The sequence below is a fragment of the Paenibacillus sp. ClWae2A genome (assembly GCF_032452295.1).
Classification (GTDB): Bacteria; Bacillota; Bacilli; order Paenibacillales; family Paenibacillaceae; genus Paenibacillus.
In genome coordinates this window covers 1-57,671 of the sequence record NZ_JAULSQ010000021.1, presented here as the reverse complement: position 1 = coordinate 57,671, position 57,671 = coordinate 1, and the positions used below count along the sequence as shown (strand labels likewise).

Here is a 57,671-nt window from a genome sequence, read left to right as displayed (position 1 = left end):
GCAGAACCTACATTGGAACAATTGCTAATTGCGCAAATTCGAGTGATGACACTTCCAGACGAATTGGAAAATATGGCGGTATATTTGGCAGGATGCGTCAATGATTATGGTTATCTGACGGTGGAACTGGCAGAGGTGCAAGCAGTTCTTGAGCTTCCGATGAGCAAGATTGCAGCGGGACTAGAGCTTCTCCAATCGCTGGACCCCGCAGGTGTAGGGGCGCGGAATCTGCAAGAATGTCTGTTGCTCCAGATTAGACGTGATCCATTGGCTGTTCAGTACGCTGAACGTATGGTGGAAGCCGGATTGGAAGCACTGGTTCCTTTTCACCCAGGTAGAACAGGGAGTCGATTAGGCATAACTTCACGGGAAGCTCAGGTTGCCTATGACTATATTACACGTCTCGATCCCAAGCCCTGTCGATCGATCGGATGTACAGAACGGCCACATTACATTATTCCGGATGCCATTGTTGGGTTGCGTAACGGTGAGGTCCATTATAGTTTGCATGCAGCAGGTAACCCTCGTGTATCGATGAATGAAGCGTGCTTCCGCTGGATCAGGGAAGAGGCGCCTGACGCAATCTGGTCTACCCGCGTGGCAGAGGCGAGGGCTATCATTCGGAGTGTACACTTGCGGCGCAGAACTTTAGTGCGTGTGCTGGCGGCTGTGATGGAAGAGCAGAAGCACTTTTTGGTCAAAGGCCCATCCGCGCTAAAACCACTTAATCTGGCTGTTATTGCAGAGAGGATTGGCATGCATGAATCAACGGTAAGTCGTGCGGTGAACGGTAAATACATTGAGACCCCACATGGTGTATATGAACTCAGGGCTTTTTTTGCCTCGGGAATCAGTACAACGTCAGGGGATAAAACATCAGCATCAGCGGTGAAACGTAGATTAAAAGAAATCATTCGTACGGAACAGACTCAGCGTCCATACTCGGATAGTCATTTGGCTACACTGCTCGCCGAGGAGGGAATTATCATCTCCCGCAGAACGGTTGCCAAGTACAGGGAGGAACTTCAGATTCTTCCTTCCCTTGAGCGTAAACGGTGGGCTTAACGAAGTAGCTAGTGTATTGTCCTCTCTCTGTACAAAGAACCCTCGCAAACCGGATCAATGGTCTGCGGGGGTTCTTGTTAACTATTCGTGTTTAGGTTGCTGCATCAGTTTTCCTGATTACCTACAAGCGTTCCATATTACGCAGGAAGTGTTCTCCGGCAATTCCTGGTGTAGTCATCTGTTCCGGATGAAGAATCTCTTCCAGTTCTTCCGGTGTTAGCAGTCCGCGTTCCAGGATAATCTCCTGTAAGGAAAGTCCAGTCTTGAGCGCTTCTTTCACGATGGAGGCTGCCACATTATAACCTAAGTGCGGGTTCAACGCCGTAACCACACTGAAACTTTGTTTCATGATTAATTCGCAGCGTTCACGGTTAGCTTCCATCTCTTCCACTGCATAACGTGTGAACACATCGATGCCGTTATTCATAATTTTCAGCGATTGCAGCAAGTTGAACGCAATAACCGGGCCCATGACATTCAGCTCGAATTGACCGGCTTCACACGCCATACAGATCGTATGGTCGTTCCCCATCACCTGGAAGGATACCTGGTTAATAACTTCCGCCATAACGGGGTTGACTTTGCCCGGCATAATGGATGAACCTGGCTGACGTGGTGGCAGGCGAAGTTCATTGAATCCTGCACGCGGACCTGAAGCCATCATGCGAATATCATTACAGATTTTGGACAGGCTGACTGCACATACCTTCAGCGCCGCTGAAAGTTCCAGATAGGCATCTGTGTTCTGCGTCGCATCCACGAGATGCTCAGCTGTTTGTAGTGGTAGTCCGGTAACATCAGACAGGTGCTCTGTAACTTTGACGATATATTCGGGTTTGGCATTGAGTCCTGTACCTACCGCAGTTGCACCCATGTTAATGGTAAGCAAGCGGCGATTGGCGAATTCAAGACGCTCAATATCCCGTCCGATGACGCGGGCATAAGCTCCGAATTCTTGTCCAAGGCGAATAGGCACGGCATCCTGAAGATGGGTACGGCCAACCTTGACCACATCGTTGAATTCCACTTCTTTTTTACGGAACGCATCCTGTAGTCTTTTCATGGTAGCGAGTAACGTCTCCGACAGTTGGTACGCCGCAATGCGCAGTGCTGTAGGTACCACGTCATTGGTGGACTGGGACATGTTCACATGATTATTGGGATTGCAATGGAAGTAGTCTCCCTTGCTTTTAGTTAACAGTTCCAGCCCGCGGTTGGCCAAAATTTCGTTCATATTCATATTCATGGAGGTGCCTGCACCCCCCTGAATGGAGTCTACAATAAAATGATCCAGATGATGGCCTTTCATCATTTCTTCAGCCGCCATGACGATCACATCGCCAATCTTGCTCGGCAGCATCTTCAACTCCATGTTGGTAATCGCTGCTGCCTTCTTAACCGCAGCCAGAGCCGTGATCAGCTCCCGGTGTACCGGAACGCCGGTAATCGGGAAGTTTTCCACGGCCCGCACCGTCTGAATTCCGTAATAAGCATAAGCCGGGATTTCTTTTTCACCGATAAAATCTTTCTCCGTCCTTGTGGACATAGTAGACATCTCGTTCGCCTCCAGTGGCATCAATAAAAATAGTTCGGCTCCAGCGTTGCTGAAGCGCACTCAGTATATCATTTAAGCAAAATGGATGCCAATCTAAATCATTTGGCCTCTTGTGCCGATAATAAATAAAATTAGGGATATCAAATGGAATATTATTCAATTTTTAAGAAGGGGAGGGGTAGCCAAGCTTGTCTTATACATTATGCGCTTTATGGTAGAGAAGTCATGCATGAACGGCAAATATGGGGGAAATAGAACGTTTTCAGTGATGTATATCACATGAAATTTGGTACTTGATTGGTAAAATAGGAAAAAAGGACTACGGGGTGTGCACATGAAATGGACTTTAGGAGCAAAGACTGTCGCAGGTCTGGTACTGATTTCGATTATTACCTACGGAACTAGCGGCTTTTTTATATTTTTTGTCAAAGACTGGGTTACGTTAGATATTCCGAATTGGGTATACATATCGATTATCCTGATCATGGGAGTATGTTGGAACGGGATTCTGGGATGGTTTGCCTCACGCTGGCTGACTCGTCCAATCGTTCACCTGTCCCGGGCTGCACAGCAGGTGTCAGCAGGTGATCTGACAACCGAAATTCCGCAGCGACGCACGCAGGATGAACTTACGGTATTATATGATGCTTTTCGCGCAATGGTTTCTAACCTTCGAAGTATTGTAAATGATATTGCAGACAGTACAAGAACGACTTCACAGAACGCACAGTCTCTGAGTGAAGCGATTACCCAGGCCGCCGAACAGATCGAGATGATGTCGGATGCGGTGGATCATATTGCAGTAGGCGTAGAAGAACAGAAGGTTACTTCCCATCAATCTCTGATCACTGCGGATGAGATGCTGAATGATTTCCAGCGTATGCATAGCCAGTCCATGGACATGACAGAGATGTCCGGGCAGATGGAACGATCGGTGGATCATACAAAACAGACTTTCTCATCGTTGATGAAAGGGATGGACGAGCTGGCCGAGTCGCACAATCGTTCCCGCGACATTATGCTGTTGTTGGAGAAAGAAGCCTCCGATATTGAGGTAATTACCCAGTCTGTCAAAAATATTGCTGAGGAAACAGGGTTACTTGCCCTTAATGCTTCCATTGAGGCTGCAAGAGCTGGCGAAGAAGGTTCTGGTTTTGCAGTCGTGGCGCAGCAGATCCGCAAGCTGGCAGATGAGAGTAAGGAATCGGTACATCGGATTAATGAGCTGATTAGTCGTGTGCAACAGCGGATCAGGGAGACAGCCCAACTGTCTCATGAGCAGCATGGTCTCGTGGTTAATGAATCGGAGCGGACCATCTCTGTGGATCAGACGTTGCATGAACTGACAGGCACGGTGGAAGTATTTATGAAGGGTGCGCATGATATCGGTTCCAAGATTGCAGAACAGACTGGTCGCGTGGAGCAAACGCACGGTCATGTGAAGAAGATCCAGGGGAAAGCCGGATCATTCTCGGATGAGGCGAGACGAATTATGGATGCCGCACACGAAGAGACAGCCATCATGGAGGAGATTTCATCCTCGGCTGAAGAACTGAGACAATTAACCGATCGGTTATTGGACAAAACCAAAGCATTCCGGATGCAGCCTTAGGCTGTGTTCGGGATTTTTTTTGCTTTTGGAGAACAGTTTTGGCATGAGAATTTGATTATTCTGGTTAAAGCCGAACGTTCTTTCGTGAAAATGGAAATTTGTAAAGATTATTTTATGAAAGATTAACAAATTCGCAACTTGCGGGCGATAAATGAAGATATAATAGGATTATCACAACAGATAAAGGAGCCCAGTATATTGAAAACTTGGACAGGTATCCTGCTGATGATTATTTTGGCGGTAGCTACGATTAGTACAACTTCGGCTGCCAGAACCATGAATGAATCGCAAAAACAGCTTAATATAGATGATCAATCCAGCCAGACCGCAGTGGTCGAGGCTTCCAATATAGATAAACTGCATGACACAGCGAAGACAACACAGGAATCCATCCCCGTGAAAGAGGAATACGTTTCGGTGGCTCCAGAGAATGAGAACGTCAGATTATACCCTATGAAAGTCGAGGGTTCAGGATATATATATAACGGAATGATTTTGGAAGTGGACGGCAAGACAAGAGAATTTAGTGATTGGCAGGGAGAAGGCGGGTCTTACAAACCCGAAGTGCACGAGCTGGATCTGAATGGAGACGGTCAGAAAGAAATTATTGTTTTGTACACGGAAGGTCACGGAACAGGTATTTATTTAGGACAAGCACGTATCATTAATCCGGTAACGCTGGAAGAGATGAAGATGCAATCTCTGGACGAGATTGCGAAACAGCATGTGAAGTCGAAAGTTACCGTTAGATCAGACCGCGTGGATGTGGATGTCTCCGTTGATGGCGTTCAAGCAGAACCTTTAAGGATCGAGGAAGATACGAGTGGCGGCGTATATAACGAAGAGTTGGGATTCGGTGGTGTAACCTATTACAGTGTGGAGAATGGCCAACTTGTCGTATCAGCAGCAGGATCTTACGGTGCGGCTTTATATGCTGGTGATCTGACATTTGCTTATGCGTATCAAGATGGCGAGTGGAAGGCCGTAGATTTGAAGTACAGTATGGAAGAATATGAAGAAGAATATTATGAATCTTTTGATTGATAACGTCGTGTAGACATTGGTATGGCGAGGGTTGGCAGTTCTCGTGGTTTGAGTGAGGATCTGCCAGATATGCATGTGCAAAGAATATCTGCCTTTCTCCCTTGACGGGCAGTAAGGAACAGGACGAGGCTGAAAAAAATCGGGACATACAGCCTCGTTTTGTGCTGCCTACAGATAGGAATATTGTACTAAAAATGCAGTAAACAATTGACATTATCACTTTAGTCGTTTAAATGTATAAAGGACAAATTATTTTAACGTTCAGGAGGGATTTTGATGAAGAAGAAGGTTGTACTGGGTTTGATGGTAGGCACACTAACGCTTGGGATCGGTACTGGTGCGCTCGCAGCAACAGGGTTGGAGCAGATTAAAGCCTATCTAAACAGCAAGATTACGCTAAAAATGGATGGTGCCACGGTGACAGCCAAAGATGCCAATGGTAAAACGGTGTTGCCCATCACTTACAACGGAACAACTTATTTGCCTGTGCGTGCTGTGGGATCCTTGCTTGGGACAGAGATCACTTATGACAGTGCAACTTCATCCGTCCTGATTGGCGGAACGAATGGATCTGCGCCCGTAACCAACGGAAAAGTAACGCTGAGTGCACTTGGAACATCCGTACTGGGATCTACCGCTTGGCACACCAAAGATCCTAAGGATACCACATATAAAGGCAAGGATTACAAGGATGTTTATCTGCATAATGATCCTACGAAACAGGGGGATGATATCCAGATTAATACGGGTAAAAAGTATTCTTCTCTGCATTTGGAACTTGCCGCGCTGAAAGGAAATCAGGAGATTCATACCTATGATCAGGATCTCGCGACACTCAAAAAGTTCGATATCACTCCAGAAAGCGGTATGATGAGTCTAGATGTGGATGTTAAAGGTACAGACGCTGTCTATGTCGAGATTGTATCTGAAGATCCGGGTTCGGCTCTGTTTGTACCGCTCACAACATCGTATCTGACGAAGTAAAACACAATCTGCAAGTTTGCCATCTTACAGAAGGGGCAAGGCAAGCATAAACATAAAAAAACGATGATTCACTAGGCAATTCCTGAACCGTATCCGGTATTCAGAGTTGCCTGATGAACATCGTTTTTATTTTCGTTTTGAATTGAAATCTTTTTGAGAATTACACGCCAGTTACGAATATTAGCGGATCATGGTATCCAGTGGTTTCAGGTTCGCTTCAATCTCAGCGCGGCGTCCTTCTAGAAACGGAGGCAGTGCCAGTGATTCTCCCAGATGCTCCATTTCTTCATCTGTATCAAATCCCGGACCATCGGTTGCAAGCTCGAACAGAATACCGTTTGCTTCACGGAAATACAGGGAGCGGAAGTAGAAGCGATCTACAAAACCGGAGTTAGGGAATTGGAAGTTATGAACTCGTTCCACCCATTGTTTCAGCTCTTCCTCATTATCCACACGGAACGCAACATGGTGTACGCTGCCACGTCCAGGACGTTCTTGGGCAAGGTCATTCCGTTCCTCAACATGTACTTCGGAGCCGCTGCCACCTTCGCCTGATTCAAATACGAGTACATCAGGTTGACCTGGAGTAAAGGCAGGGTAACTTCCTTTGGCTCTGAAACCAAGCAGTTCGGTAAGAACCGGAGCGGTAAGGGAAGCGTCTTTTACCGTAAGATGGATAGGGCCAAGACCTACAATGCCATACTCGGCAGGCACAGGGCTCTGATCCCATGGTTTGCCACCAGCGACACCTGTGTTGTTTTCATCCGAGACTAGAATCAGACGTTGTCCTTCAAAGTCTGTGAACGAAAGCGTGGCACGACCACCCCGTTCAACAATCTCTCCATGTGGGACTTCGAATTCGTCAAAGCGTTGCTGCCAGTACGTAAGTGCCGCATCACTTGGAACGCGCAGTGACGTTCCAGATATGCTGTTCACGCCTTCACGAGTCTGTCCAGCCATCGGAATCTCGAAGAAGGTAAGTTCGGTACCCGGATTGCCTTTCTCATCACCGTAGAAGAGATGGTAGACGGACACGTCATCCTGGTTGACCGTTTTTTTAATGAGGCGCAGACCCATGATGTTGGTGTAGAAGCGATAGTTCTGATCGGCATGTGCTGTTAGAGCTGATACGTGGTGAAGTCCTTTGATTTGCATAATAATTCCTCCTAGTTAGGTGTTGAGTACGTTATATTTCATTTCGTTTAAGAAAGTTACTAACTTTTAGTTTGTTTTGGTTCTGAATTTATCTTAACATAAAGATATTTAAATTACAATGCTTATTTAGAATTCCAACTGGACAGCACTTTCATTCAATGGCAAAATGAAAAAGTTAACATTAAAGAGAGATAATGTTGGTGAGATCCTTGCAAAGGAGAGAAGAGATGCATGGCGTATCCACCATGGCTGGACCCTTATGACGCAGAGCCGTTTATTCTGTTCTCCACTTCACATATCGTTTCCATTAGCGTAATTACAGCATTGATTGTACTGCTGTTTTTGCTTCGACACCATCTTCGATCATGGTCAGAGAGGGCACGCCGCACCCTGCGGATTGTTCTGGCCTGTATCATGTTTGCCTGCGAAATCGTGCTGCAACTCTGGTATGTGTACGGAGGGATATGGAGCCTGCAGACGTCACTACCACTCGAATTATGCAGTCTGTCTCTGCTATTATCGGCGTTGTTACTACTGACACGCAGTCGACTGTTACATTCTGCACTGTTATTTGCAGGAATTGCTGGAGCCCTTATGGCGATCCTGACTCCTAATCTGGGTTATGGTTATGCACATTTTCGATTCATTCAATTTTTCGTTGCTCATGCCTGTATCATTCTGGCTTTACTCTACATGACCTGGGTGGAGCAGCTGCGACCTAGCTGGAGATCTGTAGCAGGTTCGATGATATTTGTAAATGTGGCAGCATTAATCGTATACGTTGTAGATGTCATGCTTGACGCGAATTACATGTTTTTGAGACACAAGCCGAGTACACCCTCGGTGCTGGATATGTTAGGTCCGTATCCCATGTACATCCTTGGGGAAGAGATACTTGCGCTAGTCTTGTTCTCGCTAATGTACATTTTGCTCTTTGCCATCCCAGATCGGTTGAAGCATCGTGTGAAAAAAGGTAAAAGCTCCGCGGTGTAGTGATAATCCTTGTAGTTGCAACTGCGCAGGATTATAAACTCTTATGAATAAAACATCCCGCAGTAACCTGACTGGATCAGATCGCTTGCGGGATGTTTGGGCGTTGTCCCTGAAAGGGGGCCTATTTATATTTTATCCACGGAGAAGAGATTCCGCACCATCCACATAGATTCGTGTACCTGTAACATGAGAGGCTTCATCGGAAGCGAGGAACAGAACGAGGTTCGCCACTTGCTTCGACGTTCCAGGTTCGCCCTTGAGCGGATGTTCATGACCCTCAGGGAATTCAACAGGAATCTGTACATCTTTCAGATCATCCGACGGATAGGTGTTATCATCGATGTTGGTATCGATGGCTCCTGGGCAGACGGCGTTAACACGGATCTTATACCGAGCCAGCTCCAGTGCAGCCATCTTCGTAAACGCAGTTTGTCCCGCTTTGCTGGAAGCGTATGCAGAGAAACCAATCCCTGAGAAGACCCGGTTACCGTTGATGGAACTGGTGATAATGATGCTGCCGCCATGTTCTTTCAGATGAGGGATGGCATATTTGACGGTTGCGAATGTTCCGCGCATATTGATCTCCATCGTTTGGTCCCAGTCCTCAATTTCCATCGTTTCAATCGGGGCCATCGTTCCGTTGATGCCAGCATTCGCAAATATGATATCCAGTTTACCTGCTTCAGCCGCGGCTTGATTGATCGCCTTTTGCACATTATCCGGTTTGGAGATATCACATTCGATCACATACGCTTCTCCGCCAGCTTTTTCAATCGTTTGTTTTGTTTCCTCCGCATTTTCGGGTGTGCGATCCAGCATGTATACTTTGGCTCCATGCTCGGCGAAACGAATAGCGGTAGCCTGACCAATACCCGATCCACCTCCGGTTACAATCGCGACTTTGCCTTCCAAACGTTGTTCAGTCATCTCTGATCCCTCCGTATGGTATAGATTATCGTTGTAAGCTCTATTTCTACATACCCGGCTCAAGACTGGTGAATCATATGTGTCTATATCAAAAAGAACAGGACCGCAACGCGGCCCTGTTCTGTGAGCAGATCAGCTTCATGAATCTGTCTGCTTGTAATATTATTTTGGCATGTGGAAGGTAGGAGAAACCCTCAGGTCATGCCCTGACTTACTTATGTTTCTTCCAGTCCATAGCGCTGTTATTGAGCAGATATTCGAAGTCGTTATCCCGGCGCTTCTGCTCCGCTTGGCGAGCTTCTTCTGCTTGCTGACGTTCCTGCTCTTTAAGTGCCGCCTCGGCAGCCTTTGCCTCATCCGCCTGAGCTTTCAGTTTCTCCAGCACATCACTGCTCAGTAGATCCCTCAGTGTTGTGGGTTTATCCTGTGCTACTGCTTTGGGAGCAGGGGGGCGTTTTTTGGATTTTGCCATAGGAAAATCTCCTTTCCAAACATGAATCAGGTTCCATTTATCGTACAGTAGTCATAGTATATCAGGTTCCCGGAATTCATTCCATGAAACTGCGGAACAAAAGCAGGAAAACGAGGGTTGCGTGACGAATGAAATCGGGTATAAAATCATATACTATTACCGATACTGCGACTATTCCCTGGAGAAAGGAGTCGTTGTTCGTGGAAGTAAACCGTGGTTTACTGAAAGGGCTTGCATGGGGCGTTGCCTTTAGCTGCCCGTTATGGATTGCGATTATCGGCTGGTTACGTTTGATGGGATGGATGTATTGAGGATGATGCCGGAAGAGGTCATTTTTTATAAAGTCATATATGTAACCGTTATCATTAAAATCAATAAATAAAGCTCTGCCTTGCGACATTCGCACAGGACAGAGCTTTTGTTTGTTTAGCGTTCATAACCAAGTCATAACCATGGATTATCATCCGTTTGGCAAGGACGTTCATTAAGGCATTTTTACCGGCTCTGGATATTCCAGACCGTGGGTGTCTACCGTAACTTTTTTCATGACCTGATCGGTATCGGGTTTGTCCTTGATTTTGCTTATTTTCTGAGCTGCAATACCATCAACGACTTCTAAACCTTCGGTTACTTTACCAAAGGAAGCATAGGCATTATCAAGATGATCAGCATCTGCTAACATAATGAAAAACTGGGAACCAGCAGAATCCAGATTATCTCCGCGCGCCATGGAGATAACCCCACGCGTATGATTCAGGTGGTTTTTGTGACCGTTAGATGTAAATTCGCCCTTAATCGTGTAACCTGGGCCGCCTGAACCGTTGCCATTTGGATCTCCACCCTGAATCATGAAGCCCGGAATGACCCGGTGAAAGATCAGACCGTCATAGAACCCTTTATTCGCAAGGGAGATAAAGTTGTTCACTGTATTGGGCGCAATTTCCGGATATAGTTCAATGACAATTTTCTGTCCATCCGCCATTTCAATGGTAGCTACCGGATTGGGGCCCGTTGGTTCAACTGGAGCTGGTGTTTCTGTAGCGCCACTTGAAGGGCGTCCGCAACCACTAATGACGATAAGCAGCATCGCGATTACTAGCGAAACTACTGTGTTTTTTTTCCACCGTAAAGACATGAAAACGTTCCTCCTTGCATCTCTGCATTATATATTTTCTCCAAATCATATTTGGATATTTACCCAACTATCATACCGTTTTTGTGGACAGGATGGCAATGTAATACATGTGTTTATGGTGAACAAGGGTTGGCCTTCATGGAATGATGGGTGTAAAATAAGGAAAATGCTTCCGCATCGGGGACGTACGGGTCTGTTCCGTCGGCTCCAATACACGGCAGTCCCGGCGTCAGTAACGGAAAGGGCGTGCGGGTATATGAACTTCTCGTGGAAGCGAAATCTGGTCATATTGTGGATTGGTGTATTTTTTTGCAGCACGGCGTATTCAATCTCGATTCCATTTCTGCCCCTGTTTCTAAGTGCTGACTTGGGCGTTCGTGATCACCTGGAACTATGGTCCGGACTGGCCTTCGGCATTACGTTTCTCGCGAGTGCACTCGTGTCTCCGTTCTGGGGATCACTGGCTGACAAATACGGGCGCAAGCCCATGCTGATCCGGTCGGGATACAGCCTTGCCGTCTTGTATTTAATCAATTATTTCGTGCAGGACCCATACTCGCTGATTGTTGTTCGATTGTTTCAGGGTCTGCTTGCAGGGTTTGTTCCAGCAGCGATTGCCCTGGTAGGTACGAATACACCTGAAGAGAAGACTGGTTATGCACTTGGTATTATGTCCACTGCAGGAGCCACTGGTGGTATTATCGGACCATTAATTGGTGGCGTGGTGAGTCATTATTATGGCAACCGGAATGCATTTTTGTTTTCGGCTATTGTTGTGTTAGTCTCAGCAATCATTGCAACCTTCTGGGTAAAAGAAGAGAACTTCAACCGGAACAAAGCGCGTTCCCACGTCATGGATGACATTCGTGAAGCAAGAGCGAATCGTTTGTTTATGACGGTGCTTGGCATGATGGGCATATGTACATTCTCCGTCATGATTCTGGAGCCACTATTGACGGTCTATGTGATGGAGATGGGCGTTCAGCCGGATCGTGCCTCACTCAGCTCGGGTATTATTTTCTCAGCGGTGGGGGTAGCAACAGTTATTATGGCGCCGCGGTGGGGCAAGATTGGTTCAAGGATTGGATACGGTAAAGTGTTGATCATTGGACTTGTTGGTGGGGCTGTAGGGAATCTTCTGCAGTTCTTTACAACAGGTTATATCGCATTCGGCATTTTACGATTTGTGTATGGTTTATTCTTTGCGGCTGTATTTCCGGCAATTAATGCCATGATTGTGCAGGCTACCGCATCGAATTTCCGGGGCAGGGCTTTTAGTCTGAATCAATCCGCTGCCCAGATCGGGACGATGGCGGGACCGATCATTGGTGGTGTACTTGGGGGCTGGCTGCCGATACGCTGGATATTTATTATTAATGGAGTGGCATTGATCATCACTGCGATTGTAGCGAAGTGGTCAGGATTGGATCACAAACTACCCGTGGCAAGTAAGGTTTCCCCTAAGCGGTGAAGCTAAATCACTAAGTGTAAGTGAACTTACAGGTAACAAAAAAGATGACGCTGTGAAATTACAGACGTCATCTTTTTTAAGTCTACTACGGATCTATATAAGTTAGTCATCTGAAGAGGGCTTACGAGAAGCCTTCTCTTTGGGAATGGCATGTTCGACCGCATCACGTTGATCCTCATCCTCAAGTGCTTCGGGGAAGGAGTCCTCAGTGAACAGTCCGAAGTCCGGGTCAATATCTCGTTCGGTCACGAGATTATCCGGTTCATGCACATGCTTTTGGCGATCTTCCTTCATCGTGTATGCACCTCCTCATTCAGGATGTCATAACAGCCGTTAATGGCGTGGTGGAATGTCGTTCTCTGGTTTGGCATCCGCACCAGCACCATTAAGCAGATCGGTACCATGCAGCGCATCTGGATCGGGTGCAGCAGGATCAACCGGACTGTTCGGTTGCAGAAGATCTGCATCCGGTACAGATTCCAGCGGGGTCTCAGCCAAACGTGAATCCAATTCCGGCTCATCCACAGCGGTTGCGGCTACGGGTGCCAGATCCGAATCTTCCGTAACAATCCGTCTGCCGGAAACTTCATCAAAGGTATCCATATCGCCTTCCGGGACTTCCGTCTCTGGTGGAATATCGCGGGACCTCTGATAACGGTCATAATAGCGGTCGCTCTCTTCGTTACTAATTGGTTTGTCAGACATGAGTAACACTTCCTTTCATTGTCGGTTGTCCAAATGCTTCTTACCCCGTAGTTACCCAAAGCGCTAGTGTTGTAATCTTGCACAGGTTATTATCTCCGGGTGTTCACTACGATATGAATGCCTTAGAATTTGGGGAATACATACTTCACCAAGAAGTATAAGAATCCGAAAAAGATAATGATATATGCGGCATATTTAATAAATGTGGAAGCAACCATACTTGAATCCGATTTATGCTGAACATCCTTATGTTCCACCTCAACCGTACGATGTGGCTCATTCATTGTACTCATCTCCTTAGCGTGTTTGTTTGCTTTGAGAAACCATTACACCCGGAGCAAAGGATTGAATCTCAGCCACCGTTTTTACAGCTTTTCCTGTTTTGCCTATGTTATGATGAAGCTTGAATATGTAAGGGAGGGATTCATGTGGACTGGTATACACTGGGGAATATGATCACACGCATCCGTATCGGACAAAAGGCGTCCACACCCGGCTTCTCCCGTACCGTCATCCGTCGTCCGGATGGTTTGTTTTGGGTAGGCGGTATATGGTCCGGACAAGTTGTCCAGTTGCGGGATTTCCTTTTTTCCGACATATGGACCATCTATGATGATGAGGAGACAGAGCAGTGGCTTGAATTCCGCACTCAAGTTGAACAGAAAGAACGGGAAATGATAGTGAACCAGTTCGAAGACTTGCGTGATTAACCGGATTGACTTTAACAATAAAATGGAAATAAGACTATAAATCGACTTAAATGTGAAATTTCATTTTATCTCAAGAAGGTGACGTGACAAATGGTGGCGAATGATAAATGAGAGAATCTAAGCTAGGGAAAATTAGAACTTTGAGGTGCTGTGAATGAAAAATGTGCCCAAAGCTATCGTCATCTTATGGATGAGTGTATTGATTATTCTAGGTATGCCACATGGGATAGTCTTTGCAACTACAGGAGCGGTTCAGCAACCTGTATCCATTACAGGATGGGATGTAAAATGGGGGAACGTTGACGATCAAGGGTTCATCAGTGAGGTTAAGGGAGCAGACGAGATATGGGAAAAGCAGGGCAGCGATAAGTTAGAGTATAGCAATACGGATCGCTCAAATTCTTTATGGACTCGCCTGACCATTCCTGAGTTGAGTGAGGAAAGTTCAGCCATCCGATTTGAGAACATTAAAGGCAATCATATTGTTGTTTATCTGGAAGACCGCAAGGTCTACGAGAACTACCATTACAATTATGATAATAATGCTGTGTTGCTGCCCTTATCCAGCGAAAATTCAGGTGACACGCTCTATGTATGGTCGCAAAATGAAAAAGGCCGTCTGGGGATACAAGGTACTGTTCAGGTTGGACCTTATGCCGCGTTACAGGAGAAATATATTCATAACGGACTTATTGATGTAATTTTGGGCGCGACCTTTGTTTTCACAGCGATTACGATGCTGAGTTGTACGTTCTTCCTTGGCAAATTCCATAAGGGATTATGGATCTCACTGTGCATCGTGATGGGTTCCATCGGCACGATGATCATCACGTACTCGCAATTTTTGTATACGTTCTATCAGGTATATGGTGACCTGTATTCCGTAGTCTTTGATCTGGCGATGCTGCTGGGTATGCCAGCGCTATGTTATTTTTTTGAACAGATTATCGGGCCAGGACTGCATGGAATCTTCACCAAACTGCGAAAAATACTATTCATATATTCAGTTATCGCTGTGTTCTCTCTATTTATCTATGTTACTTCAGGTGGGCAATGGGAAATCCTCTACAATCTGCTCGTACAGCGTGTGGTTGGCATTGTGCTGGTCATTCTGCTGACAATCCTGTTGGTTGGTACCATCGCCAAAGCGCTGCAACGAAATCGGGAAGCTATGCTGCTTGCGACAGGATTCGGTACATTTGCCTTGATCAGTGTTGCTGAACTGTTGTGGTATTATCAACGGAGTGGGACGTATCATCTGTTATGGTGGAAATGGTCCATGGTTGCATTTGTGATCTCGTTGATTGCCATTCTCGGAAGTCGTTTTGCCGAAAAGCATACCAAAGTTCTAGAGTATTCCAAGGAACTGGAGCTGTTCAACAATGAGTTGCAGCGATCCGAAAAGATGGAGATTATTAGCGAGCTAGCTGCTTCCGTTGCCCATGAAGTACGTAATCCACTTCAGGTGACAAGAGGGTTCCTGCAACTTATGACGGAACAGGAAGACAACAAAAATAAGGGGTACGTGCGAATTGCACTGGAAGAACTCGATCGGGCTTCAGGTATAATAACGGACTTTCTTACCTTTGCCAAACCTGAGTTTGACCATATTATCTCGCTCAATATCTCGGATGAGTTCAATCATATTGAAGGCATTCTTGTACCGATGGCTAATCTGGAAGGTGGAAAAATTACCACCGACATTCCGCCAGATCTATATATTCGGGGCAATTCCTCGAAGTTCAAGCAGGCTTTTATCAATATTATCAAGAACAGTATTGAAGCTCTGCAGGGACAAGGCCAGATTGATATCTGGGCGTACAAGCAGGATGGAATGATTAAGGTGCATGTCAGGGATAACGGAGAAGGAATGGACGAGGAAGCACTCTCCCGGTTGGGCGAGCCATATTTCTCCAATAAAATCAAAGGCACAGGATTGGGCATGATGGTGACATTCCGAATTGTTGAAGCGATGCAAGGACAGATCAGCTTTACAAGCACCAAAGGGGTAGGAACAGAAGCGGTTGTATCTTTTGCCGAGTTCGTCGATTGACGAACTCACAGAAGGATACAGCGGCTTTTTTTGTTCCTACCCCTGATTTCTTACATTACCAATAACTCACCCGGTTTAACTTCTCCAAGGTCCGCAATTCACATCATAATTTACTTTGGAAGGATTGGGAGGTATGACAAGCACATAGTCATTCTGCTGCTCCTCAACGGTACGCACCTGAATGTGCTCCGGGATTATGATACCGAAAGCTTCACGAAGCGCCTGCTTCGGATTGGAGTTCAATTGTTGTCTGAAGTGCTCGTCAGTCCAAGCCTTTTCAATAATATCCTCATGCAACGTTTTCTCTGATACCATCATCGTCAACATTCCCTTCATATTTAAAATTAAACTGACTCAGCTTCATCCTTATGTTCAGAATTCCAACTGTTGCTCGCTGATCCAGTGATGAAACCCGCCTTGGAGGAGCCGTTTCTTCCGTTGTGTAATGTCCTGAACAGCTTGTACTAAAGTGCTGCATAAATAAGAATCAAACGCCTCAAGATGCGATATTCCTAAGTTAGACGATGTTAATGTACGTTTATAGTGAAAAGCAATGTCTACGTAAGAGTTCATGAGTTGTGTATTGTATACATTGTCATGTATACGTTCGCTTAGAGGATGAACTGGATAGTTGTGATTCAGTGCTGCGGATATGTGGGAGAGGTAGCTGTTGTAGTTTCCATGCACAGCATCTTGTTGCGTGTCTGTGAAGTCATCGGTCATTTGGAGTGTCATGAGTGTGATGTTGATGTCAGAACACACCGGGATGATCCGGTTGGACTGATTCAGCAGAACGAGTGCACCAGTAGCTCCAATGAGCAGAGGGGCAGCCTTTTGCGCAATCAACAAGGGATTCTGTTGAAAATAATCAATGGAATGCTCACCCGTAACACTCACGGCCCAATCCACTACATATTGTCTGAAATAGATCCAGAACGTGGAGGAAGGAGTGAATAATACCGAGTAAGATTGAAGTGCATCCATATAATATAGATTGCCCAAGGATAACTTCAGTGTGGCATTCTCCGGTTGTTCATCCATCACGTCGTCCTGATTCAGAAAATATAACATGTGAATGAGACAAGCTGTACTTAATTGGTGTGCTTTCTCTTGAGGGAGTTTGTGTGAGTGTTGCATCCAAAGTGGGATGATATATCCGATATAACTGTGCCCCGAATCTCGTAACAGGGGATTAACCGAATGAAGTTGCTCCAATGCATGTCCTGACAAGGGTTCGGGATATTTCCGTACGAGTTGTTCCGCTGAAGCAAACACGACCTCCAGATCGGTGCTAAACGGATCTAACCAATCTCTTCGCATCGTTACATATCGTCCTTCCTGCGATAAGGTGACTAAGGACTGTTCGACTTGATCATGAAGTTACATTCAGTATAGCGGAAATAAACTGAAAAAAATAGGATTTTTTGTGATCAATTGTGAGAAAAATGATGACTTTTTGTATTTTATGGCATAAAAAAGTGGATTTTAGGCTCAAACTAGGAAGGCACAGGATTTCGACATCGGAAAGGCGGCAGAAAAATGAATTTGAAATGGAAAACATGGATGGCAGCCGGATTGGCAGCCGTAGTCATAACAGCAGCAACAGGACATGTGGCATTCGCTGACTCAACGGTTCGGGCTGAGGAACATAACGATGCGTCAAAAGCTTCTTCCTCCGGCAAACCAGCGAAGCCATGCATGCAGGCAGGGCACGGTCTGTTCATGATTGGTGAAACGGCGGACTTGCTTGGGATTGGACTTCGGGATCTGAAAGAACAGATGGAACTTGGCAAGACGTTGTCCCAGATTGCCAAAGAGCGTAAGGGACTTAGTGAGGAACAGTTATTGCAGAAGTTGAAGCCTACACTTGCACAGCGTCTGGATCAAGCTGTAGAAGAAGGTTGTCTCACCAAAGAACAAGCTGCAGCCACGAAGGCGGACATGGATACCAAGTTGAAAAAGGTCATCAATACCCCGCTGCGCGATTTGCGGCGTGAGTTTGCCCACCATGGCAAACGTTCCATGGTAGATAAGGGTGAAATTGCCCGGTTTATCGGAGTCACCCCTGCTCAACTGCACGAGCAGCTTCAGGGAGGGAAATCCCTGGCTGAGATTGCTCAGGCAAAAGGCATTAGTGAAACGCAGTTGGTGGACAAGCTGAAGGAACAATTAACGGGTGATCTGAAGAGATTTGTGAATCAGAAGGGCAACGTGCATCCAGCCCCGGGTCCCCAGGAACCTGTTCCTGGACGATCAACTTCGAGCGAAGTAAAATAAAGAAGAGCGTCTCCGTGAGGGGACGCTCTTCTTTATTCTAAAACGGCTCACTCGTTCCTGTACTGCGAGTTGGGCCGGGTGACCGAGTTCGCTCAGGTGAATTTCTTTTGTCCACAGCAGCTGATGGATTGGGGGTTAAACGTGGTTTGCGCATTAACCCTACGGTGAAACGTGAGCCAGGAAGCTTGGATAGTGTCCAACTGATTGCAAGAGCAATGCCAACCGTTACAAGGAACGATAGCAACGTTACAGGCAGATGCCATCCACTGAGTTGAAGCGGTCTGGTAACATAAGCGATCGCGTAGATCACCAGTGCATGAACCAGATATCCACCAAATGAATAGCGGCCAATCCATGCTAACAGACGCTGAAACCGTGTATCTTTGCCCCGCATCAGTACGAGGAAACCATACATCATAAACATCTGAGCCATAATGATCAGGAATGTGGTTGGTTTCAGATAGGTGGAGATATTCAGATTAACAACATCCCCGGACCCACGCAGCACATCGTAACCAAGCCATATATACATCCCTACAAACAGACAGATTGTCCATGGCAGTACCTTCGTGGTCCAACTCCTCCAGTTATCCACTGACCAGGCACATACGGCACCCAGTAAAAAGTAGAACCAGTACATCACCCATGAATAGGAGCGATATTGCAGCAACGTTGACCATGGCTCAGACATGGATTCTGTCCATCCGCCCATATTATAGTAGGACCATTTCATAAGCAGGGCGTAGAATGCAGCTGCAAAGAGAATTAGTGCCACAATAACTTGCATGGGCGTGAAACGCATGACATTTTGGACACGTCTCTGAATGGCTTTTGCTCCTGTCCAAAACAGGGGGAACAGAATATAGAACTGAAACACCATAATGACAAACCAGAGATGATATCCCGTCTGTGGAACAAACAGTTCACGAACAAGACTGCGCATATCCGGTATGCCTGCAAGCCAGAACGCGGGGGTGAATATACGGACAGCAAGCCAATAGATGAGTGTCCATACCACAAACGGCATATAGATATCGCCAAATCGCTTTCGAATGAAGCGAGGATAATCCGGTTTGGTGTTACGGTGATGGTAAAACAACATTACACCCGATAGAAATACAAACGTTGGCGTACCAAATCGGGTCAGATGATAAATCATGGTCAGCATAATGGAATCCGGTTGTTCAATATCGGCGCGATAGATATACTCAGCGATACTATGCTGCATGACAATCGCCAGAAAGGCAATGCCCCGCAGCTCGGTCCATTCCGCTATTCGCGGTTTTTTCACATTGTAATCCTCCCTCCAGGAACCGGAGTTCTTCATATAAGGGTACCTGTTAAACATTAAGGCTGCATTAAATGGAGAAAATAGGTACTAAAAAAGACGGCTTCGGCCGTCTTTTCTGTTGGTGTAACTCATGGTTGTTTTAGTTCTATTCGTCTGATGATTGGGGCTGCGAAGATGCGGCATCTTCTTCAAACAGTTTCTGAATGTAGGACTGGAGTTTGATTACATCAACACCCAGCACCTGAGCTGAGCCGACCAGTTCGTTGGTGAGGAGTTTGTTCGGTGGAATCTGCTGCTGGTCAATATCGTTCACATGGATATCGAAGCCAAGTGATGCGAGTTTTAACATCTGGGTTGGACTGAGGTCTGTCTCTATATAGGGTGCGATAGCTTCCAGGATATCCGGGATTTTGAAGAGCGAAGTGGTGCTCTGCATCTTCTTGGCCAGTTCAGTCATGAAGATTCGCTGCCGTTCGGTGCGCGTAAAATCGGATGTGGCATCATGCCGGAACCGAACATATTGCAGGGCGGTCTTGCCATCCATATGCTGCAATCCTTTTTTTAAGTCAATGTCGTACATATGTTTATCTGCTTTACTGGTGTAATACATGTCTTTCTCCACATCGATCTCAATACCGCCTACCGCATCAACGAGTGCCATGAAGCCCGTAAAGTCTGTGTAGACATAATGCTGAATGGGAATACCAAGCAGGTCACTGACGGTTTGTTTGGTCAGCTCCGCACCCCCGTAGGAAAAGGCTGCATTAAGTCTGCTTTTGCCATGCCCTGGAATGGCTACATAGGTATCTCGCAGTACGGAGAATAGATGGGCTTTCTTGGTGACCGGATCAATGGAAGCGACCATGACCGAGTCTGAGCGTCCTGCATCATCGCCTCTGGAGTCCCCGCCAAGCAGCAGAATGTTCACCCGTTCCTGGCCCTCCCATCTGGGAATCGTTGTCGTTGGTGTGTCTGAATCGCTGTCTGTGCCGGAAGAGGACGAGTTGGATGAAGTCCCGGAAGCCGTGGAGATGCTATTGGCAAAATGAACAATCGAATATCCGTAATATACAACGACACTTGTAATCGCAAGTGCCAGGGTCAGGGCTGTACCCCATAACCATTTTTTAAGCATAATCTTCACCTTTCTATGATTGAACTGATATGTAACTCAAACTAGTTTAACAAAAAGAAAGTAAAATGTCCTCTTTGATTTCGTAACTTCGGTCAATGTTAGAATTGCATGACAAATAGTTAGTATAAATTTATTGTGTAAAAAATCTTGTTTGTGGTCTTGGGTTATGGATGCTATTACTTGCTGTGTTGACAGGGGTATCGCGTGTATATGAAGGTGTACATTATCCGGGAGATATCCTGGGTGGATTCCTTCTGGGCATGCTCAATTCAAGAAGTCTCTTATCTCTGGTTCTGCCAAAGATGGGAGACTTCTTTTGTGTTATGTTCGAAGTTACATGAAATTTATAGAAATTGAATTCTAACATCTACAATTCATGGCGATAGGTGACGATATATTATAAATATGTATTATTTTGAGGAGTGGGACACATGGAAGACACACGGGGGAATATGTTGGGGAAATTGAAGTTAACGATTCGAGGCAAGTTACTGGCTGGTTTTCTGGCAGTCGTGATTCTGCTGGTTTTTGTAAGCGTCTATTCGTTAGTCCAGATTCATGTTATGTCTGGCAAGGCGAATGAAGTGGATCAGACCTGGATGCCGAGTGTAAGCCTGCTGGGTAAGATGAATGGCGATGTTTCGGATGTAGAGCGTTTGGCGCTTGCAGTTATCGTTGAACAGAACGAAGACGAATCAGCTAAGCTGAATGAAGCGTTACAACTGCTGCTTACCAAGATTGAAGATGAGCGCAAACAATTGCAAACGTATTTTGCAGGCAACGAAGCAGCACTTAAGCTGTATAATGAGGATTTCAGTACGAATTATGAAGCCTATCTCGCAAAAATGCCTGGATTCATCGACTTGGGTCTGGACAACGATTATGCGGGGGCAAGCAGACTTCATACTGAGGCTTATCCGATGTGGTATACGGCAAACGACGCACTTGTCAAGTTAATTACGTTGGGCAATGAAGGATCGGAAGCCGCAACGGGTGATTCTGTTGCATTGGCAGGGAATACATTTAATGTGATTTTGGTAGTGACAATATTTGCATTCCTGGTCGCGATATTCATTGCATTCTTCATTGCTAGCATTATCTCACGCCCAATCCAAAAGATGAATTCAGCTGCCATGGCAATAGCAAGTGGTGATCTGACAGGTGAGAAAATTGTGCTCAAGAATAAGGATGAATTAGGAACGTTGGCTAATTCCTTTAATACCATGACGGGTAATCTGCGCGAGATGATTGAATCGGTATCGATGACTTCCGAACAGGTAGCCGCTTCATCGGAGGAGCTTCTTGCAAGTGCGGAGCAGAATACCCAAGCTTCGGAACAGATTTCCCAGACGGTCGAGGAACTGGCTGTAGGTACGTCTGATCAAGTTGATATTGTGAAGCGCTCTTCACAGGCGATGAATGAGATGGCTCTGGGATCGGAGCAGATTGCCGAGCTTGCTCAGAGTGTATCCGTATCTGCTGTGGATGCGGCGAATCAATCTTCCGAAGGAAACATGATTATTCAGCAAGCAGTTGAACAGATGGGTTCTGTTCGAAATTCCATTGCTTCACTTACTGAATTGGTTACAGGGCTTGGGGAACGTTCAGCAGAGATTGGAACCATTACCGAGGTAATCAACAACATCGCCCGGCAGACCAATCTGCTTGCACTGAATGCAGCCATTGAAGCCGCACGAGCAGGAGAGCATGGACGTGGTTTCGCCGTAGTTGCGGGAGAAGTGCGTAAGCTGGCAGAGGAATCTTCCACATCTGCGCAAAGAATTACGGATCTCGTTCAATTGATTCAGAAAGATACGGATCATGCTGTTCAGGCAGTTAAAGTGAACAGCAGTGAGACGGAATCAGGAATCGAGATGGTTACTGCGGCAGGACAAGCGTTCGAGCAGATCTCGGATGCGGTCAACAAAGTAGCGGGTGAAATCCAGGAAGTATCTGCAGGTTCAGAGGAAATGTCGGCGAGTACAACTGAGGTTGTAGGATATGTAAGTCAAATCTCCAACATTGCCGGAGAAGCAGCGGGCGGGGTTCATAATGTATCTGCCGCAACTCAGGAGCAGTTGGCTTCCATGGAAGAGATTGCATCATCCGCAGGTTCATTATCCAAAATGGCCGAAGAACTGCAGGAGCAGATTAACAAGTTCAAAGTGTAACCATTCAGATGTTCTGAGATGTTCTGATACCTAAAGTGTAGAGGAACATACAGACCGGATGGTCAGAAATACCATTTAATCTGTGGTGCTGATTACAGCAAAAGCGAGAAGCTGTTTCTCTAACGCGTATATGCGTTAGAGAAACAGCTTTTTTTGTCGCATGACGCAGAGCAGGTCACAACAATGTTATTTCAGAAGTCACCAACGCTTATATAGCTAGTGAAACAAACAGCTATAATGGTAATTAATGGTGTAACTTACACTGAAATACACCATGGGGAGGAGCGATATAAACTTGTAGTCCAGAGTAATGCATACGGAATATTGATGAAGAGGAGATGAATAGTTGAACATGAAGGGGAGCTGGTGGAGACGAGTCGCTATGATCGCGTTATCGGCAGGACTACTGGCAGGGAGTTTATCGATGGGCACAGGAATTCGTAAGGCGGATGCGGCCGCCGGAAATCAGAACTATGCTGAAGCGCTGCAAAAGGCCATTTACTTCTATGAAGCACAGCGTTCGGGCCCGTTGCCAGCGAGTAATCGGGTCGAATGGCGTGGTAATTCGGGGATGCAGGATGGTGCTGATGTAGGTGTTGATCTGACCGGAGGATGGTATGATGCCGGAGATCACGTAAAGTTTGGTTTTCCGATGGCTGCTTCCGCTACGATGCTTGCCTGGTCTGTCGTGGAATACAGCGACGGATATGAACAGGCCGGACAACTGGAGGAGATCAAGGATAATATCCGATGGGCGACCGACTATTTCATGAAAGCGCATACTAAACCTAATGAATTATGGGGACAAGTCGGGGCCGGCAATACCGACCATGCCTGGTGGGGACCCGCAGAAGTCATGCAGATGAACCGTCCGTCGTTCAAGATTGATGCTTCATGCCCGGGCAGCGATCTGGCGGCAGAAACGGCCGCAGCGCTGGCAGCGTCATCGATTGTATTTGCAGATGATGATCCGGCATATTCGGCCAGACTGCTCCAACATGCAAAAGAGCTGTATAACTTCGCAGATACATATCGGGGGAAATACACCGATTGTATCACTGATGCTGCGGCGTTTTATAACTCGTGGTCAGGATACGAGGATGAATTGGCATGGGGCGGAGCATGGCTTTATTTAGCTACTAATGATAGCGCTTACTTGTCCAAAGCCATTGCGGCTTCAGATCGGTGGTCTGCCAGCGGTGGTTCTGCAAACTGGCCCTATACATGGACACAGGGCTGGGATAACAAAAATTATGGTGCCCAGATCCTGCTTGCCCGGATTACGTCCAGTTTGAACATGCCGGAGGCGACGAGATTTATTCAGTCGACTGAGCGCAATCTGGATTATTGGACGGTTGGAGTCAATGGGACACGAGTCAAGTATACGCCAGGAGGTCTGGCGTGGCTGGATCAGTGGGGCTCGCTCCGATATGCAGCGAATGCATCCTTTATTTCTTTTGTATACTCCGACTGGGTCAGTGATCCTGTGAAAAAATCAAGATATCAGGATTTCGCTGTCTCACAGATGAATTATATTCTGGGCGATAATCCGCGCCAGAGCAGTTATGTGGTCGGATATGGGCAAAATGCACCTCAACATCCGCATCATCGGACCGCTCACAGTTCATGGCTGAATAACGAAGATATCCCGGCTAACCATCGCCACATTCTGTACGGCGCTATGGTCGGTGGCCCGGATGCATCCGATGGATATACCGATGATATCGGGGATTACGTGAGTAATGAGGTGGCAACCGATTACAATGCTGGTTTTACCGGCGCACTGGCAAAGATGAATTTGCTATTTGGTCAGAATCATCAGCCCCTTGCAAACTTCCCTACACCTGAGGTGAAGGGTGATGAGTTCTTTGTGGAGGCTGCGATTAAATCATCAGGTGCCAATTATACGGAAATCCGGGCACAGCTTAATAATCGATCCGCTTGGCCTGCCCGAATGGGAGATCAACTGTCTTTTAAGTATTTCCTGGATTTGAGTGAAGTGTATGCTGCTGGACGTACTGTATCGGACGTGCAAGTGACAGCCTCCTATACGGAGGGGGCGACGGTATCCCAACCCGTTGTGGTGAATGCAGCTCAGCATATCTATGCCATCACGGCGAACTTCGGTAATACGAAGATCTATCCAGGTGGGGAAGGAAATTATCGTAAAGAAGTACAGTTCCGCATTACAGGCCCACAGGGTGCATGGAATGCCAGCAATGATCATTCGTTCCAGACGCTGACCACGGGCACTCCTGTGAAGAGCATATACCTTCCAGTCTATGATGCAGGGGTGAAGTTGTATGGGCAGGAGCCTGGTGTTACACCAGTCACGGTTCCTGGCGCACCTGCTGGCGTGCAGGCTGTAGCGGGAAGCAGTCAGGTTAACTTGACATGGGCCGCTGTATCCGGGGCCGAATCGTATACGGTGAAGCGTTCCGAGGTGAGTGGAGGACCCTATACAACTGTTGCGACAGGGGTTAATGGATTGACCTACACAAACACGGGACTGACCAACGGGACAGCTTATTATTATGTAGTGACTGCTGTGAATTCAGCAGGTGAATCATCGGGTTCTGTACAGGTGTCGGCTACCCCGCAAGCAGCTTCGACGGTGCCGGGAGCACTGACTTTAAGTGGGACAGCTGGTAATGCGCAGTCGGTCCTGACTTGGACAGCAGCCTCGGGCGCTACTAGCTATAAGGTACAACGTTCGGTGGCAGGCGGGACATATGCAGATGTGGCAACTGGATTGTCCGTGTTGACTTACACCGATACAACAGCGCTGAATGGCACCACGTACAATTACCGGATTGCAGCCGTGAATGCGAACGGACAGACACTGTCCAATGTCCTGGCACTGACGCCTTCTGCACCTCCGGTGACGACCGGTACGCTCGAAGTGCTGTACCGCAGCGGAGGGTCCGGGAATTCAAGTAATGCGGTGACTCCGCAGTTCAACGTGAAGAATACAGGAACGGAGGCGATTGATCTCAGCACGGTGAAGGTCCGATATTATTTTACCAAGGATGGTGCGGATCAAATGACTTTCTGGTGTGATTATGCCCAGATGGGCACAGCCAATGTTGAAGGGACATTTGTCGCAGTGAATCCGGCAAAGGGTACCGCAGATACGTATCTGGAGATCAGCTTCAAGTCCGGAGCAGGCAGTTTGGCCGCTGGAGCAGAGACCGGCGTAATCCAGACACGCTTTTCCAAAAATAACTGGAGCAATTTCGATCAAAGTAATGATTATTCCTATGATGCTTCCAAGACGGCTTTTGCCGCGTGGAACAAGGTAACCGGGTATCAGGGAAACACCAAAGTATGGGGCTTGGAGCCGTAACTGGCTCAAGATCATAAGCAGAAGTGCAGCATGGGCAGACCAACAGCACTTATAGAGGTTGTTCAAAAAGTTCGCTTTTGATTACGAAGGATGCCTAGTGGCATCATCAGCATCGAATATGGAATTCAGCCGAAATAAGCGGGAGGCTTACGAAGTATGTTTCCTGAGGAAACATCGTAGTTGCTCACGTAGTTTTCCCTACGCTGCGCTACTCCATTTCTAGCTTCATCCCATCTTCTCGGTACTGAAAACCGCTCTTTTTGAACACGCGCTTATATGCAATTTCCACTATTTCAGGGAGGTATATATTAATGTTGAAATCAGCTGCGAAAAAAAGTTTAACAGCCATGCTGGCGGGAACCGTCATGTTGACCGGATACACCGGACTCTGGGCAGGGCCGCAAACAGCACATGCCGCAGATCAGGCCATCGAGATTCAGGCAGACAGCATTAATGAAGCCCGGTTTTTGCAATTGTACGATCAGTTGAAAGATCCGGCGAACGGATATTTTTCACCAGAGGGTCTACCTTATCATTCCATTGAGACCCTGCTGAGTGAGGCACCGGATTATGGTCATATGACGACGTCCGAGGCGTACAGTTACTGGCTGTGGTTGGAGACCATGTATGGTCACTACACGGGAGATTGGTCCCAATTGGAAGCAGCATGGGACAGTATGGAAAAATACATTATCCCGGTCAATGAAGGCGATGGCAAAGAAGAGCAGCCTACCATGAGTTTTTACAATCCGAATAGCCCTGCCACGTACGCAGCGGAAAAACCTTTTCCAGATCAATATCCATCGCAACTTAATGGTCAATATGCAGCGGGTAAAGATCCGATTGATGCCGAACTTAAGGCGACCTATGGCGACAATCAGACCTATCTCATGCACTGGCTGGTCGATGTGGATGACTGGTATGGATATGGCAACTTGTTGAATCCATCACATACGGCTACCTATGTGAACACGTTCCAGCGTGGGGAGCAGGAGTCTGTGTGGGAAGCCATTCCGCATCCATCCCAGGATGATAAATCTTTTGGTAAGGCTAACGAAGGCTTCATGAGCTTGTTTACAAAGGAAAATCAGGTACCGTCAGCGCAATGGCGTTACACAAACGCAACGGATGCCGATGCACGTGCTGTACAGGTGCTGTATTGGGCGAAGGAGATGGGATACAACAATCCGGAATATCTGGATAAAGCTAAGAAGATGGGGGACTATCTGCGCTATGGTATGTATGATAAATACTTCCAGAAAATCGGAAGTGCAAAGAGCGGTACACCGACTCCGGGTACAGGCAAGGATTCCAACATGTATCTCATGGCTTGGTATACGTCTTGGGGTGGTGGCTTGGGTCAAGGTGGGGATTGGGCTTGGCGCATTGGAGCGAGCCATACCCATCAGGCTTATCAAAACCCGGTTGCAGCGTATGCTTTGTCTGATCCGGCTGGCGGTTTGATTCCGAAATCAGCAACAGCGAAGGCAGATTGGAATGCTACGCTGAAACGTCAGTTGGAATTCTACACTTGGCTACAATCCCATGAAGGAGCGATCGGCGGGGGAGCAACGAACAGTCTGGATGGTTCATACAAAGCCTATCCGGCAGGCGTAAGTACATTCTATGACATGGCCTATCAAGAAGCACCAGTGTATCGTGACCCAGATTCCAACACCTGGTTTGGATTCCAGGCATGGCCGCTGGAGCGTGTAGCCGAGATGTACTATATTCTTGCGGAGAGCGGTGATTTGACCTCTGAGAACTTCCAGATGGCCAAAAAAGTAATCACGAAGTGGATCGACTGGAGTAAGGATTATGTATTTGTAGGTGAGCGTCCGGTGACGGATGCGCAAGGTTATTATCTGAATGCGGCTGGACAGCGCATTTTGGGTGGAACTAATGTTCAGGTAGCAACAACGCCGGCTCCGGGAGAGTTCTGGATTCCGGGTGGTCAGGAATGGCAGGGTCAACCGGACAAGTGGAATGGATTCAGTTCGTTTACGGAAAATCCGAACTTCCGTGTAACGACCAAAGATCCAGTGCAGGACACAGGCGTTCTGGGAAGTTACGTTAAAGCTCTGACCTTCTTCGCAGCGGGAACACAGGCAGAGAACGGCACACTTAGCGCGGAAGGCCAAGAAGCCAAGGATTTGGCCGAGGCTCTGCTGGATACAGCTTGGGATTACAATGATGGTGTGGGGATTGTTACGGAAGAAGAGCGTAAAGACTACTTCCGCTTCTTTGCCAAAGAGATCTATATCCCGGCGAACTGGTCAGGAACCTTTGGTCAAGGCAACACGATTCCAGGTACAGCAGGTGTACCTTCCGATCCGGCGAAAGGCGGCAATGGCGTATACATTGGATACTCCGATCTGCGTCCGGCCATCAAGCAAGATCCGGCATGGGTTTACCTGGATAACCTGTACAAAACGTCGTATAACCCGACCACAAAGCAGTGGGAAAACGGTGCACCTACCTTTACGTATCACCGGTTCTGGTCACAAGTGGATATGGCTACAGCGTACGGCGAGTATGATCGTCTCCTCGGAGATTCTGATAGTCCGGAAGTGGAAGTACCCGCTGCTCCTGCTGGCGTAACAGCAACGGGAGGAAGCGAGCAAGTGGTACTGAATTGGAACGCAGCCGCTGGTGCAGCCTCGTATACCGTGAAACGTGCAGAGGTGAATGGTGGTCCTTATACGTCTGTAGCAACAGGGGTCACAGGATCGACATTCACGGATACAGGTTTGACCAACGGCACAACGTATTATTATGTCATCACTGCGGTGAACGCTGTAGGTGAGTCTGCACCGTCGACACAAGCATCTGCAACACCACTCGCAGGTACCGTTGTGCCAGGCGTATTCAACCTTACTGGAACGGCTGGCGATGCCCAGGCGGTACTGACATGGACAGCATCGACTGGAGCATCAAGTTATAAGGTACAACGTTCGGTAGGCACTGGGGCATACGCTGATCTGGCAACAGGTTTGACCGCACTGACGTATACCGACGCAACGGCGGTGAATGGTACAGCTTATAATTACAGAGTCGTGGCGATTAATACGAGTGGTCAGACGAATTCAAATGTATTGGTGTTGACCCCATTGGCCCCTCCAGTTACAACGGGAACGCTTGAAGTACAATACCGTAATGGTAGTTCAGGAACTTCGGTCAATGCGATTACTCCACAATTTAATGTGAAGAATACAGGTACAACTGCTGTGGACTTGAGCAAAGTGAAGGTCCGGTATTATTTCACCAAGGATAGTGCCGCTGATCTGAGTTTCTGGTGTGATTATGCGCAGATTGGCAGTGGTAACGTGGAAGGGCATTTTGTTTCGATAGATCCGGTCAAGGGCACGGCAGATACGTATCTGGAGATTGGATTCAAATCGGGTGCTGGCAGTTTGGCCGCGGGTGCCGAGACCGGAATCATCCAGGGACGTTTCTCGAAAAACAACTGGACGAATTTTGATCAAACGAATGATTATTCCTTTGATTCCACCCAAACGGCCTTCAGTGCCTGGACAAAAGTGACAGCTTATCAGGATGGTGCCAAGGTATGGGGAATTGAACCTTAAACAGTACACAGTTGCTCAACCAGTTGTAGAGTATTGTAGAGTGATGTTACTCATCATACAGGTTAAGCCGGGGAGAAATCCCTGGCTTTTCTTTTTTTTATGGAAAAGCAAAAATGAAATATGAAATAATCTAACGGACACTGCTGATAAATCGAGCTGTATTGATGCTGGAGGCAAAAATGTGAATTCGGGGAACGGTAATCGGTAAATGAATCATAGTAATGTTTACCATATTTACGATTTTAAACATTAAAATCTAGGTCATATGGCATATGCCCTGAATGAGAAATGACCTAGCTCTTGTATCGCGGGAAAATCAAGCATATCAAATAGTTACAATAATTTAACCTTTCAAAATGAAGGGATCAGCAGTGAATTTTTCCAGTAGATCATGGACAGACCCTGATACTTAGTGCTCAAATGTGCCTATATCAATACAGGACTTTTGACTGATGAACGTTATGGATAGCCCGTTTACAATGGGGCAAGCCCGGGAGAACCAAGCCAGGTTAAAATTCTGTAACATCAGGGGGAACTCGACATCATGAACTGGAAGAAAACAATTATTACGGCAAGTGTCACAGCAACGATGCTGATGGGAAGTCTGACGACAGGAGCACTAACGGCACAGGTATCCGCAGCTGCTGTTGACAATTCACAAGTAAAAGTAATTTGGGGCGTAAACCTACGCACAACACCTTCTTCTTCTGCGAAGATTGTTCGCTTGGTCGCTAAAGGGGAAACGGTAACGGTGCTTCAGCAATCCGGTTCGGATTGGTATAAGATTAAGGATTCTGCTAACCGGACAGGCTACATATCTTCTTCATCCAAATACACACAAGCGATTAGTGGCGGCACAAGCGGATCGGGTTCGAATAGTGGTACATCGGTGACCGGCAATGCATCTGTAGAAAAAGTGATTGCGGCGGGAATGAAATATTTGGGAACACCTTATGAGTTCGGAGCCAGTCGTAACAGCACAGCTACTTTTGACTGTTCCAGCTTTGTACGTCAAGCCTTCATTGATGCACTTGGCATCAAGCTTCCAGCGGATTCCCGCAAACAGGGAGCCTATGTAAAAGCCAAGGGTACAGTTCAGACGAACTGGAAAAACCTGAAACGCGGCGATCTGATGTATTTCATGTCGTATAAAGGCAGCTCTGCATCATCGTATTCGGGCGTGAATAAATCTACCGCAACGATTACTCACACAGGAATTTACCTGGGCGACGGAAAAGTATTACATACATATTCCAACGCTGGCGGTGGTGTAACTACTAGTGATATCTCCGGCAAACACTGGGAGTATCGTTTCCTGTTTGGTGGCAGTGCGCTGTAGTATAGAACAAGAACCTTCGATATTTCGCGCATGTTCATATGAATTATGAATTATGAATACAAAACACCTTCCATTCTGCCTTTAACGGGCGAATGGAAGGTGTTTTTGTGTTATTTATTATTCAGAAAAACTCAATCCTGATAGTACAGTCGGAACAGGATATCCTGGTTGTAGTTTCCAAATCCCTCACCATATAAGGTAAGGCCGCCCACATGTTGAGCATCTTCCTCCACCGAAAGACGAAGGGTCCATTGGTTGCGTTCCACGGGGATATCTGCGAGTGTAATTTCGGATAGATGTTGTCCATCAATAAACGTACCTTCATTGGTAATTCGAAGTACCTTGAGCATGCCATATTGATTGACACTGTCACTCCACCATTCCGGGGTGAACATGCCACGTCCGTTGCCTGAATCTCCAGGGCTTGTCCATTCCCCTAATCGGATGCCATTAAGCATGAATGTAATATCCGAGGGCCAATTCGGATTAACCGAAGGTGCTTCTGATCCGATCTCGAGAGACAATTCAATGGCATTGATCTGCTGTCCGGATAAGATATAGTTTGGAATTTTGTATTCCACAAATCCACGGCCAAACCACAGAATATGGGCATGCATCCGCTCGGGGTCTAGAAAATAACGAGGGTCATCATACTGTCCGATAACATGATTGGACGTAGCCAGACCACATGTCGGATAGACGTCAAAGTGGGTGTAGTGTCCAACAGGTACAGAAACCTCGTGCAGCTTGCGGGCTGTCCCGCTTTCCTGCGGCATGGAGATGCCAATCCAGTCTACAGCAAGGCTGTTCATTTTATGTGTGCCGCCGTCTTTACGTATCATTTTGGACTGAATAATGCCTACATCCTGAAGTTTGCGGACATGCATGGTCACGATGGCACTACTCAGACCCAGTGAAGCAGCGAGGTCTTTCACATTCATGGGTGTCTCTGCAACAAGGCGGATGATCTGTAGACGGACTTCACTGGCAAGTGCTTCATATAGGGGGAGCCATTCGGCATCGGTATTTGCTCTGATCACAGTTGTTCCTCCATTTTATCTGTATAGAATTAAGTTAAACATAAATTCAGTAAAAAGAATAACATTTTGCAAAATTCAGGTTGAAATTAAGACTATAATCGATTTTAATATAAATATGAACGTTGATCCATAGAATATCAATTAATTTTTATATTAATCTTAGGGAGTTGAAATTCATTATGGAAAAAGCAAAAATGACGGTAGATAAAGATTTTACTATTGGTGTAGTGGATAAGCGCTTGTACGGATCATTTATTGAGCATCTCGGACGTGCCGTATATGGCGGGATTTATGAGCCAGGGCATCCATCAGCGAATGAACAGGGTTTCCGCACGGATGTGCTGGAGATGGTCAAGGAGTTGCACGTACCGATTGTACGTTATCCAGGAGGTAATTTTGTATCCGGTTACAATTGGGAAGATTCGGTTGGGCCTGTGTCAGAACGTAATCGCAGACTGGAACTGGCCTGGAGAACAATTGAGACCAATGAATTTGGATTCAACGAATTCGTGGACTGGGCAAAACAGGCGAATTCTGAAGTCATGATGGCCGTCAATCTGGGAACACGGGGCGCCGATGCAGCACGCAACATTGTAGAGTACAGCAACCATCCAGAAGGTTCGTATTATAGTGATCTTCGTATTAAGCATGGATACAAGCAGCCACATGCGATCAAAACATGGTGTCTGGGCAACGAGATGGATGGTCCTTGGCAGATTGGTCACAAAACGGCAGAAGAGTATGGACGTGCAGCTGTTGAAGCGGCAAAAGTCATGAAGTGGACGGACCCGACAATTGAACTGGTAGCTTGCGGAAGTTCAAACCTGAATATGCCATCATTCCCGGAATGGGAAGCAACGGTGCTGGATCATACGTATGATCATGTGGAGTATTTGTCTCTCCATCAGTACTATGGTAATCAGGAGCAAGATACGCCAACGTTCCTGGCACGCTCGCTTGAAATGGATCGTTTTATCGATACCGTAAAGGCGACTTGTGATTATATCAAAGCGAAGAAACGCAGCAAAAAGACGATGTATCTGTCCTTTGATGAGTGGAACGTATGGTATCACTCCAATGAAAATGATTCGAAGATGGACCCATGGCAGATTGCTCCGCCACAGCTGGAGGATATCTACAATCATGAGGATGCACTGCTTGTTGGATGTATGTTGATCAGTATGCTCAAACATGCGGATCGGGTTAAAATGGCATGTCTGGCACAACTCGTTAACGTAATTGCACCAATCATGACAGATACGGGTGGTGGTTCATGGAGACAGACGATCTTCTATCCATTCATGCATACTTCCCTCTTCGGGCGTGGAACAGCATTGGTGCCATTGATCCAGTCTCCAAAATACGATACAAAAGAAATCACAGATGTTCCTTATCTGGAAGCTATTGCGGTTCATAACGAAGAGCAGGGTGAAGTGACTGTATTCGCAGTTAACCGTCATCTGGAAGAATCCCTTCCGCTCGAAGTGGACCTGCGTAGCTTCGGGAAGTGTACCGTGATCGAGCATATCGTGCTGGAAAGTGATGATCTCAAAGCAGCTAATACGGCGGCACAACCAAACCGTGTTGCTCCTCATAATCGTGGGGGTGCAGTTGTATCTGATACCCTGATTACGGCGAGCTTGGCGAAAGCATCATGGAACGTAATCCGTTTGAAAGTGCAGTAATGGATTAAGAAAAAAGGAATAGGGTGACACGGTCTCGATAGCAGAAGTATCGGCCGTTGCGTAGTTCCTTTAATAGAAGGCTGGATGCGATTAATTCGTATCCAGTTTTTTTGCGTAGTCCGAATGATAAGAGTAATCAATCGACGGGAAAAGTCCGTTAAATTTTGATAATAATGCAGATTAAACTGTATAAAAAAATGACGAAAAAAGTCGATAAATATCATATGCGGTCAATCTTTCTGTGATAATACAACACCATTTACAGATGTTTACCGTGCTAATCCCTGATATTACGATCTGGGATGTAATGAGTTCGGGAGAGGTTAAATATACCAAAAAGGGAGAGCGATGCTATGGATCGAAGGTTGGTTTCTAGGTTTACTGCAATCATGATGATTGTAAGTCTGGTCATGACACTATGGGGGAAAACCCCAGTCGTGTTGGCGGCTCCTGCTGCCCCTACAGTTGTGTCCAAGGTGGAAAGTATTGAGGTCTCGGGCTTTGAGGCTGGGGCGGTGTTGAAGCTGTATACTGTACCTGGTGTTCTAAAAGACACGTCAGACGTACAGACAATAGCAGGGGTATATTTGTTTGAAGATGTCGTACCTGACGACCAGGGGTATTTTGTGACACAGACCGTAAACAATGAAGAAAGTCAGAATTCTACCTTTACCAATGCCAGTCTCCGGACACCTCAAGTGACCGGCGGAATCGAGCAAGTATCTGTCAGCAATGTGTATCCGGGTGCAACAGTAACCCTGCACAATCTGGATGGAACTATTTTTAATAGCACGCCAGAAACTCAACCGGATAACACCGTTCTTTTCAAAAATGTGACAAGTCGAGCGACGTATTACGTCGAGCAAACGATCAATGGAGTAGTCAGTGTGTCTAACTGGGTAGATGTATCTCCCAATATTCCAGGCAAGCCCATCGCTCAGGGGAAGCTCGAAAGTATTGAAGTGAGCGGGTTCACTTCTGGTGCGATCTTGAAGCTATATCGGGTGGATGGCACACTGGAGGCCACCTCTCTCTCTGTAACGGACAGTACGTATCTATTTGAATCTGTTGTGCCTAGATCGGACCTATATTACGTGAAGCAGACGGTAAATGGGGAAGAAAGCCCTAACTCGGAATTTGTCAATTCGATTCTTCGGAAACCGGAGGCAAGTGCTGATTCGACGTCGGTAACCGTGAGTAATGTGTATCCGGGAGCGACGGTTACGCTGTACAAGTTGAACGGGGATTTTGTATCAGATACGCCAAACGTTCAGCCGGATGGAACGGTTATCTTCGAAAGCCTTGCCAATCGGACTGCGTATTACGCTCAACAAACGATTAATGGCGTAACAAGTGCCATCTCCGACACGGTCGAGGTATCTCCCGTGTATCCTGCACAGCCTGTGGCTGTAGCTGGTGTGGAAAGTATCGAAGTGAGGGGGTTCACTTCTGGTGCGAACTTGAAGCTATATCGGGTGGGGGGCACGCTGGAGGCCACCGCTATTTCTGTAACAGACAGTACGTATCTATTTGAATCCGTCGTGCCTAGATCGGAATTGTATTACGTGATACAGACGGTAAATGGCGAAGATAGCCCTAACTCGGAATTTGTCAATTCGATTCTTCGGAAACCGGAGGCAAGTGCTGATTCGACGTCGGTAACTGTGAGTAATGTGTATCCGGGAGCGACGGTTACGATGTACAAGTTGAACGGGGACTTTGTATCAGATACGCCAAACGTCCAGTCGGATGGGACAGTGATCTTCGAAAGCCTTGCCAATCGGACTAGGTATTACGCTCAACAAACGATCAATGGCGTAACAAGTGCGATCTCGGATACGGTCGAGGTATCTCCGGTGTATCCTGCACGGCCGGTGGCTGTAGCTGGTATGGAAAGTATTGAAGTGAGCGGCGTCACACCTGGTGCGATCTTGAAGTTGTATCTGGTGGGTGGCACCCTGAAAGCTACTTCTGACCCTGTAGTGGGCAGTACGTACGTATTTGAGAACGTTGTGCCGGATTCCAGGGAGTACTATGTTACCCAGACTGTGAACGGTGAGCAAAGTGAGAACTCTGACTTCGTTGGGGTCAACTTGCGCAAACCCGAGGGGAGTGTTGGCATTGGCTATCTGGATGTCGGGCAAGTCTATGAGGGAGCAACAGTAACCTTATACTTGACGAACGGAACTTTTGTATCCAGTACTCCGTTGCCCCAACTGGATGGCACGCTTCGCTTTGCTGATTTGCCAGCAGGGGGCGAATATTATGTGGTGCAAAGCATCAATGGTGTTATTAGTGAAGCTACACCATGGTTGATGATTCCTTCCGTACCTTATGCCCCAACAAATGTAAAAGCGACAGCCGGAAATGGCCAAGCAACGATTACATTTAATGTTCCCGGGAAAGATGGAGGAAGTGTAATAACAGGTTATGAAGTAACTTCTACACCAGGTAATATCAAGGTTACTGGTAACTCCAGTCCAATCACTGTGACAGGATTAACCAATGGCATAAGCTATACCTTTACGCTCAAAGCAATCAATGCCGTGGGCAGCAGTGTGGTGTCCGTTCCTTCCAATGCTGTGACTCCTTCTGTACCTTCCAGTGGCGACAGTTCTGGTAATTGGGGCTCTTCCGTCGGATCTTCCTCACCACAACCTGTTTCTGCCGATGGTATCAATGTACTTATTAATGGTGTTTCGGAACAGATCGGTAATTTGATTAAAACGACTAGAAATGGACAATTGGTGAGTACGGTAGGCATTGATTCGGAAAAGTTAAAACAGAAACTGGCTGCCGAGGGAACAGGAGCAGTTGTATCCATTCGTGTGCCTTCCGGCGCGGATGTTCTGATCGGTGAACTGGATGGCCAAATGGTACAAGAGATGCAGGCAGCTCAGGCAGTGTTGAAGCTGGAGACCGAACAGGCAACATATACACTGCCTTTGAATCAGATTCAGTTGTTCTCACTTGCCAAGGATCTTGGAGATGTCTCTGGTCTGCAAGATATGAAGGTCCAGGTAGAGATTGCCAAGCTGACACAAGCAGCGACCCAAGCAGTGAGACGGGCAACGCAACAGAATAATTTTGTTGTTCAGGGTACACCGGTTGATTTTACCGTGAGAGGCCTTTATGAAGACAATTCGGTGGAAATTACCCAATTCACTGATTATGTTGAACGGACAATGATCCTTGAAGAAGGTGTAAGCAATTCCGGTATTACCACGGGTGTTGTTGTGAATGCAGACGGGACGGTTCGTCACGTTCCTACCCGGGTTGTACTTAGGGAAGGTCGCTATGAAGCCGTGATCAATAGCCTTAGCAACAGCACATATGCGCTCATTTTACATCCACTTAAATTCGGAGATGTAGTTGGTCACTGGGCGCAGGATGCGGTGGACGATATGGGCTCCCGCATGATTATTGAAGGAACGGGGAATGGCAGCTTCAGTCCAGATCAGAACATTACCCGTGCTGAGTTTGCTGCCATCGTAACCAGGGCATTAGGTGTCGCACCGAGAGCTTCGAATAGTGGGTTTACCGATGTGTCATCAGATATGTGGTATTCTGCTGCAATAGGAACAGCTCGTGATTATAACCTGATCAATGGTTATACGAACGGAACATTCCAACCGAACGAAGAGATTACACGAGAAGAAGCTATATTAATGCTTGCAAGAGCGATGGATCTCACATCATTATCTAGCCCGATATCCGATCAGAAAGCGGAGGGAATCCTTCGGTCATATGCTTCTGGGGCGAGTGTATCCTCCTGGGCGATAAAGGGTGTTGCCCAGTCGATTCAGGCAGGGATTGTATCCGGTCGAACGAGTGGAGATCTGGCATCCGGCGAGTTCATCACCCGTGCTGAAGTGACCCAGATGATATCGCGGCTACTCAAGAAGTCTGGTTTGATCTGATCATTGTTATTCAGGAGATCAGGAAATTACAAATGCAATGAAATTAAACGAAACAGACCGCAACCTCTTCGAAGAGATTGTGGTCTGTTTGGTCTATATTGTTTTATTTCTCTTCAGCTTAGCTTCCGCTTCAAAATTTAAAACTCAAAACTTTCGCCGTCACGTGGAATGAGCACCTGACCATCCAACTGCTCGGATGCCAGATAAGTCGCAAGATCCGTACGAGACATCACACAATGGTTAATCGCATCCATGTGCACAGCGATGACATGAGCAGACGGCGCATGGCGCTTCACGGCAACAACATCAGGCCCGTCCATCGTAATGGGATCACCCTCCACGAAGCGTGCACCTCCGGCATTCACGACAATAACTTCAGGCGTATATTGGCGGATGGCCTCAGCAGGTTCTTCACACCAGATGGTATCCCCGGCGATATAGGTGACAGGTTCTCCATCTGCCTCAAGTACAAAACCGGATACGTCGCCCATACGTTCACCGATTTCACCTGTGCCATGATGCCCGGATGTACGGGCGAATCGGACAGAGTGATGCTCATGTTTTTCATCTACAGCTGTTACATTCGTGAATCCGGCACCCAGAAATACATTCTCATCCCCAGGCTGGCAGATCAAAGGAATGTCTTTGCCAAGTTGTTTCGCCGCTGCTTCATCCCAGTGGTCCAGATGGGTGTGTGTCACAATCAACAGATCCGGATTCAGATAATCCGTTTCGGTTTCGGGCAAGTTCACTCTTGGATTACGTAATTCATTGGGTGTGTTCGGGAATGCAGGCATGACTTCGGCGTCCATCAGCATCGGATCAACGAGAATGTTCAGCCCTCCGTATTCCAGCCACAGTGTAGCATTGCGAATCAATTGAATTTTCATTATATTTGCACTCCTTCGAGTTGTTTAATAGTATTACCCTATATGGTATACAACCCGTTTAACGGCGTACATAACATGATGAATGGAATTAGGCCACACTAATTTCACCGTGAAAGGATTGCTGAAGCAAGATGATTGAAATGGTAGATGACACAGATATACGTATTTTGCAGATTCTGATTCAAGATGCCAAACGTTCTCACAAAGAGATCGGTGAAGAGGTTCATCTCACGGGACAGGCCGTTGGTGCAAGAGTGCGCAAGCTGCAAGATCTGGGTGTGATTGAAGGGTATACGGTAAAATGGAACCCGGAACGCCTTGGCCTAGGCCTACAGGCATTTGTCACGGTTTTCTTGAACTCCGGCGACAGACATGTTGCCTTTCGTACATTCATCGCTGATCGTAAGGACATCGTTGAAGTCCATCGCGTCAGCGGAGAAGGCTGTTATCTGATGCGGGTGCAGACCAGCACCACAGAGCAGCTTGGCCAACTGCTTGAAGCATTGCTACCTTACGGCAATTACAAAGTCAGCCTGTCCATAGGTGTAGAGAAATCACAATAACTCAGGGATGGGAAGGCAGCTTGTTCCCGTGTAGTGCACATCCTCGCACGGAACACCGTTTATTTTTCTTAACGTATTGTGACTTCCTTCGCCTTCACTTCACTTGAAGTCAGAATGCCCAAGCCTCTTCATCTGTGCCGGTACTCAACGATCCTGCTTCTGTTCTTGCAAAGTCTCCTGAAGCAAAGTCACAGCCTGATTCAGCTCTTTTTTGCTCAGCAGATGATCTGTCTGAATATGAGACCGTGTGCCGTCCTTCAAGTACAGGACGAACATGGGTGAAGCAGACAGGAGCCACTTGCTGCGGGCAGGTGAGGCGAGTTCGACTTTGCGAATCCGGCTCCATAGAATCTTCCGTTTGCCCGTGCTCAACGCATCATTATCCCAGGATAACAACACGGCAGGGGTTCTGGTTAGTCGTGAGACAAACATGAAGAATAGCGGTCCGATCAACCACATACCCAGCACGGCTGCGATGGCATAGTATATCGTCTCCAGTCTTTCGGCTTGTCCATCCACGATAATCCATAATAGGCTCACGCACAACAGAAGGAAAAGGAAGCATAGACTTCCCTTCCATAGAGCTGTGCTGCGTCGGTAATGAATCTGCTGATGGTCACGCTTGGGTGTTTCAGGTTGTTGCATAGATGCTCCTCCTAATTAACAATGCTGATCGATATGCCAAACGTGCCGCCTGCATGAGCAGAGCGGCATGTTCAACGTTCTGTATTTACTATAACTCAGGTTCATTACCCTGATATAGCTGAATTTTTACCTGCATCACGCGCATGGGTGTACAAGTCTGCATACACGCCTTTGGCTGCGATTAGTTCCTGGTGCGGCCCTTCCTCCACAATCTCCCCATTCTCCATCACCAGAATTCGATCGGCATGCATCACCGTGGACAGACGATGAGCAATGACAATGGTGGTGCGTCCCTGGGATACCGATTCCAGCGCCTGCTGCACGAGCTGTTCGGTGTGTGAATCCAGATTAGCGGTTGCCTCATCCAGGATGAGCACTCGAGGCTGGAACACCACAATCCGGGCAAATGAAATCAACTGCCGCTCCCCGGCGGATAGTCCGCTTCCGCGTTCTGACAGATGTGTATCATATCCTTGTGGCAAACGTGAAATCATGGCATGTGCTCCGACAAACCGGCAGGCTTCAATTGCCTGCTCTCGCGTAATATCCTCACGAAACATTCTCACATTATCAATGATGGAACCCGAGAACAGAAATGGTTCCTGTTGAATCAAACCCACGATACGATGAAGCTTAGCCTGCGGCAGATGCCGAATATCTGTACCATCAATCTCGATACTGCCCTTGTCTACATCATAGAAGCGATTGAGCAGGGAGATCAGGGTGCTTTTGCCAGCGCCCGTTGTGCCCACGATACCTACCATTTCACCCGGATAGAGGTGCAGGTTCATCTGCTGGATCAAGGGCCGGTCTGCTCGATAACCAAACGACACATCATTAAAATCAATCTGGCCCATCACATTTTGTGGTTCAAGCGAGGAGGCCATCCCGGGTTTGGGATCAGCAACTTCAGGCCGTGTATTCAGAATGTTCCAGATGCGATCCATCGATACGGTCGTGGACTGGAATGTATTCCATTGCATCGTAATCTGGTTAATCGGTTGAAAGAACTGGCGGATATAGCTGATAAACGCATACAATACCCCGACTTGCAGGGACTCACCCAGTACGGCGCGACCTCCAAGCCAGACCATCATGACCAGTGCCGCATTGCCAAGGATATCAAACGTCCGGTTGAAGATGACATTGGAGCGGGCTTGAGCAATATTAGCTTTCAAGTGAAGTGCGTTCTGTTCCGAGAAACGTTTCTTCTGTTCTTCCTCCTGGTGAAAAGCTTGAATCAGGAACATGCCGGACAAGTTCTCCGCCGTAAATGCGATCAGACGGGAAAGACGCGTACGGGCATTTTGATAAGCTTTTCGCAGTCGACTACGGAATAATACCGCAACCACCGCAATGACAGGCAGAACGATCAGGGAGTATGTCGCCAGCACAGGATCAAGTTGGAACATAAAGACGATAATGAGCACCAGCATCATACCATCCCGAATCAGACTGAGCAGTACTTGAGTGAAAAAGCTGCTGATGGTCTCCGTATCACTGGATACGTTTGTGACCAGACTGCCGATATGAAAACGGTCAAAGAAGGACATGGACATCTTGGAGATATGTTTGAACAGGTCCTTTCTGATCCGGGATACAATGTTCTGACCCACATGCTGCAACAGATTATTCTGGATATAGGTAAAAATAAAACTGATGACAGCCAGCCCAAGAAAGATGGCTGCGAGTTGAACGAGAAAGCCCACACTGGTCTGGCCCACGGCCAGATGATCATCGATGGCGATCTTCACCAGATAGGGTTGTAACAGATCTGCCGATATGCCAAGCAGTGAGCAGAAGAAGATACCGGCAAAAGCCCATTTATGAGGTTTGGCGTATGCCATCATCGCTTTAAACGAAGTTCGTTTACTCTGATCGTCATCTGCGTCTGGGTGAAGTTCAGCGTTATCGTTAGACATGATGTAATCCCTCCTCCTGCAAACGGTAGGTGGCCGCATATAACCCCTTGGCAGCCATCAACTGCGCATGTGTTCCCTGTTCAGCGACTCGCCCTTCATCCAGAACAATAATATCGTCCGCATGACGGACCGCGCTGATGCGGTGAGAGATGATTAATGTAGTCTTGCCCTTGCCGATCTCGCGCAAACTGCGCAGAATACCACTCTCGGTGACCGCATCAACCGCGCTCATACTGTCATCCAGAATAAGTAACTGTGCTTGCTTGATCAGTCCTCTTGCAAGGCTGGTTCGCTGACGTTGTCCACCAGACAGGGTGAGTCCACGTTCGCCAAGCAGTGTATCGAAGCGATCAGGAAAACGGACAATATTGTCATAGATCATGGCTTGCCTTGCACTATGTTCCACTGTATCCAGCGATACTTCCCGGTCGCTGAATGCGATGTTATCCCGGATCGTGGTACTAAACAGGAATCCATCCTGAGGGACATAGGCGATGCGTGATCTTAGACTTTCCAGCGACAGCTGCCGAATATCGGTACCATTGATGCGGATTGTTCCTTCAGGTGGTTCATATGTACGCAGCAATAACTTAACGAGGGTACTTTTACCTGAGCCGGTCTTGCCTACAATACCGACCGTTCGCCCGGCACGGATATTGAGTTGAATGTTTTTGAGAGCAGGAGATGAACTGCCAGGATAGGAGAAGGTGAGATTCTCCATGGTGATATCTTGTACGGTTTGGAGAGCTGTCGCTTCAGGAAGTTCACGCACATCCGCTACTTCGCTGAGCAGATCATTCACCCGCTCCAGTGATGCGCCTGAGCGCTGAACGGTATTAATAACATTGCCGATCTGTTGAAGCGGTCCCATGATCATGCGCAGATATAAGGTTAAGGCCACAAAACTCCCGAGTGTAATAGAATTCTGCATGGTCATAATACCTCCGACAAGCATAGAAACGACCAATGAGATAGCTCCCAGCAGCGGGAGCAAGGCTTGAAACAAGGAAGACAGACGAACCAGTCGAAGCTGTTTGCTCTTAATTGCATCGACGGTAGTTCCAAAGCGTGCACGAGCACTGTCTTCGATGGCAAACGTCTTGGTTACGCGAATGCCACCCAACTGCTCTTCCGCCGATTCCGTCATGGTTGCAAGAGCTTCCTGCACGTCGCGAGAGCACTTGCGAATCCGCGGACCAAAAAACACGACCAGAAATGGAATCGCCAGCAAAGGAACAACACTGATTAAAATGAGCGTCAACGGAATCCCGCTAAGCAGCATCATGACAATGCAGGACAACAGCAAGAAGGTGGCATTGGTCATGAGCGTCACGCCATTGGATATCGCTTCACGTACGGAAGTAACGTCATTCATGACATAACTGAGCAGTTTTCCGTTCCCCTGTTTGGAGAAATAATGTTCGCTAAGTTCGGAGAACTTACTGAATATACGCTCACGCGTCATGAATTCGAAGCGTCGACCGAGCTTCATAATCATGAATTGCCCGGTACCGAACAGCAGATTATACCCGATGGCAATAGCCAGAAGGGACAGGCTGTACCTTACGACCGTCTGCATCTGAAGAGAGTTCTGCATCAACTGATCCGTGAAGCTGCCGAGTATGCGGGGCAAGGATGCTTGCCCGACATTGGAGGCAATAATCAGAAGAACAGCAACCAGGTAAACAGGCCAGTTCGACACAACATAACCGCGAAGTAATCCTTTCTTGGACATAAGCGTTGTTCTCCTTTTGTTATAGGTGAAGTCAGTTCAGGCAGGTGGAGTCAAGAAAAGGGCCGACACCTGTTATTAGCGCGTCGTGCCCTCTTACTGTATGCGATCTAGTTCGTTGTTTATCCGTCATCCGATAGATTTCTCTATTCTTATTTTTGCGCTAATCCGAATCAATGTCAACGAAGCCAGTTAGCAAAAGCTGGTGGCTTGGACTAGTGAACGCGGAGAAGAGTTCTATGCCGTGTTCTCGTGTTGTATTCACCAGATGTCGAAATTACTGAAACATTTTCTAGGGATGCCCCGTCTGTAGGAATGAAGAGTTGAAAAATAGGCTTTACTAATCATATGGAGGTGCCAGGAAATGAAACATAAAAAAGGATTGGCTGCAACACTTGCGCTCTGCGTTTCTTTGACAGCAGGAGGTGCATCGGTATTTGCTTTCACAGATGTGAAGGATGAAGGTCAGAAGTCGGTTGTGGATTCATTGAAATCAAAAGGCATTGTTAACGGAGTAACAGCGGATCTGTTCCGTCCAGATCTTGCATTGTCCGAGCCACAGGGTGTTCAACTGATTGTGAATGCATTTGGTCTGAAAAATGAATTTGCGGAAGCATCCGCTCAGAATAAAATCAGTCCGGACACTTGGTATGCTGACGCTGTTCAAGCCGCTACTCAGAATGGACTGTCCATTCCGGTTGAAGTGAACCCGCAGGGCAAGATGACACGCGAGCAGTTTGTTATTTTGCTGCATGAAGGGATTAACACAACCGGGAATTATCCGGTCATCATGAAGTATAATCTTGTTAAGGACGAAAATAAAATCGGTAAGGACGCCATATCTGCAGTCCAGAACCTGCTGAACATGAACATCATTGAACTGGATAAGGACGGTAACTTCCGTCCAGATCAGTCGCTTACCCGTATGGAGGCTGCAAGCATGATCTTCAATGCACTTGAATTTGTGGATAAACACGGCAATGGCGGCTCGGCAGAGCCAACTCCAACTACTCCAGGTGAAGGCCAACAAGCGATTGTACCTGAAGTAACAACGACCAAGGTTGATGACAAAACCACCAAAGTTAAACTCAGTGCTGAAATGCCACACCCTGGTTATGGATTGAAGATTGATGATGTGAAATTGGAGAAGGATGGACGCGCCATCGTGCTCTATTCCATTATTCAACCTGATCCGGACATGATGTATCCGATGGTTATCACAAATGTGACTGCAGAAACGGATATCCCAACAGGCTATACAGCAGAAGCTCAACCTTCTGGCAAGTAAATTATTCTTTGAGATATCGAACTTGTGCTAAGCACAACGTTAATGAACAGAGTATAGCTTAACTTAAAACCCCACCCTTCATGCGTACATGGAGGGTGGGGTTTTAAGTTGCTGGAGGGGAGACACCAATCACCAACATTCAACTAATGCAAGGTGAGATGTGCTAATGAACTCAGTGCACCTTATTTGGACGTTTATAGTGGTTATGCAATTCTAATGAACTTGAGACGCGTTATTCCCGCAAATAAGACTGGAAACAACAGAGAAAGCATATAAAAAGCAGGAATAACGCGTCTACGATTCGTTAAAAATCCCAATCAGTGAAATAGCGTCGAATAACGTGTTCCGAGTTCGTTAGAGTTACAGATTCACGTTACTTCTGAGAAAGGTAAATTATTGAGAGGTTACATAGTTACGAACCTGATCGAAAGGTATTGGATCTAGCGGTTTGATTGCTCATCCAGAGGTTCATAGTCAAACCAATCGAAACTTGCAGGCGTACACTCCCCCGATGGGGCGAAGGCGTACATGGCTATCATCACACCTGTGAAACCACTTGCTACTTCGGTAGATAACAGATGTGTTTCTCCTGAACCCACTTCGTTGGCATCGGATGAACCTTGCTGGTAGAGGAACGTGAAGTGATTACGGTCAGCCTTGATTTGTAATACAACCGGCCCCTTGTCACAGTTAAGCACCTGTTCGGTTCGCAGAGAGCCGACGGTTCGCCGTAGTATGATTTTCTTCTGCCCATCGACCTGTGTTACAGCCAAATCGTAATGATATTTATCATTCATAAATAAGGTTAATCCAGCTTCCTCACCGCTCGCATGTGGCTCATAACGCAGCTCGGTTGCCATATTGCATAAGAAATGGGTTAATCGACGCCCAACAAAGGCTGGGTTTCTACCATCATCGAGTGAAACCGAATGACCACGAAGGATGAGCTGCCCGGGATTTTCAGTGAGCGTCCAACTACCCGGAGCCGGGTTACGTAAGAAGATCCAGTTCAAGTCTAATGATGCTTCGTCAAAATCATCCCGGATAGGCTCAGGCGACCAAAGGTGCTCAGTCAACAAAGGTCCGGTCATCTCCTGCTCGATATGTCCGTCCACACCGATCATCGGCCAACCTTTATCGGTCCAAGTGACGGGTGCCAGGAACGTTTCACGTCCCAGATGGTGTCGCATGGGGTAACCTGCTGGACGAATGCCAAGAGATACAGCCCACCAGCTTCCATCCTGGATCTGGACAAGGTCTGCATGACCGGTTGCGTGGATGCTGGATTTCATGCTCCGATTGGACAGAATCGGATTATGAGGACACGGATCAAATGGTCCGTATGGCTCTGTGCTCCGAGCAATGGTTTCCATATGACCATACTCCGTTCCACCTTCGGCGATCATCAGATAGTAGAGGCCGTTTATTTTATACATGTGGGGAGCTTCGGGGGCTGCTCCTCCGGTTCCGGTCCAGATTAATCGGCTATCCGTCAGTCTCGTTCCGGTCTTAAGGTCTATCTCGCACTGATAGATGCCCTCGCCCTCATCGCCGTTACAGGCCGTTTGAAAATACACACGTCCATCTTCATCGAAGAGAAAAGAGGGATCAATGCCGCCCTGATCAACAAAAATCGGAGCAGACCATGGCCCCTCGGGCTGGGTACTACGTACATAAAAATTTCCGCCGCCGCTGACATTGGTTGTTGTCATATAGAACCAGCCATCATGGTACCGGAGTGTTGGGGCAAAAATACCGCCAGAGCTGCCCGCATTCGCTAGAGGGAGTTGCTCAGTTGTTGTAAGGACATGGCCGATCTGTCGCCAGTTCACAAGGTCTTTGCTGTGGAAGATAGGCACACCAGGGAAATATTCAAAGGTACTGGTTACCAGATAATAGTCTTCATCTATACGGCAGATACTCGGATCTGGATAAAACCCCGGAATCACCGGATTGGTATATTTCATCATGTTATGCTCCTATTCATTTCGAGAGTTTAATATGGATCTGAACGTATGAGATGTATCCTTGCTATAAGGGGAATTATATCGTCTTCAATCATTTCCAACCTTGATTTTTCGGTCCTCGAATAGCATGATATAGACATTCAACCCAACATGGTTTGCGGAGGGGAATGCTTTTGAGTAATGCATATTTGAGATGGTTTACTTCAGATCAACAGTTTCCATTTTTCATTCAGTATGGTGGACACGACCAAGACATGGAACTTCATAATCATGTGGACTTTACGGAGCTTGTTATTGTTCTGAGTGGTCATGCAACCCATGTGGTGAACACCGAGGAATTTTTTATTAAAAAAGGGAACGCATTTGTGATTAATGGCGACACCCATCACGCGTATAAAGACCCTCATGATTTTAGGATCTGTAACATTATGTTCAGTCCCGAGATGCTTGCTTCGGCTGGGCCTGATCTGAGAAAATCTAACGGCTTCCAGGCGCTGTTTGTTTTGGAACCGTTTTATCGTAATATTCACTCCTTTCCGAGTAAATTGGCGTTATCCATTTCCAGTCTGGAGTATGTAGAATCGCTGATATCGTTCATGATTGACGAGTATCAGAGTAAACAGCAAGGGTATCAGACGATGTTGATCTCACGTCTTACGGAGATGGTTGTTTATTTGTCGAGGCAATATGATACGCAGGAGAAAGGGATTGAAGGTAATAATCTGATGCATCTGGCAAATGCCATTTCATTTATTGAAGATCATTATCTTGAGCCGCTGTCGTTGGAGGATATTGCGGGGAAGTCGAATATCTCAATAAGGCATCTGAATCGGATTTTTCGATCCTATTATCAGATGACCCCGATCTCTTATCTGCAAAAGTTGCGTCTGGAGAAGGCATGTCATTTGTTGAAAAACGGGAATCTGTCCATCACGGAAATTTCGTATGAATGTGGATTTAACGACAGTAATTATTTCACCCGCCAGTTTAAGAAAGCCTTTGGCAAGTCTCCCAAAACATACAGGCAGAATCATTAGCACCAGACCGAATATAAAAAACCAAAACAGGGCCTCCTCATAGGGAGGTCCTGTCTGCTGTTTCAGGGAAAATTCAATAGTCCAATAGACGTCCGTTGTCATGCCACTGACCGTACATTTTATTTTCCTTTGTGTTGGTTATGAACTTATTCAATCTGCTCTGGAATAATGCTGGCTGATTCTTAACACTTTGGATCGTATCGATCCGAACGTTCTGATACAGGGTAGGAAATGCCATGAAATTTGCATAAACCTGATGGTCTTCTTTCAGCCTTTGTTCGATCACACCATCAATAATGAAAGCATTCTGCTCCATAACAGGAAGAACTTTTCTCCCCTCGTCATGCATGAAGCCCAACCTTTCAAGACGACGGACACGTTCCTTGTTCAATTCAGTCCATGAGCTACGTTTCCTTCTAGGCGACAATCTCTGTGCTAATTGAGTCTCGGATATTTTCTTTTTGAATCCATCGATCCAGCCAAAGCACAGTGCCTCCTCAACCACGTCCAAATACAGCAGGGTATTCGGTAATGGTTTCAAACTTATAATTACCCAGCAAGATTTCTCGACTTTTCCATGCTCTCGCAACCAATTTCTCAATTCATCCCTTGACGTCACGGGTATACAATGTAGATTTTCCATCCGATTATCAACTATGCTTGAGCCAGTTCCTGATACCAATAGAGAAAATAGTCATTCATGATGGAGGCATGCCCCAATTGACGCAGCATGGTAGAAACATTACCTCGATGATAGGTGCCGTGGTTAACCGCATGGAATACGATTTCCGATAAGCTGGTTTTGCGAACTCCGGCAAATGGATTATCGAGTAGAATGGTTTGCTCCAGATCAGCTTGGCCTCGTAACCACTCACTGTATTGTGCCGACAGGTCGGTAAAACGTTTGATGTACTCATCCACAGAACCGTGAATCTCACCATTAAGCAGTATACATGCTTCCAGTGCCTCGGGCATACCGGTGCCATTCAATACCTCGTACCACATTTTATCTACTGCGTAGATATGGCTGAGTGCGTGAGCAATGGTTGGAAACGAACTGTTCACTTCCTGACTCAGTACAGAAGAGGGCAATTCCTTGATTCTGCCCAGGATCGTTTGGTTGGCCCATGCGTGGTAGTTATACATTTGTTCCGGATGATTCATTGATGATCGTCTCCTTTAATGTGGCGATAGATTGGGTTAACTTACTGAGATGATTATAAAAAAAGAAGTATGACAACAGCGTGTCATACTTCTTCATAGAGCTTAAGTGCGTTTCGAAGTTGTTCTTTCAGAATGTCTCGTAATTCAATCGGTTCAAGCACCTCAGCGCCACTACCCAAACTAAGCAGAAACGACCATAACCACTTGGCTTGTAACGGTTGAGGAACCTGGATACGCATTGTCATACTTCCATCCTCGTGAAATTGCTTATCTGCCTGTTGAAAATGATCCATGGCTTCCGCGAGCGCTTCCGGGTTCACCCGAAATACCACATCACTTACCTGATCTTGCCATGACGGATCTGACACAACCGTCTCTTGGGGAAGCTCAAGGTGGGGTTGGAAGTGTTCCGATGTCAGTTGCACGTTCATCATTCGGGACAGTCGGAACTCGCGATAATCCTGCCGTGTCTGGCAAAATCCATAAACGTACCAATTACGATATTTAAAATGTAGTTTTACCGGTTCCAGATGGCGTGGGGTATGTTCATTTTTCGTATTGATGTAGTCAAAGCGGACAACCTGATGATCCGTAATACCTTTACGCAGATGAGGAAGGGCATCAGGTTCTGTTCGGCGTGTCTCCAGATCCACCGATAGACTTGAGGTTTGATGCTCCGGTCCAATCGTTTGCAGTCGTTCAATCGTGCCTTGTGCACGTGCATCTTCGAATACTGTGGATAGACTGCTCAGGACCGTGATCAGGGAATCCACATCATAAGAACCGAGCAAGCTTTTATCCATCTTGTATCCGTCCATCATGCCGTAGCCGCCTTTGAGTCCCTGATGGGAGACGACGGGGAAGCCGGCGGCACAGATCACATCAATATCCCGATAGATCGTTCTTGGGGACACCTGAAACTCTTCCGCCAAGGTGGAAGCAGACAACACTTCGTGGTTCAGCAGTTTGTATATGATTGAGATTAATCGCTCCAATTTCAAAAGGTATCCCCGCCCGTTATTCCATTTTGTCATTACAGGCCATTATTATATCACGACATGGTGAACAACATGGAGGATTACAGAGGGGCTATAGAAGTCATATCATGCAGTAAGTTTTGTTCCAACATAATTGGACAAGTTCTTAGATGAAATGAAACAAAAAAAGAGTGCTGGATAGCACCCTTTCTAAGAAACATGATTGTTGCTCTGTTGAACAGTTACGTTAGCAGATTGGTCGAACTTCATATCGAGTGAATAGCCAGAGCTGGCTCTACTCTTCTTGCACGTTATAGAGAACCCGAGCGAGCAGATTCTGTCCATAGTTTCCGAAGTTTTTACCAAAGATCGTTAAGCCCCGTTTGTTCAAAGGTCCATCCGTAACCGCAATGCGGAAATGAATATCGCTTTTGTAATCCAGCCCAATCTGGTCCAGCGTTACGTCGGAGATACGGCATCCGTCGATATAGCTGCCTTCCTGTGTAATTCGGATCAGCTTCAGCATGCCGTACTGATTCAAGTGCGGAGGCCACCATTCCGGGTTGAAGGTACCGCGTGTATTGCCAAAATCCCCCGGACTCGTCCAGCAGCCAATCTCAATACCGTTGATGTAGAAATAGATATCCGAAGGGTAATTGTCACAAAAGCCAGGGGCCTCCGATCCCAGTTCCATCGACAACTGAATTTCGCTAAACGACTGATTAGGCTTGAGATAGTTGGGAATCCGATACTCCAGATAACCTTCAGCCAGCCAGATCATCTCCGCATCAATTCGCAGTGGATCAGCAAAGTAACGCGGATCATCGAACTCTCCAACAATGCTGTCCCGGGTAGCGAGACCACATGTAGGTGCGGCCTGATAATCGCTGTAATGACCGACCTGAATTTCCACCTCATAACGATTGTTAATCTCCTGTGAACGCAGATCTACCATCAATTTTTCCTCATTGAGATAACATATCTTCTGAATTCCATGTTTGCCAACAGCGGTGTTGATCTCGATCAATCCGCTCTCTTCAAGTTTCTTGATATGCATTGTGATGGCACCATTGCTCAGTCCCAGCTTGGTTGCAAGATCATTGAGATTAAGACTTTGATTCTTGGCCAGCAGCTCAATGATCTGAATCCGGATTTCCGAACTGAGCGCTTTGAAGATATTCACACCCGACATCAGATCTTTAATATAAATCATAGGTGGATTTCCTTTCCCCGTTCTGAACAAAGTCTTCGACACAGACATTTGCACATTTATATGTTTTATTTCAGATAATTATAAATCATTCCCTCATGGAAGGGAAGGGCGGAGAAATAGAAGCCAAAACCCTTGTATATAGCGTAAATACGAAAATATAATCTACATTTTGTTCACTATTCCGGTTAAAATAAGTGTTAATCAGTTCACATATATTTGAAATATACCATTGAAATGTAATGTAACCGCTTTTATAATCCTATTATACCTAAATTGATTCATTACTTCATGAACCTAATTAACCATTTGATCAGGAAAGGTGGAGTTCGGTTTGGAAAAGTTAAGCACTGTGAAGAGGTTTAAGTGGAAACAGTTGGCGTTACCGGCATTACTTGCGATGGTATTACTGCTGGCAGGTCAGTCAAAAGCTTTGGCGGCGTTCTGGAATCTAACCGGAGATACCGCAGTTCATGATCCGTCGATTATCAAAGAGGGCAGTTCCTGGTACACCTTTTCAACCGGCCCGGGCATTCAAGTATTGAAATCCGATAATGGATCTTCCTGGTATCGTGTTCCACAAATCTTCTTGACTAAGCCATCTTGGTGGGCTTCTGCCGTTCCGGGACAAAGCGGATTGGATGTATGGGCACCGGATGTGGAGCAGTATAACGGAAAAGTATGGCTCTATTATTCGATCTCTACCTTTGGCTCCAATCGGTCTGCAATTGGTCTTGCGTCTGCGAACAGCATTGGAGCAGGACAGTGGAAGGACGAAGGGTTGGTGCTTCAAACCACGACCGGCAATAATTATAATGCCATTGATCCGAATCTGGTCATTGATGCTTCAGGCAATCCATGGCTGGCCTTCGGTTCTTTCTGGAGCGGTCTGAAGATTGTCAAGCTGGACAAAAATACGATGAAACCGACGGGAAGTATAACTTCAATTGCTGCGCGCCCGAATAACGGTGGTGCTATTGAGGGACCAAGTGTTGTATATCGTGGCGGCTACTATTACCTGTTTGCTTCCATCGATTCTTGCTGCCAAGGGGTGAACAGTACCTACAAAATGGTCTATGGACGTTCGACCAGTATAACAGGCCCTTATGTGGACAAAAACGGAGTTAATATGCTGAATGGTGGCGGAACGATATTGGATACAGGCAATGTGAAATGGAAAGGCCCAGGTGGTCAGGACGTGTACAACGGTAATGTCATCGCAAGACATGCTTATGATGCAGAGGATAATGGCAATCCGAAATTGCTGATTAATGACTTGCTTTGGGACGCGAATGGATGGCCGAAATACTGATTTATTTTATATAAATATAAAATGTTTTATAAAAGTATTGACTAAAGTGATCTGGATTTGATAAATTTAACAACAGAAATCTTATTTCATCCAATTGAATACGGTTACAAGTCCAGATCAGGAGGGGTTCAGATGGTAAAGAAAAAGAGTTGGGTCACATTTATGCTTCTTATGCTGGTAAGTGCGCTGGTACTCGCGGGATGCGGAGGAAGCAGCGGTGCAAGTGGGGACAAGGAGTTAACGTTTATGTTCCGCGGCGGTACAGACGAGCAGAAAGCATACCAAGCGGTGGTCAAGAAATTCGAAGAAGATCATCCGGGTGTGAAAGTCAAAATTATCGTAACGGCTGCGGATCAATATGCAACCAAGTTAAGAGCGGCAATTACAGGCAACAGTTTGCCTGACGTATTTTATATCAATCCGGGCGACGTGAAAGCGTATGTGAACAGCAATGTGCTGATGAACCTCACTTCGTATATTGAAAACAATCCGGATGTTGATCTCGATAATATCTGGAAATACGGCGTGGACCTGTATCGTTATGATGGAAAAATGGCAGGACAGGGCGATATCTACGGTATGCCGAAGGATCTGGGGCCATTTGCACTGGGCTACAACAAAACGTTGTTTGAAAAAGAGGGCATTCCATTCCCTGACAAGGATAAACCATACACATGGGAAGAGTTCATCAAGGTGAACCAGCAAGCGACCAAGGATACCAATGGAGATGGTAAACCGGATGTATACGGTACCGGATTCAACGTACAATGGGCACTGCAATCCTTTGTATGGAGCAATGGTGGGGATTGGTTGGATGAGACCAAAACAAAGGTAACGATTGATGATCCAAAATTCGCGGAAGCACTGCAGTTCTTCGCGGATATGCAAAACAAATACAAAATCACACCTTCTATTGAGGAAGCGCAAACATTGGATACGTATCAACGCTGGATGAAAGGTGAAATGGCTTTCTTCCCTGTAGGCCCATGGGATATGAGTACATTTGAGAAATTGCCTTTCGATTATGATTTGCTGCCTTTCCCTGCGGGATCTACTGGCAAATCGGCAACGTGGATCGGATCTCTGGGAATTGGAGTATCTGCGAAAACGAAACATCCAGAAGAAGCTGCTGCATTGGTGAATTACCTTACAGCTTCGAAGGAAGGCATGCAGCAACTGGTGGATGCTAAGGTACAGATTCCAAACTTGCTTGATATGGCAGACGAGTGGGCCAAAGATACATCCACGAAACCAGCCAACAAACAGGAATTCATTGACATCGTTGAGGATTACGGCCGGGCTCTGCCAGGTAACTACACGTACAATGCGGAATGGTATGACCTGTTCTTCACGGACATCCAGCCGGTATTGGATGGCAAGGTTACAGCCGCAGACTATGTGAAGCAGCAACAGCCGAAAATGCAAAAACTGCTCGACAAAGCGGTTGAACAAGAAAAGAAATCTCAGAAATAGTAGATAGGAAAGGGCGATGCCGGCAGCCTGCAATCATGCTGCTGGCATCATTCGTATTGGGACTTATTGGATTCCATACGGGCATGTGGCATTCGTTGATCGGCAAGGTTCAATCGAAGAATGCCACATGCTGATACTAGAAACAGGGGTGAACGCCGTGATTACGAAATCGAGTTTGTATCGCAAAGAGATGCTGTACGGATATCTGTTTATTTTACCTCCGATTCTTGGATTGCTGATCTTTGTCATGTTCCCGTTCCTCTACTCCCTCTATGGTTCCTTTACGGATTGGGACGGACTGGGACAGATGAACTTTATCGGTTTGGCCAACTTCAAGGATCTGCTCACGGATGACCTCTTTTACAAAGCGATGTTTAATACATTTTTCCTGATGCTCGGTATTCCGATTGGATTGTTGCTCGCATTGTTACTGGCAATGGGCCTGAATCGTAAAATCCCCGGCACCACGACATTCCGTGTGATCTATTACATACCGGTCATTTCTTCCCTCGCTGCGGTGTCCATTATGTGGAACTGGGCGTACAACGGAGATTACGGTCTGGTGAACCAGTTCCTTGACCTGTTTGGGATTAAAGGGCCTAACTGGCTCGCGAACAAAGACACGGTCAAACCGGCTCTGATTATTATGACGGTGTGGAAAGGTTTGGGATACACGATGTTATTGTACTTGGCGGCACTGCAAAGTGTATCACGTACATACTACGAGGCGGCTGAGCTGGACGGAGCGAACGGGTTCCAGATCTTCCGCAATATCACCTGGCCTATGGTGAAGCCGGTTACCTTTTTCCTCATTGTTACAAATATCATTGGCGGTTCCCAGATCTTCACCGAGATGAACATTATGACACCGACGGGTGGTCCTGAATATTCTTCGGCATCGATCGTTTTCTACATCTGGCAGAAGGCCTTCAGTAACTTGCAGATGGGTTATGCCTCAGCAATGGCCATGATTCTTGGTATTTTCATTTTTGTCATTACCCTGGTGCAATTCAAAATGAACGAAAAATCAGCCTATGATGGAGATTGATTGTCAAGGAAAGGAGTGAACCGGAGATGTCTTACAGTCAAAAGAGGAAATTAACCAACTCGATCATTTTTATCGTACTCGCGATTGGGGCAATTGCGATGATTGCACCACTGATCTGGATGTTGTCCACGTCATTGAAGGAGAAGCAGGATGTGTTCGCGCTTCCGCCTGTGTGGATACCTGAAGTATTCCAATTTGGAAAGTATAAAGAAATCTGGGAAGCTGGTCCGCTGCTCAGCGGGATCAAAAACAGCCTCATCGTTGCGGTGAGTGTAACGGTGGTGGGTACGTTTACGTCCAGTATCGCGGCCTTTGCCTTTGCCAAATTAAGATTCCCGCACAAAAACAAACTGTTTCTCGCGTTGCTGGCATCCATGATGATTCCTTATCCGACAGTCATGATCCCGCAATTCATCATGTTTGCGAAGTTGGGCTGGGTGGATACGCTGTTACCACTGATTGTTCCTGGCCTGTTCGGTAACGTAATCATGATCTTCTTCCTGCGCCAATACCTGCTTAGTGTGCCTGATGCAATTATTGAGGCGGCCAAAATCGATGGAAGTTCCTACTTCCGGTTGTACTCCAGTATTACGTTTCCGCTCATCAAACCGGCGATTGCTGCACAGCTGATTCTCTGGTTTATGGGCATCTGGAACGATTATCTGGCACCGATTATTTATCTGAATTCACCGGAGAAGCAGACGTTACAGCTCGTTATAGCGAACTTTAATGCCACGTATGCGATTCAAACCGATTACCCGCTTATTATGGCGGCGTCGATTGTAGCCCTGTTACCGGTATTAATCATCTTCCTGATCTTCCAGAAACAGATTATTGAGTCGGTTGCGATTTCGGGAGTGAAGGGATGAACCAGCGGAAGAAATTCCGAGGATGGACATTTTCGAAGAGAGGGGTGGTTGCTTCCATGTTGCTGATGCTGATTGTTGGAGCTACGGGTTGTTCCGGAGAAGGAGCAGGAGAAACGGTGTCTCGTCCCATCTTTCCTGAAGCTCCTCAAGATACTCAGTTGTATGACACTTCCATTTTGGACGATGAATCACGCTGGACGGTGAACAATGCGCATGATCCGGCCATTATCAAAACAGACCAGGGATACTACGTCTATTCCACAGACGTTCGTGTAGCAGGAGAAGCGAAACCCGGCGTCATGGTACGCAAGTCAGATGATCTGATCCACTGGAAGTGGGTAGGTCAAGCTCTGCCGGGTATTCCTCAAGAAGCGCTGGACTGGACAGGTGCGGTCAATCTGTGGGCACCGGATGTGATTCAGGCTGGTGATACCTATCGGATGTATTATTCGGCTTCTTCTTTTGGCAGTACCCAGTCGGCTATTGGTCTTCAGACATCCTCATCTCCAGAAGGTCCATGGACAGATGAAGGACTCGTTGTGAAAACCTCTGCGAATGAAAAGGACAAATTAAATGCCATTGATGCCAATCCCATTGTGGATGCCGAGGGCAATTCGTGGATGGTATATGGTTCATTCTTTGACGGCATCTACATTGCGCCACTTGATCCCGACACCGGGAAATTCAAGGACGCGGGTTATGGTACTCGCATTGCCGCTCGGGATCGTGCAACTGAAGAAGGTGCAGTCGAAGGTCCATACATTGTGTATAACCCGGAGTTCAAAAAGTATTATCTGTTCGTCTCCTATGATTCCTTGTTCGAAGATTATAACGTGCGGGTTGCGCGTGCTGATTCCATCACAGGACCGTATACGGACATGAATGGCATGAACATGCTGGATACGGAGTATCTGCCGCAATATGAGATCGGCACCAAAATTCTCGGGGGTTATCGCTTCACAGAAGGCGAGGGCTGGGTTGCGCCCGGACATAACTCCGTTCTGAAGGACGGAGACAATTATTACATCGTGCATCATGCACGGGGTGAGACGGATAAAAACTGGCCCTATCTGCATGTACGCAAAATGTTATGGACCAAGGACGGCTGGCCTGTCGTTTCACCTGAACGTTACGCAGGTGAGACTACACAGGATATTCCTAAGTCCATGATTGCCGGGGAGTGGGAAGGCATGGCGCTTGATCCGTCCGTGGACGGGCAGATTCAAGCCGTGGCTTATACCCTAACAAGCAACGGTAAAATTAAAAGCGAAAAAGATTCAGGAACCTGGACATTTGATGGCAAACAAACACTGACGTTGAAGTGGAAGGAAAGCCCATGGGGCGGAGCATCCACGGAAGAGCTGAAGCTGCTCCCGTCTTGGGACTGGGAGCGAAGCCAATCTGCGCTGGTGGTGACAGGCCTCAATGACCACGGCGTGGCGGTCTGGGGCAAGCAGATCAGCACAGCAGAGGAGTAAGGGGGTGAGCAGCGAGCGTGGTAAGAGCGAGCTGCTGCGCCAAGGTGCACAAGCAGTGAGGGGGAGGAAGGAGCCGCAGGAGCGAGTTTGGCATCCGATTTCAACCGCCAAGAGCGGTGGGAAAAAGAAAACGGAGGACAAGAGAGCGCCAAGGCCCTGCCACCCCCGAACGTCCGCTGTGCATGACAAAGTTGGCCTATGTCTGAGGCCAATCATGCACTAAATATGGGGAGAGTTGACCCTGCGAAGCGGTCAACCCCATAAGACCGAGCCAACAAAAAGGCTCGAAGTGAGGTTGTAACCCAGCGAGCGCGGTAAGAGCGAGCTGCTGCGCCAAGGTGCACAAGCAGTGAGGGGGAGGAAGGAGCCGCAGGAGCGAGTTTGGCATCCGATTTCAACCGCCAGAAGCGGTGAGAAAAAGAAA

General features: G+C 47.0%; 47 protein-coding genes (1 of these 47 running past the window's edge). 24 read left to right on the top strand and 23 right to left on the bottom strand.

The genetic code is table 11. The features are described 5' to 3' along the window. Positions 1-1,065 carry the 3' portion of an RNA polymerase factor sigma-54 gene (gene rpoN / locus QVE09_RS30185; RefSeq protein WP_315939786.1) on the top strand. The gene continues 240 nt to the left of window position 1, outside the view, so only the last 1,065 of its 1,305 coding nucleotides appear in the window; its start codon lies off the left edge, out of view; it ends in the stop codon at positions 1,063-1,065. A gap of 121 nt (positions 1,066-1,186) precedes the next feature. On the opposite strand, the gene QVE09_RS30180 is transcribed toward rpoN, so the two are convergent. Beyond that, positions 1,187-2,620: an aspartate ammonia-lyase gene (locus tag QVE09_RS30180; RefSeq protein ID WP_315939785.1), complete on the bottom strand. Its 1,434-nt coding sequence runs from the start codon at positions 2,618-2,620 to the stop codon at positions 1,187-1,189. 334 nt (positions 2,621-2,954) lie between these two features. Between QVE09_RS30180 and QVE09_RS30175 the strand changes: the two genes are divergently transcribed. From QVE09_RS30175 to QVE09_RS30165, 3 genes are all read left to right on the top strand, one after another. Further along, positions 2,955-4,232, top strand: a complete 1,278-nt coding sequence (locus QVE09_RS30175) for a methyl-accepting chemotaxis protein (protein ID WP_315939784.1) — start codon at positions 2,955-2,957, stop codon at positions 4,230-4,232. 198 nt (positions 4,233-4,430) lie between these two features. Next, positions 4,431-5,276, top strand: a complete 846-nt coding sequence (locus QVE09_RS30170; RefSeq protein ID WP_315939783.1) for a hypothetical protein — start codon at positions 4,431-4,433, stop codon at positions 5,274-5,276. A gap of 276 nt (positions 5,277-5,552) precedes the next feature. Beyond that, positions 5,553-6,260, top strand: a complete 708-nt coding sequence (locus tag QVE09_RS30165) for a stalk domain-containing protein (RefSeq protein ID WP_315939782.1) — start codon at positions 5,553-5,555, stop codon at positions 6,258-6,260. Between the two features lie 180 nt (positions 6,261-6,440). Here QVE09_RS30165 and QVE09_RS30160 read toward each other — a convergent pair whose 3' ends face one another. Beyond that, positions 6,441-7,415: a ring-cleaving dioxygenase gene (locus QVE09_RS30160; protein ID WP_315939781.1), complete on the bottom strand. Its 975-nt coding sequence runs from the start codon at positions 7,413-7,415 to the stop codon at positions 6,441-6,443. A gap of 231 nt (positions 7,416-7,646) precedes the next feature. Between QVE09_RS30160 and QVE09_RS30155 the strand changes: the two genes are divergently transcribed. Then, positions 7,647-8,408, top strand: coding sequence for a YwaF family protein (locus QVE09_RS30155; RefSeq protein WP_315939780.1), 762 nt, complete (start codon positions 7,647-7,649; stop codon positions 8,406-8,408). A gap of 132 nt (positions 8,409-8,540) precedes the next feature. On the opposite strand, the gene QVE09_RS30150 is transcribed toward QVE09_RS30155, so the two are convergent. The 3 genes from QVE09_RS30150 to QVE09_RS30140 form a co-directional block, all read right to left on the bottom strand. Further along, positions 8,541-9,335 carry an SDR family oxidoreductase gene (locus tag QVE09_RS30150; RefSeq protein WP_315939779.1) on the bottom strand — a complete coding sequence of 265 codons (795 nt, stop codon included), beginning with the start codon at positions 9,333-9,335 and terminating at the stop codon, positions 8,541-8,543. A 211-nt stretch (positions 9,336-9,546) separates the two neighbouring features. Further along, positions 9,547-9,807, bottom strand: coding sequence for a YqkE family protein (locus tag QVE09_RS30145; protein WP_315939778.1), 261 nt, complete (start codon positions 9,805-9,807; stop codon positions 9,547-9,549). Between the two features lie 484 nt (positions 9,808-10,291). Further along, positions 10,292-10,942 (bottom strand): peptidylprolyl isomerase, encoded by a 651-nt coding sequence (locus QVE09_RS30140; RefSeq protein WP_315939777.1) that lies wholly within the window; start codon positions 10,940-10,942, stop codon positions 10,292-10,294. 256 nt (positions 10,943-11,198) lie between these two features. Here QVE09_RS30140 and QVE09_RS30135 point away from each other — a divergent pair, with 256 nt between their 5' ends. Beyond that, on the top strand, positions 11,199-12,413 hold the full coding sequence (locus QVE09_RS30135) for an MFS transporter (protein WP_315939776.1): 1,215 nt from the start codon (positions 11,199-11,201) through the stop codon (positions 12,411-12,413). Between the two features lie 102 nt (positions 12,414-12,515). On the opposite strand, the gene QVE09_RS30130 is transcribed toward QVE09_RS30135, so the two are convergent. From QVE09_RS30130 to QVE09_RS30120, 3 genes are all read right to left on the bottom strand, one after another. After that, a complete protein-coding gene (locus tag QVE09_RS30130; protein ID WP_036611535.1) occupies positions 12,516-12,707 on the bottom strand; it encodes a hypothetical protein in 192 nt (63 codons plus the stop codon). Positions 12,708-12,746: 39 nt separating this feature from the next. Then, positions 12,747-13,118, bottom strand: a complete 372-nt coding sequence (locus QVE09_RS30125) for a hypothetical protein (RefSeq protein ID WP_036611534.1) — start codon at positions 13,116-13,118, stop codon at positions 12,747-12,749. Positions 13,119-13,240: 122 nt separating this feature from the next. Beyond that, the gene (locus tag QVE09_RS30120) at positions 13,241-13,402 is read right to left on the bottom strand and encodes a hypothetical protein (protein ID WP_017690239.1); all 162 of its coding nucleotides are present in this window, start codon (positions 13,400-13,402) and stop codon (positions 13,241-13,243) included. 144 nt (positions 13,403-13,546) lie between these two features. Here QVE09_RS30120 and QVE09_RS30115 point away from each other — a divergent pair, with 144 nt between their 5' ends. Beyond that, complete coding sequence (locus tag QVE09_RS30115) at positions 13,547-13,828, top strand: hypothetical protein (RefSeq protein WP_315939775.1); 282 nt, start codon at positions 13,547-13,549, stop codon at positions 13,826-13,828. 154 nt (positions 13,829-13,982) lie between these two features. Further along, the gene (locus tag QVE09_RS30110; protein WP_315939774.1) at positions 13,983-15,881 is read left to right on the top strand and encodes an ATP-binding protein; all 1,899 of its coding nucleotides are present in this window, start codon (positions 13,983-13,985) and stop codon (positions 15,879-15,881) included. Between the two features lie 75 nt (positions 15,882-15,956). On the opposite strand, the gene QVE09_RS30105 is transcribed toward QVE09_RS30110, so the two are convergent. Both QVE09_RS30105 and QVE09_RS30100 read right to left on the bottom strand, forming a co-directional pair. Next, positions 15,957-16,199 carry an NHLP leader peptide family RiPP precursor gene (locus QVE09_RS30105; protein WP_315939773.1) on the bottom strand — a complete coding sequence of 81 codons (243 nt, stop codon included), beginning with the start codon at positions 16,197-16,199 and terminating at the stop codon, positions 15,957-15,959. A 54-nt stretch (positions 16,200-16,253) separates the two neighbouring features. After that, on the bottom strand, positions 16,254-17,201 hold the full coding sequence (locus QVE09_RS30100; protein ID WP_315939772.1) for a hypothetical protein: 948 nt from the start codon (positions 17,199-17,201) through the stop codon (positions 16,254-16,256). Positions 17,202-17,420: 219 nt separating this feature from the next. On the opposite strand from QVE09_RS30100, the gene QVE09_RS30095 reads away from it, so the two are divergent. Continuing rightward, positions 17,421-18,158 (top strand): hypothetical protein, encoded by a 738-nt coding sequence (locus tag QVE09_RS30095; RefSeq protein WP_315939771.1) that lies wholly within the window; start codon positions 17,421-17,423, stop codon positions 18,156-18,158. Positions 18,159-18,195: 37 nt separating this feature from the next. Here the strand turns inward: QVE09_RS30095 and QVE09_RS30090 are convergent, their stop codons facing one another. Together QVE09_RS30090 and QVE09_RS30085 are read right to left on the bottom strand one after the other, a co-directional pair. Continuing rightward, positions 18,196-19,449, bottom strand: a complete 1,254-nt coding sequence (locus QVE09_RS30090) for an acyltransferase (protein WP_315939770.1) — start codon at positions 19,447-19,449, stop codon at positions 18,196-18,198. 145 nt (positions 19,450-19,594) lie between these two features. Next, the gene (locus tag QVE09_RS30085) at positions 19,595-20,584 is read right to left on the bottom strand and encodes an LCP family protein (protein ID WP_315939769.1); all 990 of its coding nucleotides are present in this window, start codon (positions 20,582-20,584) and stop codon (positions 19,595-19,597) included. 170 nt (positions 20,585-20,754) lie between these two features. Here QVE09_RS30085 and QVE09_RS30080 point away from each other — a divergent pair, with 170 nt between their 5' ends. The 5 genes from QVE09_RS30080 to QVE09_RS30060 all read left to right on the top strand — a co-directional run bounded on the left by QVE09_RS30080 (position 20,755) and on the right by QVE09_RS30060 (position 31,027). After that, complete coding sequence (locus QVE09_RS30080; protein WP_315939768.1) at positions 20,755-20,925, top strand: phosphatase PAP2 family protein; 171 nt, start codon at positions 20,755-20,757, stop codon at positions 20,923-20,925. A 90-nt stretch (positions 20,926-21,015) separates the two neighbouring features. Further along, positions 21,016-22,755, top strand: coding sequence for a methyl-accepting chemotaxis protein (locus QVE09_RS30075; protein ID WP_315939767.1), 1,740 nt, complete (start codon positions 21,016-21,018; stop codon positions 22,753-22,755). Positions 22,756-23,107: 352 nt separating this feature from the next. Beyond that, on the top strand, positions 23,108-26,101 hold the full coding sequence (locus tag QVE09_RS30070; protein WP_315939793.1) for a glycoside hydrolase family 9 protein: 2,994 nt from the start codon (positions 23,108-23,110) through the stop codon (positions 26,099-26,101). 311 nt (positions 26,102-26,412) lie between these two features. Then, the gene (locus QVE09_RS30065; RefSeq protein WP_315939766.1) at positions 26,413-29,688 is read left to right on the top strand and encodes a glycoside hydrolase family 48 protein; all 3,276 of its coding nucleotides are present in this window, start codon (positions 26,413-26,415) and stop codon (positions 29,686-29,688) included. A gap of 544 nt (positions 29,689-30,232) precedes the next feature. Continuing rightward, complete coding sequence (locus tag QVE09_RS30060) at positions 30,233-31,027, top strand: C40 family peptidase (RefSeq protein ID WP_074093837.1); 795 nt, start codon at positions 30,233-30,235, stop codon at positions 31,025-31,027. Between the two features lie 131 nt (positions 31,028-31,158). On the opposite strand, the gene QVE09_RS30055 is transcribed toward QVE09_RS30060, so the two are convergent. Next, positions 31,159-32,067 (bottom strand): ArsR/SmtB family transcription factor, encoded by a 909-nt coding sequence (locus QVE09_RS30055; RefSeq protein ID WP_315939765.1) that lies wholly within the window; start codon positions 32,065-32,067, stop codon positions 31,159-31,161. Between the two features lie 179 nt (positions 32,068-32,246). Here QVE09_RS30055 and arfA point away from each other — a divergent pair, with 179 nt between their 5' ends. Together arfA and QVE09_RS30045 are read left to right on the top strand one after the other, a co-directional pair. Next, positions 32,247-33,752, top strand: a complete 1,506-nt coding sequence (gene arfA, locus QVE09_RS30050; protein WP_315939764.1) for an arabinosylfuranosidase ArfA — start codon at positions 32,247-32,249, stop codon at positions 33,750-33,752. 353 nt (positions 33,753-34,105) lie between these two features. Beyond that, positions 34,106-37,672, top strand: a complete 3,567-nt coding sequence (locus QVE09_RS30045) for an S-layer homology domain-containing protein (protein ID WP_315939763.1) — start codon at positions 34,106-34,108, stop codon at positions 37,670-37,672. A 137-nt stretch (positions 37,673-37,809) separates the two neighbouring features. Here QVE09_RS30045 and QVE09_RS30040 read toward each other — a convergent pair whose 3' ends face one another. Further along, positions 37,810-38,562 (bottom strand): MBL fold metallo-hydrolase, encoded by a 753-nt coding sequence (locus tag QVE09_RS30040; protein WP_315939762.1) that lies wholly within the window; start codon positions 38,560-38,562, stop codon positions 37,810-37,812. A 131-nt stretch (positions 38,563-38,693) separates the two neighbouring features. On the opposite strand from QVE09_RS30040, the gene QVE09_RS30035 reads away from it, so the two are divergent. After that, positions 38,694-39,125 (top strand): Lrp/AsnC family transcriptional regulator, encoded by a 432-nt coding sequence (locus tag QVE09_RS30035; protein ID WP_315939761.1) that lies wholly within the window; start codon positions 38,694-38,696, stop codon positions 39,123-39,125. Between the two features lie 144 nt (positions 39,126-39,269). On the opposite strand, the gene QVE09_RS30030 is transcribed toward QVE09_RS30035, so the two are convergent. The 3 genes from QVE09_RS30030 to QVE09_RS30020 all read right to left on the bottom strand — a co-directional run bounded on the left by QVE09_RS30030 (position 39,270) and on the right by QVE09_RS30020 (position 43,427). Next, positions 39,270-39,770 (bottom strand): hypothetical protein, encoded by a 501-nt coding sequence (locus tag QVE09_RS30030; protein WP_315939760.1) that lies wholly within the window; start codon positions 39,768-39,770, stop codon positions 39,270-39,272. Between the two features lie 104 nt (positions 39,771-39,874). Further along, a complete protein-coding gene (locus tag QVE09_RS30025) occupies positions 39,875-41,692 on the bottom strand; it encodes an ABC transporter ATP-binding protein (RefSeq protein ID WP_315939759.1) in 1,818 nt (605 codons plus the stop codon). Beyond that, complete coding sequence (locus QVE09_RS30020) at positions 41,685-43,427, bottom strand: ABC transporter ATP-binding protein (protein ID WP_315939758.1); 1,743 nt, start codon at positions 43,425-43,427, stop codon at positions 41,685-41,687. The genes QVE09_RS30025 and QVE09_RS30020 overlap by 8 nt, the downstream gene beginning before the upstream one ends. Before the next feature lie 361 nt (positions 43,428-43,788). Between QVE09_RS30020 and QVE09_RS30015 the strand changes: the two genes are divergently transcribed. Beyond that, entirely contained in the window at positions 43,789-44,712 is a 924-nt protein-coding gene (locus tag QVE09_RS30015) for an S-layer homology domain-containing protein (protein ID WP_315939757.1), read from the top strand. A 440-nt stretch (positions 44,713-45,152) separates the two neighbouring features. Here the strand turns inward: QVE09_RS30015 and QVE09_RS30010 are convergent, their stop codons facing one another. After that, positions 45,153-46,679 carry a glycoside hydrolase family 43 protein gene (locus tag QVE09_RS30010; protein ID WP_315939792.1) on the bottom strand — a complete coding sequence of 509 codons (1,527 nt, stop codon included), beginning with the start codon at positions 46,677-46,679 and terminating at the stop codon, positions 45,153-45,155. Positions 46,680-46,852: 173 nt separating this feature from the next. On the opposite strand from QVE09_RS30010, the gene QVE09_RS30005 reads away from it, so the two are divergent. Beyond that, complete coding sequence (locus tag QVE09_RS30005; RefSeq protein ID WP_315939756.1) at positions 46,853-47,716, top strand: helix-turn-helix domain-containing protein; 864 nt, start codon at positions 46,853-46,855, stop codon at positions 47,714-47,716. Positions 47,717-47,789: 73 nt separating this feature from the next. Here the strand turns inward: QVE09_RS30005 and QVE09_RS30000 are convergent, their stop codons facing one another. The 4 genes from QVE09_RS30000 to QVE09_RS29985 all read right to left on the bottom strand — a co-directional run bounded on the left by QVE09_RS30000 (position 47,790) and on the right by QVE09_RS29985 (position 51,070). After that, positions 47,790-48,359 (bottom strand): YdeI/OmpD-associated family protein, encoded by a 570-nt coding sequence (locus QVE09_RS30000; RefSeq protein WP_315939755.1) that lies wholly within the window; start codon positions 48,357-48,359, stop codon positions 47,790-47,792. An 11-nt stretch (positions 48,360-48,370) separates the two neighbouring features. Beyond that, positions 48,371-48,880, bottom strand: coding sequence for a DinB family protein (locus QVE09_RS29995; RefSeq protein WP_315939754.1), 510 nt, complete (start codon positions 48,878-48,880; stop codon positions 48,371-48,373). 83 nt (positions 48,881-48,963) lie between these two features. Beyond that, on the bottom strand, positions 48,964-49,881 hold the full coding sequence (locus QVE09_RS29990; protein WP_315939753.1) for a helix-turn-helix transcriptional regulator: 918 nt from the start codon (positions 49,879-49,881) through the stop codon (positions 48,964-48,966). 271 nt (positions 49,882-50,152) lie between these two features. Then, positions 50,153-51,070, bottom strand: a complete 918-nt coding sequence (locus QVE09_RS29985) for an ArsR/SmtB family transcription factor (protein WP_062832986.1) — start codon at positions 51,068-51,070, stop codon at positions 50,153-50,155. A 397-nt stretch (positions 51,071-51,467) separates the two neighbouring features. Between QVE09_RS29985 and abnA the strand changes: the two genes are divergently transcribed. The 5 genes from abnA to QVE09_RS29960 all read left to right on the top strand — a co-directional run bounded on the left by abnA (position 51,468) and on the right by QVE09_RS29960 (position 57,247). Further along, positions 51,468-52,379, top strand: coding sequence for an arabinan endo-1,5-alpha-L-arabinosidase AbnA (abnA, locus tag QVE09_RS29980; protein ID WP_315939791.1), 912 nt, complete (start codon positions 51,468-51,470; stop codon positions 52,377-52,379). 132 nt (positions 52,380-52,511) lie between these two features. Beyond that, positions 52,512-53,852, top strand: coding sequence for an ABC transporter substrate-binding protein (locus tag QVE09_RS29975; protein ID WP_315939752.1), 1,341 nt, complete (start codon positions 52,512-52,514; stop codon positions 53,850-53,852). A gap of 157 nt (positions 53,853-54,009) precedes the next feature. Beyond that, the gene (locus tag QVE09_RS29970; RefSeq protein WP_036611613.1) at positions 54,010-54,900 is read left to right on the top strand and encodes a carbohydrate ABC transporter permease; all 891 of its coding nucleotides are present in this window, start codon (positions 54,010-54,012) and stop codon (positions 54,898-54,900) included. 26 nt (positions 54,901-54,926) lie between these two features. Further along, positions 54,927-55,769, top strand: coding sequence for a carbohydrate ABC transporter permease (locus tag QVE09_RS29965; RefSeq protein ID WP_036611483.1), 843 nt, complete (start codon positions 54,927-54,929; stop codon positions 55,767-55,769). A 56-nt stretch (positions 55,770-55,825) separates the two neighbouring features. Beyond that, positions 55,826-57,247 (top strand): arabinan endo-1,5-alpha-L-arabinosidase, encoded by a 1,422-nt coding sequence (locus QVE09_RS29960; protein WP_315939790.1) that lies wholly within the window; start codon positions 55,826-55,828, stop codon positions 57,245-57,247. Between the two features lie 212 nt (positions 57,248-57,459). Here the strand turns inward: QVE09_RS29960 and QVE09_RS29955 are convergent. Then, the coding region (locus QVE09_RS29955; protein ID WP_315939751.1) for a hypothetical protein at positions 57,460-57,671 on the bottom strand (212 nt) is incomplete at its 5' end.

Excerpts from the sequence above, each read along its gene's own strand:
- QVE09_RS30040 (WP_315939762.1), bottom strand. The coding sequence starts at position 38,562 with ATGAAAATTCAATTGATTCGCAATGCTACACTGTGGCTGGAATACGGA.
- QVE09_RS30025 (WP_315939759.1), bottom strand. The coding sequence starts at position 41,692 with ATGTCTAACGATAACGCTGAACTTCACCCAGACGCAGATGACGATCAG.
- QVE09_RS30125 (WP_036611534.1), bottom strand. The coding sequence starts at position 13,118 with ATGTCTGACAAACCAATTAGTAACGAAGAGAGCGACCGCTATTATGAC.
- QVE09_RS30065 (WP_315939766.1), top strand. The coding sequence starts at position 26,413 with ATGTTGAAATCAGCTGCGAAAAAAAGTTTAACAGCCATGCTGGCGGGA.
- QVE09_RS30080 (WP_315939768.1), top strand. The coding sequence starts at position 20,755 with ATGCTATTACTTGCTGTGTTGACAGGGGTATCGCGTGTATATGAAGGT.
- QVE09_RS30130 (WP_036611535.1), bottom strand. The coding sequence starts at position 12,707 with ATGAAGGAAGATCGCCAAAAGCATGTGCATGAACCGGATAATCTCGTG.
- QVE09_RS30120 (WP_017690239.1), bottom strand. The coding sequence starts at position 13,402 with ATGAATGAGCCACATCGTACGGTTGAGGTGGAACATAAGGATGTTCAG.
- QVE09_RS29975 (WP_315939752.1), top strand. The coding sequence starts at position 52,512 with ATGGTAAAGAAAAAGAGTTGGGTCACATTTATGCTTCTTATGCTGGTA.
- QVE09_RS30135 (WP_315939776.1), top strand. The coding sequence starts at position 11,199 with ATGAACTTCTCGTGGAAGCGAAATCTGGTCATATTGTGGATTGGTGTA.
- QVE09_RS29995 (WP_315939754.1), bottom strand. The coding sequence starts at position 48,880 with ATGAATCATCCGGAACAAATGTATAACTACCACGCATGGGCCAACCAA.
- QVE09_RS30095 (WP_315939771.1), top strand. The coding sequence starts at position 17,421 with ATGAATTTGAAATGGAAAACATGGATGGCAGCCGGATTGGCAGCCGTA.
- abnA (WP_315939791.1), top strand. The coding sequence starts at position 51,468 with ATGGTATTACTGCTGGCAGGTCAGTCAAAAGCTTTGGCGGCGTTCTGG.
- QVE09_RS30045 (WP_315939763.1), top strand. The coding sequence starts at position 34,106 with ATGGATCGAAGGTTGGTTTCTAGGTTTACTGCAATCATGATGATTGTA.
- QVE09_RS29965 (WP_036611483.1), top strand. The coding sequence starts at position 54,927 with ATGTCTTACAGTCAAAAGAGGAAATTAACCAACTCGATCATTTTTATC.
- QVE09_RS29985 (WP_062832986.1), bottom strand. The coding sequence starts at position 51,070 with ATGATTTATATTAAAGATCTGATGTCGGGTGTGAATATCTTCAAAGCG.
- QVE09_RS29960 (WP_315939790.1), top strand. The coding sequence starts at position 55,826 with ATGTTGCTGATGCTGATTGTTGGAGCTACGGGTTGTTCCGGAGAAGGA.
- QVE09_RS30145 (WP_315939778.1), bottom strand. The coding sequence starts at position 9,807 with ATGGCAAAATCCAAAAAACGCCCCCCTGCTCCCAAAGCAGTAGCACAG.
- QVE09_RS30175 (WP_315939784.1), top strand. The coding sequence starts at position 2,955 with ATGAAATGGACTTTAGGAGCAAAGACTGTCGCAGGTCTGGTACTGATT.
- QVE09_RS30155 (WP_315939780.1), top strand. The coding sequence starts at position 7,647 with ATGGCGTATCCACCATGGCTGGACCCTTATGACGCAGAGCCGTTTATT.
- QVE09_RS30105 (WP_315939773.1), bottom strand. The coding sequence starts at position 16,199 with ATGATGGTATCAGAGAAAACGTTGCATGAGGATATTATTGAAAAGGCT.
- QVE09_RS30165 (WP_315939782.1), top strand. The coding sequence starts at position 5,553 with ATGAAGAAGAAGGTTGTACTGGGTTTGATGGTAGGCACACTAACGCTT.
- QVE09_RS30000 (WP_315939755.1), bottom strand. The coding sequence starts at position 48,359 with ATGGAAAATCTACATTGTATACCCGTGACGTCAAGGGATGAATTGAGA.
- QVE09_RS30060 (WP_074093837.1), top strand. The coding sequence starts at position 30,233 with ATGAACTGGAAGAAAACAATTATTACGGCAAGTGTCACAGCAACGATG.
- QVE09_RS30180 (WP_315939785.1), bottom strand. The coding sequence starts at position 2,620 with ATGTCTACTATGTCCACAAGGACGGAGAAAGATTTTATCGGTGAAAAA.
- QVE09_RS30030 (WP_315939760.1), bottom strand. The coding sequence starts at position 39,770 with ATGCAACAACCTGAAACACCCAAGCGTGACCATCAGCAGATTCATTAC.
- QVE09_RS30035 (WP_315939761.1), top strand. The coding sequence starts at position 38,694 with ATGATTGAAATGGTAGATGACACAGATATACGTATTTTGCAGATTCTG.
- QVE09_RS30150 (WP_315939779.1), bottom strand. The coding sequence starts at position 9,335 with ATGACTGAACAACGTTTGGAAGGCAAAGTCGCGATTGTAACCGGAGGT.
- QVE09_RS30100 (WP_315939772.1), bottom strand. The coding sequence starts at position 17,201 with ATGCGAAGAGATTGGTTAGATCCGTTTAGCACCGATCTGGAGGTCGTG.
- QVE09_RS30140 (WP_315939777.1), bottom strand. The coding sequence starts at position 10,942 with ATGTCTTTACGGTGGAAAAAAAACACAGTAGTTTCGCTAGTAATCGCG.
- arfA (WP_315939764.1), top strand. The coding sequence starts at position 32,247 with ATGGAAAAAGCAAAAATGACGGTAGATAAAGATTTTACTATTGGTGTA.
- QVE09_RS30075 (WP_315939767.1), top strand. The coding sequence starts at position 21,016 with ATGGAAGACACACGGGGGAATATGTTGGGGAAATTGAAGTTAACGATT.
- QVE09_RS30110 (WP_315939774.1), top strand. The coding sequence starts at position 13,983 with ATGAAAAATGTGCCCAAAGCTATCGTCATCTTATGGATGAGTGTATTG.
- QVE09_RS30085 (WP_315939769.1), bottom strand. The coding sequence starts at position 20,584 with ATGCTTAAAAAATGGTTATGGGGTACAGCCCTGACCCTGGCACTTGCG.
- QVE09_RS30020 (WP_315939758.1), bottom strand. The coding sequence starts at position 43,427 with ATGTCCAAGAAAGGATTACTTCGCGGTTATGTTGTGTCGAACTGGCCT.
- QVE09_RS30160 (WP_315939781.1), bottom strand. The coding sequence starts at position 7,415 with ATGCAAATCAAAGGACTTCACCACGTATCAGCTCTAACAGCACATGCC.
- QVE09_RS30010 (WP_315939792.1), bottom strand. The coding sequence starts at position 46,679 with ATGAAATATACCAATCCGGTGATTCCGGGGTTTTATCCAGATCCGAGT.
- QVE09_RS30070 (WP_315939793.1), top strand. The coding sequence starts at position 23,108 with ATGAAGGGGAGCTGGTGGAGACGAGTCGCTATGATCGCGTTATCGGCA.
- QVE09_RS30015 (WP_315939757.1), top strand. The coding sequence starts at position 43,789 with ATGAAACATAAAAAAGGATTGGCTGCAACACTTGCGCTCTGCGTTTCT.